Genomic DNA, 56,771 nt, shown 5'->3' on the forward strand with positions numbered 1-56,771 from the left:
AGTGCCGATCGCGACCGGGATCGTCCTGTTTGGATCTGCAGTTGGCCGTACCCAGAGGACCGGATGTCCGATCCAGGGAAGGCCGAGGCGGCCGGATCGCTCAAGCGCCTGGCGCGCGTCGATCGTGCGTATCGTCCAGCCGTAGCGCGTGCGCAGTCGGTGAAGGCTCTTCCACATATCCCCGCAGGGCAAGCAGCCGGGCGCTGTACTCATTTCGACCGTGATGAGCGGCGCATGCCCGCGCAGCGTTTCGGCAAAATCAGGCGGGAAGGTCCAGGTAAGCGGAACGCGGGCAAGCCAAGCGCGCATCTGGGAGGCTGAGCCGACCGGATGGACAGCGGCGCGTTCAGCCTCCCTGACCGCAGCGCTTTGCGCACCTTCGCTTATGCCGCTCACCAAGCTCATCGCCACAGTAGCCAGAATAAGAGGCTTCATCACCCTTGTCGCGCCTGCAGCGGCGATGGGATTGTGAATTCCAGGGCTCATGGCAGTGGCGCCTTGCCCGGCAGCTCGACCGCAACCGACGCTGGAGAAACAGGGCCGTTGGCAAGCGCGTCGAAGAAGCCATCCTCCTCGCCAGCGCCGGTCAGAAACTGTTCTGGGCGGATATCGCCACGCAGCAGGCGGATGGCCTGATAGGCTGTCTGGGCAAGATTGGGGAAGCTTTCCACGCCAGTAGCAATCACCATCCGCTGCGCGCTGCCTCGACGGATGACCATGGTTGTCGGCGTTGCCTCGATACCGAAGCGCTCGCCCATGCCGGGATGGCCGTCGAGGTCCTGTCGCGTCACCTGCCAGCCATATTCGTCCTGGAAGCGTTGGAGGATCGGCCACTGGACACGGCAATAGCCGCAGCTTTCCCGCGAGAACATGACGAGCGCGAACTGCTGCGCGTGTGCGCGCAGATAATTGCGGCGCACAGATTCCTTTTGCGCACCCAATATGGCGCGCGCATCGCCTACCATCGGATTGGCGGACTTGGCGTTGAGTTCGGGATGCGCGAGCATGGCCAGTTGGGTGACGCCGGCGAAAGCACGGGCTTTGCGGCGCGCAAAATCCTGCAGCCGCCAGAAGTCCGATACGGCCTCGATGCTGAGCACGGTCGCGGCATAATCGCGCTGCGCCTCAATGAGCTTGGCGATGCGTGGCGGCGTCCAGCGCGCAAGCTCCTTCATGGGTGGAATGAGGGGCTTATCGAGGACGGGCTCGTCTGCCTCGGACCTGGTCTTGGGAGGTGCCTGATACCACCAATAGCCCCAGGCCTGGTCAACGGATGTCTGGGCGTGACCGGATATGGGCGCGAGCGCGCACACTATCGAGACGGCGAGGCGAAGGCGGGCCATCACAGCACCCGCTCCATACGTGTGAGACGCTCGATCGCGATCAGACCATAATAGCGGCTGTCGAATCCGTCGTCATGATCAGACCCAAGATAGACCTGTCCCGGCGGGATAGGGAGATCGCCCCACCGATAGGGCGCGAGGGCTTGTCCGTTGCGCCCGAATGCCCGTGATACGCCAACCAGCCTGCCATCGCACAAATAGGCAGAACGGGCATTGCGATGTCTGGCGTCGAACGGAAGCGCGATCTGGTGCAGCTTCTCTCCGCCCACGCACATGACCCGCTTCGTCACGCGCACCGGCACCGGGCCTGCAAGCGGATGAACGAGGTCGAACGAGACAAGGTCGCCCTTTGCGATCAAGCCCGGCGCGGGTCGCACAACCCACGCGTTGACCGATGGGCTCATCACCAGAACATAGTGATGAAGGGCGAACCAGACCATCCAGGCGAGCGGAAGGATGACGGCATTGGCGATCCACAGACGGCGAGGGATTGGCGGTCGATCGGCAACCGCCCCGCCAAGGGCGATTGCCGCCTCGCGCGGAAGCGCTGCGAGACGGATCGACCCAGCCTTACCGAGATGAAAGGCGAGCTTGAGCATCGCGAACCTCCCTTCCTCCGCCAATCCGGCCATATTCTTCAAGAAGCCCCGACAGCGCCGCGTCGCCAAGGACAAGATGGGCGGCGGGCGCGGGCAGATCATCCTCGCGCTCGCAATAGGGTCTGGTCGGGTCGCCTGCGATCATGGCGAGAGCGGGCACGCGCGCAATGCCTTGCTGTCGGAAGAGGAGCGGGTCGACGATGAACTGGACATCGCGCATCGCACAGGCCGGACCTTCGCAGCCTGGATCGCGCCGCAAAATCCGCGCGGATAGCCTCGCCATAGGTTCGATCCGGGCAAGGCCACCTGGCACGCCGCGAAAGGCAAGCACGCCGCGGGCGCGCTCAAGCTGTCCGGCATAGGTCCGCAACGTTTCAATCGGCATGGATGAGGATACGAACAGAACGGGCACCCATGTGTCGGATGTCATGTGCGTGCCTGCTCTGCTGTCTTGCGCAGCGCTCGTTGCTGGCGAACGAACGGGCGGCGCAAGGCCAATCGCCTGATGGAGGCGCGCGGACATGGCCTCGCGCTGCGCTTCGAGCTGCATGGCGGCCCTGTCCCTTGCCGAACGGGCGCGGCTCTCGATATCGGGCGACGCGCTGCGTGCTCTGAGGCGCTCAAATGCTCGGGAGCGTTCGTCATGCGGGATGTCGGGGATGGAAGCAGGCCCTTTCCTGGAGGCGGGCCTTCGCGCATCCATGGCAGCCTTCAGCCGATCCGATGCATTGGGCTCGTTGGTCAAAGTCCGATGCGCGCCCGTTTCCTGCGGTCCGGGGTGACTGATTTCCTGCGCACAGACAGGCGCGGCTGGCGCGACCAGGATAAGGCAAGCCGACAGACGCTTGAGGGCGTCAGGGATTGATGACGCGCATATAGGCATCGACATTTTCCTTCATGTCGTTCTGGATGAGTTCGGCCGGGCGGGCCTCGATTTCGCTATAATATTCGGAGAGATCCATGCGGCTGAAGTCGAGCGCCTGAAACTCCTGTGGCGTGAAACCCCGGCAATTTGGCGACTTGACCTCGCCCCAACCGCTGGCGAACGCTTTCAACTGCGGGCGTCCCTGCTCCTGGATGATGCGCCCGAGCTTGGAATTGAAGCAGCATTGGCTTCTGGCCTTCTGGACGCATATCCCCAGGATCTTCGAAGAACAGTAGGTGTCGACCTCATGGCACATGCCAGAACCGCGCAGCATGCCTGCTTCCATATCCTGTTGGTCGCAGCCCTGCAGCAGCACCTCCATCATGAAGTTGATGGCAAGGCTGATCGCAATCGATGTGGGATCAATGCCGACGATCAGCGCGTTGGCGCCCGCACTTGCGGCCTGTCCCGCCGTCGCCCCAGCGCGAAATGCCGTGTAGGCCGCCTTGACGCCCGTAAAGACGCCCTTGGCGACGGCGATCTTGGTACCGATAGAACTGATGGACGAGCCCATGCCGTCCTTGACTATTTTGCCCTTGTCCTTGCAGCAGTTCTGGAAGGTGACGCTAAGACCTGGCGGACGGCATCTGAGATTGCGGCCACCGAATATCTCGATCGTGCCGAGACAATTGCCATCGGCATCGACCGTGCCATCGGCCAGCGTGCCTGGATCGTCGACGGGAACATCTGTTTCCACAGGATTAATGCTCGTATCGATGCATGCATGAGGCGAACAGCTGGGCGGTGACTCGCCGTCTAGCGACAGGCACGCGAACTGGCTTCCCAAGGGGCAGCTGTATCGATCGTCGGTCCCAAGCAGGCAGGCGGTCCGGCCGATGGGACAGGCATGCCCGCCGCCGGCAACAGTGGCACAACTGGCGACCTCGTCTTCATCCGCGGCATCGTCATTGCCGTTGCGATCTACGGCGCAGAGCCAGCTCTTAATTTGCTGTGTTTGCGCGAACGACGCCTGCGTATGACCGCAGGTAGCAAGCAGCAGTAGCCCCGCGCCGGCGAAGAATGTTGCAAGCCGCTTCATCGGCGGCTGGCCGTGCAGACAAGGTCGGCGCCAGCGAGGCGGACCGTCTGCATCATGGCGACGGCTTCGGGGAAATCGTCGAGGCAGCCGCAGGCCGACACCAGTTCCTCGCCGTCACCTGCCGGACAAAGTGTCAACGGCGGTCGGATTTTAGGCCAGCATGGCGGAGTAAAAGCAGGCCAGTGAATGTGGCGCGGATGATATGCAAAGGGCCCCGATCGGGGCCCTTTGCATATTGGCCGTTTTCGGCATTTCAGTCGGGCGTGGTGGCCTGGTTTTGGTCCGCCCCGGCGGTGCGGCGGCGGCGGGCAGACTGCTTGAGCCGGTAGCTGTCGCCATTCATGGCCAGGATGCTGACGTGGTGGGTAAGGCGATCAAGGAGCGCGCCAGTCAGCCGCTCAGAGCCCAGGACCTGGGTCCAGTCCTCGAAGGGTAGATTTGAGGTCACGATCGTGGAGCCGCGCTCGTAGCGCTGGGAGAAGGTTTCGAACAGCAGTTCGGCCCCCGTCGGCGAGAGCGGGACATAGCCCAGTTCATCGACAATCAGCAGTTTTACGGCGGCAAGTTCGCGCTGCATCCTCAGGAGCCGCTTTTCATCGCGGGCCTCCATCAACTGGTTCACCAGGGCGGCAGCGGTGGTGAACAGGACGCTGAAGCCCTTCTGGCAGGCGGCCAAGCCCAGGGCGAGCGCTACATGGGTTTTGCCTGTCCCGCTGTTGCCCAGCGCGATGATGTTTTCCCGCCGCAGGATATACTCGCAACGCGCCAGTTCGAGCACGAGCATCTTGTTGAGGCTGGGGATGGCCGTGAAGTCGAAGGTGTCCAGGCTCTTGACCGCCGGGAACCGGGCGGCGCGGATACGGCGCTCCACCGTGCGCCGCTCCCGGTCGATGAGTTCCAGCTCGATAAGGCGCAGAAGATAGCGGGTATGATCCACGCCATCGCGCGCACATTCCCGGGCCAGCTTCTCATACTCGCGCAGCACGGTGGGCAATTTGAGCTGCTTGAGATGATGCGCCAGCAGCACCTGCGGCGTGCCCGCCGTCGTGCCGATGGGCATCTTGTCATCCCCCGCCCGGCTCATGCAGCGATCCCCGGCAGCAGGCTGGCATAGTCGGCAGCGCGTGTGGTCTTGACCTCCATCCTGGGCAGGTGCGGATACGCTTCCAGGTCGAGCCGGGCGGGTCTACGCTCGATCCGCGCCAGTGCGATCTGCTTGACCGCATCGAAGCCGATAGCCCCGATGTGGATGGCCTCTTTCACCGCGAAGGTCACCACCTCCATCGGCATTGCCTCAAGCAGGCGCAGGACCTGAATGAACTCGCGCTTCCCCTTGTTGCCCATCCGCACCTCAAGGAGATGCCGCAGGTGCTGGAAGTCCTCCGGCAGGGTCCAGTCCTGAAGCGCGGCGGCCTGATCGAGCGCGCCTGGCTTGGTCTCGATCAGCGCTAGATAATGCAGCGGGTTTGCCACAAACATGGCCTCGCCATAACAGCGCGGATGACGGGCAATCTCCTCGCCCCCGCACAGGATGGCAACCCGGTCGACGAAGCCCTTCACTACAACGTCCTGGAAGCCATAGCAGGTCGGCACCGAGTAATCGTTGGTGCGGTAGCGCACGAGCGCGGTCGAGGAGACGCGTGCCCCCTTGGTCTCGCATGGTTCGAACGTGCCGGCGGGCAGCGGGCGCAAAGCCGCCAGATCTGCCGCCAGGCGCTCCCCGATCGTCTCGGTGTGGCGCCCGGCTCGCTCTTCCTGCCGGGCCCGGCACCGCCGTTCCAGCTCTGCGTTGAAGTCGTCATAGGTCGCCGCGCGCGGGATCGGCACCATGAAGTGCGAGCGCGCATACTTCACCAGCCCTTCGACCTTCCCCTTGTCGTTGCCCTTGCCTGGGCGGCCAAAGCGATCGGCAAACAGGTGGTGGCTGACCAGCCCCGTGAAGGCCTGGGTCCGCTCACGCTTGCCATCCCCGCAGATTTTGGCGACCGCGATCTTGGTATTGTCGTACAGGATCGAGAGCGGCACCCCGCCAAAGAAGGCGAACGCGCAAACATGTCCGTCCAGAAAGGCTTCCGTCGTCTCGGCAGGATAGGCCTTCACAAAACAGGCATCCGACTGCGGAAGGTCCATGCAGAAGAAATGCACCTTCTGCCGCACTCCACCGATCACGCCCACCGCTTCGCCAAAGTCCACCTGAGCGTGCCCTGGCGGATGCGCCAGCGGCACGAAGGTCTCGCGGCTGCGCACACGGCTCTGCCGCACGTAATCCTTCACCACCGTATAGCCACCGCCGTAGCCATGTTCATCGCGCAACCGCTCAAAAATCCGCTTGGCCGTATGCCGCTGCTTGACCGGCGCGACGTAATCCTCAGCCAGTATCCGGTCGATCACCGGCAGCAACAATCCTAGCTTCGGCTTGGCGACAGGCTTGGAGCGCGTGTAGCCAGGCGGCAGCGAGAAACGGCACATCTTCGCGATCGTCTCTCGGCTCAGGCCGAAAACCTTCGCTGCCTCCCGCTGGCTGTTCCCTTCAACAAACACAAAGCGGCGTACCGCTGCATAGCTCTCCACGGCAAACATCCCCGGCCGCTCCAAAAAGAGCAACCTTACCAATGGCTGGTTTTTACTCCGCCGCGCTCAGCAATTTGCCGGCGCTCCATTGGCCTGGTTTGTCACCGCCCTGCACAGACATTGGATCGATATGGCCAGTGAGCGCGGGACGAAAGCGTCGCAAGGTAGCTAATACCGCCGCGCCCAGAGAAGGCGCGGATTCGAGGATGTGGTGCGGTAGCACCAGGGCATATCCGCCGGCATCGAGCTGATTCTGGAGCGCCCGGAGCGCGGCAACACTTTTGCCTGCGCCGGATGCGCCGATAATAAAGGTCGCGGCGCGGTTGCTAGCAGCGAGTTGACGATCGAGCGCGCGTGCGACCCATTGGCACGCCGCCTCCGGCGGGACAAGTTCGTCGATGCTCTCACGCGATACTTCAGTGAGGAGTTCGGGCGATGCCCATTGCTGGTCGATGCCGAGCAGCGATGCGCGCAGCCACTGACCCGTCGCATTCGTGTCCAACACCCGCGCGATCCGTGCCCGCGACCAGATGTCGATCTCGATTTCCAAGCTGGCGCTCGCCTCCGCCACATCGCCAGCAAGCGGCACGTCGGGCTCTTCATTTGTCGTCAGGAATAAGGTGGCCTTGAGTCCAGGCTGGCGTGCACGCTGTTCCTGGACGACACGACTGGTCTTCTCGATATCGCCCTCGTGCCGCGCGGCCGCGCGCCTGGCACGCCCTGAAATGCCGCCCAGCCATTTCACCCGGAGATCGCGAGCGGCGGCGATTGTGTGATGAGTCATGACCATGTGCGGCGGATCGGCCCCACGAACGAAGCCGATATTATCGACGGGGGAAGCCTTGGTTTTCCCAGCGGCGTTAACACCCTGCTGGCCGAGACAGGCGCTTAGCGGCTCGTCGCAATGCAAAACCGCCAACGCCAGCTGCTCGAAAAGGCCTCCATCTGTGATGTTTGCCAGCGCCCTGATCGTCTCACTGCTCATGCTTCCCTTATGTGAGTGAAACGGAGCACACGCTACCTTGAAGCGCCTCGCGAATAGCTATCCTCGAAGCGACTTACGGGTCACCGCTTCCCTTTTCTGTTCTCTTTTTGTATCCTCGGCCTTCTACTGGTCCCTGGATCAAGGAGCACCGCTAATGGAAGAGCCAAACCTGTCCGCCATGCCGATCCAGCCGCCTCTTGAATATAGTAGCGCCAAGGCCGGGCGACACGCCGCCAAGGCACTAGCCGGCGCTATTCCGGTGGTCGGCTCTGCCGTTACCGAGCTTATTGACGGTCTTGTGCCGGATCCGGCGGGAAATGATCGCAAGCGTTGGGAAGGCGAGGTCACCGACAGCGTAAATGGTCTCGCCCGCTCGGTGCGTGATATCGCCCGCAACGACGGAAAGCGTGAGGTCACCTATTCCGGCGCTCAGGTTCATGTGGCGAAGTTCCTCACCGAGAACTGCCGCATTGGTATTCCCGACTATGTCGAGGTCGATGTGCTGGCTACCGCCGATCCATCTTACTCGCGCACGCAGATTGAAGACGCCATTGCCGATCTCGAAGCTGATGGACTGGTTCGCGACTTGGATGGAATAGGCGGCACCGGGCTGATTGAACTGAGCGATCATGCCTATGAAGCCCTCGACCCTGTCTTCATGGGCTGGGATCCCCGCGTCGATGCAAAGCTGCTTGCTGCCCATATCGTGTCGCGGCGAGAGGAATATTCCTTGTCGGCACCGGACATGGAGGCAGCGATGGGATGGCCGCGGCGGCGCTTCAATCCTGCCCTGCGTATAGTATCGCGCTTTATTAAATGTGTCGGAGATGAGTTGCAGCCCTCTTATGTCTATACTTGCGTAGCGCCTACGGCTGCGGAATTCTCACATTTGAGGCGTTTTGCGGCGGAGGACTGATGCTATTTGACAAATTTTTTGTACGACGGCGACTGACTTAGCCGACTTATCCCTGGTTTGACTCGACATCAGACAACACGGGCGCGCGCTTCCAGCATAGTTTCTGCATCACACGTTATTTCACATTGAGACGTCCGGCGCGATAACATCGGGCTATGCGCTGGACCATTTGCCGAATTGATGTTGGATCATGTTTGGTCCCCGCCGCTCGGCGCGGGATTTAACGGGTGCCACGGCGGATTGAGAAGCTGGATCGCGTTCAGGTCATCAATGGTATCGTCCCATCTGAGCGAACCCTCACGAGTAATGCCGCTGACGTGCCGGACTTTGGACAGTTCATAGTGTCCCATGGCAAGGTGGCGAGCATGAGCAGCACGCACCGACACGATGCCCCAATCGCGCCAGACCGCGTCGTGGCGCACTGCGAAATTGAGCGCGCCCGTCTGGCGTTGGCTCGGAAACACGACCGTGGCAAGCCCTGGCAGTTTGTCGAACACGGCCAGCGCAACCGAGGAGGACAGGGCATAGTCGTCATCGGTGTTGATGAGACACGAGAGCAGGAAGGCATCGACGATTAGCATCGACCGCGCAGCATCCTGCGGACACGCATTGATCATGTCGCTGATCGGTGCAGCGTCGGCGCCGGCGAGATATCCTCTCCCGGTGCGCTGGATTGTGGCCATCTCGCCGATTGGCGCGACGCGGGCAGCCCGATCGTGTCGGATTCGGAACTCGGTCAGGACAACCTCGCCCTCGTCGAGACGGATTTCACTGAGCGCCGTGTCGCGACGATCTGCGAGGTAGAGGATGGGAAAACCTGCGGGGTTTGCCCGTCCGAGCTTGGCCGGCTGGTCAGCTCGCCAGATCAATTCGCTAACGTCCGAGAGGACCTGTTTCGCTTCGATGGAACGTGCGCGGCGGTATCGCCATGCGCCACCCCAATCGTAGCAGGTGATTGGGTGTGAGGCGACGAAGGCGCTGATCGTCACCTGCCGGCTTTCACTGTCCGCTGTCGGGAATTGCCGAATGCGATCGATGACTTCGGTCAGCGGTAGCGGCGGGAATCGCTCGGTGATTGTCGGGGCTGCCATCGGGCCGGTATAGAGCAGGTGACCGCTGCTGTCCGTGTCCAAACCTGCCGTGCGCTATTCAACACGATATCCGCGACAGCGCTAATTTTCGGAGAATCGCATTTGAGCTACATCGACAGCCTTATCGAGAATGGCACAAATTTCCGCGTGGATCGGAAGGACGAGATGCCTCATTCCGGCTGGCCAGCGACAGCGAAGCCGACCTCTACGCCTTTCAGCCCGTCGTTTCCGATCTGTGCGCGCATTAAGGGGACGGCTACGACATCCATGTCGAGCACACGCTGAGCGATCATGGCGATGGCCTGGTCGATCTGGTGCTTGTGACACTTCATCAGGATTGACGGCATCATGGTGAAACCCAAGGAGGATCAACCGGAAAACCCGCTCTTCACGAATGGCGAGAATCATCAGATGAACGCCTGCGTGGGCAACAATGGCGGGCCGTATAATCTGTTCGACTATGGACGCGGCTTTTTCGAGGGCGGCCACGCCACCGTGAAATCGGCGCAGGACTATATTGGCCCCGTCGATCTGCTCGTCTATCCCGCCGCCTTCGCGTATCGCCATGGCATCGAACTCTATCTCAAGCATCTGGTCTTCGCTCTCAACACGATCCTCGAAACCGGAAGGAGCTTTGAGAAGAACCACAAGATGATCGATCTCTGGAAAGAGGTCGTCGACCTGCACGCGAAGATCGGCCGGAAGCTGATCGAGCCCGAGGCCATCGCCCGCGCGGGCGAGCTGATCGGCTATTTCGACGCCTTTGATCCGACCGGCCAGATGTTCCGCTATCCCGAGGACATTAAGGGCAACCGGCACTTGGCCGAGCACAAGCTCATCAACGTCGAAATTCTACGCGACGAGATGGCCGAGCTGCGCGAAATTCTCGAGCGCTGGGTTTATCAGGCGGCCGATCATCGCGACTGGCAGATCGATCAGATCAAGGTCCAAGGGGCGGAGCGAGCATGACGCCGATCGCGGTTGCGATCGAGATATCGCCCTAACAAGCTGCGTTCAGATCATGCGTGAATAGGCGCGCACATCGAGCATAGGCGCGGTCCCGATCGCCTGGAGCTGCGCGATCAGCTCCAGTAGGAAGCGCGTTGCAGCCTTGTCGATCGAGGTCACCTCGAAATCGTTGTCCCGGCGCGTAAACCAGCCGGCATTGGCGACGCAGCCAAGATCGATCACGCCTTCCGCCATATCCTGCCGGAGGTGGCCAACAAACGTGTGGCCGAGCGGCGGTGCCCACCCTGCGCCGAGGGTAAGGATGCCTGCCAGGATATGATGGAGCGGCTTGGGTCGCGAAGGCCCTTCGATCGTCTCGGCGGAGAGGCTGGTGCGATGTAGACGGCGCACCGACGCCGCCTTCTCACGCGCGTAGCGAATATGATCGGCGGTCAGTTCCTGCTTGGCTTCGAACACAGCATAGACGCTCTCCGCCGGGACGACGTCGGTGCCTTTGAAGCTGAACACGAATGGCGAATATTGGCGGTCGTGAATGATGACGTCGATCTGCTGGCTGAAGGCGCCTTTGCTGTCGACGACGAAGCCCTTCCGGCTTTCGTAGCGGCGAGGCAGATAGTTGTTGAGCACGTCGTTCCAGACCTGCTCGCTCGCATCTCCCTTTTCCGTTGGGTGCCCGAGTTCTCGGGCGGTCGCGAGTTCGCGTTCGATCTTGTCGTGGAAATCGGCGAAGAGAAGGGCGAGAGACCAGTCTGACGTCATTGAAACACGTTCTCCCAAGAGCTGCTCAGCGCCGAACGCGCGGCCACTGAAAGGGCTGCTTTCGCGTCGGCCGTTAAGGTCGCCGATACGGCATTGTTTGTATTCGAAGGATCGATGAGCCTGCGTGTCGCGATCGACTGATCGATGGCGCGAAAGGCGGTGACCACGTTGTCCTGCACGGCGCCGACCCGCGCGCCCTTCAAGGCGTTTATCACGAAGAGTTCGAGGTAGAAGGACGGCCAGTCCAGCCCGAAGCGATTGCGCCAGATCTTGATCAAGCGGATCTCGTTGATCCGGCCCGACCCGGAGACGACACGAATATGTTCGTTGATATTCGTCTGAAGCCAGCTGCTGGTCTTGTTGCTCCAAAGGCTATGATAGTTTCCGTACTGATCCTGCCGGCGCCCGGGGGTCACGTCGACCTTCCAACCGCCAACTGCGATGCCGATCGACACATTTTGACGCCGCGCTACATAGCCCGCTTGCGACAAGGCGTTGAAGAGGGTGTCGTAGATCGACTGGAGCGTGTCGCTGAGCGTCGACGTCAGGGAAATGAAAATGTCGATGTCAGTGCCGCCATGCACCGCCGTGCCTTTGGCAAAGGAACCGCTCGGGCGAATATCGACGATATACTGGGAGCCCCAGCGGCGGAGTACCGGGTCGATCATGGCTTGGACGCCGCGCACAGGCGAATAGAGGCCCGTGTCCACGGCGTGCCGCGCCAGCACCATCCGAATATGTTCATCAATCCCCACCATCACCGCAGAGTATAAGACTGAAGTTCGCTTGTCGCGTCGATAACCATCCGACGCGGCGAGTAACGTCGCCTAATGGAGAGCGTCCTAGCGGCAGCTTCTGTCAGGAGCAGACGTTCGAGGTGGCGGATCTGAACGGCCGGGGTTGGTCCGGAGCTGCCGAAAAAGCGCAACTTCCGCTCCTGATGATCAGAAATCCGGCGTTGAGCGGCCGAGATGGGTCGCAATCGGAGGGATCTGGGACAAATCTCTGTTCCGACTTCATGCTAAGTGGTGGCTTCTGCCATGAACCGCCATGCGAGATTGCCCCAGCATGCACGACAGCTCGACTATATATGCCACCTCCGGATAAGCTAGTACCCCGGATTATCTCTTGGGGTCAGATCATCTAGGACCGTCGGCTAATGGCTCAAATTCAGGGTGACCGCGCGCTTGCAGGCGATGGTGAGGACAAGCTTGGCTTCGGCCCGACGGCGGACCTGCTAGCCGAGGCTTTGGCCGTCGGCACCTCGTCCGAAGGTCTAGTGGTGGGCGTCACCGGCAGGTGGGGATCAGGCAAATCGAGCCTCATCAACCTAACGCAGGCGGCGCTCCGCCGCCGCGCGGATGACGATCGCCCCCACGTGATCGAGTTCAAGCCATGGCTGGTGGGCGAACGCGACGCCTTGCTTCAGGCGATGTTCGCGGAGCTTGTGGCAGGGATCGACCAGATCGAGCTGGAGGCCGGAGACGCGACTGGCGTCACGATCCGCAAGGCGCAGCGGGCGGCGACGGCCGTGCGCGAGTTCGCCGGCCTGCTCGGCGGCGCGGGCAAGGTCGTGAGGGCGGGCAGCGCGGGCGTCCCCGTCGTCGGCTGGCTGATCGGCATAGCGGAGGACTTCTTCCAGTTCGTCGGCAAGGACAGGCCTAAGTCGCTCGCTGCCTCGAAGAAAAAGGTGTGCAAGCGCCTTGGCAGGCTGAACAGGGCGCTCGTCGTCGTGATTGATGATGTGGATCGGCTTGAGCCGTCCGAGATCGTCGAGGTGCTGCGGCTGGTGCGTTCCGTCGCCGACTTCCCGAAAGTCACCTATGTCCTGTCCTACGATCAGGACATCGTGTCGCACGCGGTGGAGGTCGCCGCCCGGGTAGGCGATGGCGACGCCTACATAGAGAAGATCGTCCAGATCACCGTGCCGGTCCCGCATCCGGAAGCGTTCGACCTGCGGCGATGGTTCGAGCGCGAGCTGAAGGCCATGAAGCTCGCCGGCGGCGACGAGGTAGAGCGGCGCATCTTCGAAATCATCGACCGGGAGGGCGGTCAGTATCTCGTGACGCCGCGGGCGGTCGTCCGCACGCTGGATTCGATCCGGTTTCACTGGGCCGTACTCGAGGGAAGGGTCGATCTGACCGACTTCATATGGTTGCAGTTCGTGAAGGTCGGGAACCCGGCGTTATACGAGTGGATCACCATCTATCTCACCGAGATGTCGGCCCGCGCGTCGGGCAGGACAAACATTCCCGAGGAGCAGAGGGTTAGGGCCCGCCAGAGCTTGGACGACGCATTGGAGCGCGACGGCACGGCGTTCGGGGAGATCTGTGACCGGCTGGCGGATCACCTTCCCGGCATCGCTAGCTATCACCGCGATGCAGACGGCGGCATCTACGAGGAGGTGCACCAGATGGAGATGGATCGGGCAATCGGCGCGCGCCGCTTGTCCAGCCCCGATCACTACAGGCTGTACTTCGCCTTCGCGCAGCCAACCAACGCCCCACGGGCCAGCGACTTCACCGACCTTGCCACCGCGATCAGATCGTCGGCTAAAGAGGCTGGGGCCTTATTGCGACAGTGGCATGGTCAACGCCTGACGAGCGGCGTGACCCGTGCCGAGGTCATGCTGGACCGGCTGTCGGCCAAGGGACTGGCGGCCTCGACGGCGCCGGAGGCCGAGCATCTGCTCCTGGCCTACGCCAACGTGATGGACGAGCTGGCGGGAGGGAGCGTCAACGACTTCGGCGGTCCGGACGTCTGGCGGAGGGCGATGCGTTCGCTGCCTAGGCTGCTTGATGCGCTGGGCGACGCCCGCGAGGCCGGGATCAGGCGCATATTCGCCGAGGGCGAGGCCGTTTCATGGCTGACGTCGCTCTTCCGGCACGAGACGTTCGCGCACGGCCGACACGGCGATAGGCCGGATTCCGACCGTCTGCTGACGTCGGGCGAGCTCGATCTGGTGACCGAGGTGATGCTCGACCGATACAAGGGCATGTCATTCGAAGATATAAAGGCCCAGCTCCAGCCGCTGAGCATGCTCTTCGCCTGGCAGCAGGGCGGCGACGAAGACGGCCCGCGCAACCTTCTCGCGGCGGAGGTTGAGACGGACGAGGGGCTGGTCGCTACGCTGCAGCACCTCTGCGGCCGGGTCCGCACCGCGACGCCAACCGCTGAGCGCGAGATCGCGACGCTGAGCCGGTCGAATATCGCTTCGCTGGTCGACTACGAGTCGTCGCGCGAGCGCATTACCCAGCTGGCCGAGACCGCGCAGGACGCGGTGCTTCGAGAGAAGGCCCGCGTCCTGCTCGAGAGCTTCCGCGATGGCGATCGCTTCTAGTCTGCCTCCTCCAACCTGCCGGCGGCCAGCCTCGATCATTCGGAAGAAATTGAAAGGATTAAGATGAGCGACGACCTGATCGATTGTACCGATGATAATGGCGACGAACCGGTGATAGACGATGTCATCGGAGTACAGCCGCTTTACGATCGGGTCTCGCACGAGGACTTCGCAGCAGTCGACCTCGACACGCTCACGGCCGACCTCCGGCGGCTCGATCGCCATTCGTTGGTCGATCTCTTTTGGGGTAAAATCAAGGATGCCCAAGTTGCCGGCGACATAGTCGCCGAGCGCGTCTATCGCCTCGTCTCGTCCCTCATTGGCCTCCACCTACGCGTCGAGGCCGAGGGCGATCCGTTCGGCTTGCAGTGGCAGAGCGAGACACGCCGAACAGCCCTGCCGCATGATTTCAGCGGCGATCAGAGCGAGGTACTCGCCGATCTCGCACTCACTATCAGCCATCCGACCCTGCGCGCGCGCTTCGCGGATATCGCCTATGAGACCGGCGTTCGCCGGGCCGGGCGGACCGCGATCGAGGCCTATTGCGAGGTAGCGCGTCGCTTCGCCGATGGCAGTGCAGAACTGCAGTTTCCCGAAATGGGGACGCGCGCGATGGACTGCGTCAAGCCGCTCGAACGCTGCTTCATGATCAATGCGCGCATCGCCAAGCGGGGCACGCTCGTTGAGCCTTTGGCCGAGACCGTCGGTCTCGCTTTTGATCATGCTCTCAGTGAACGCGCCTACTTTCCGCTGACCCAGATCGGCCGGCGCGTGCTCCAGGCCAGGTTGATACCGGCCGACGAGGTAGCCGCCGCTGCTGCCGACCTTGCCGCCAGCGCGTTGCCTCAGGACTATTGCCTGGCAGTCAAGGAATGCTGGCAGCTCGCCGCCGATGCCTATGATCGCGCCGGTGACGCCGAGGCGAGTCGCGAGGCCTCGATCAAGGCGATCGAACAGACGCTCGCCATGGCGGACGAGGTCTCGCAGAGCTCGGCCAAGGCCCATTGGGTGAAGGAGGCGCTTCGCGAGTTCCGCGCCTTGGGCGGCGTACCCGAACGCGTCACCGACATGCGCCGGCGCCTGCGTGAATTACAGGACATGTCGCTCGACGAATTCGGCAGCTTCTCCGTGCCGCTCGACGGCATCGAAGAGCTGCGCGTGACGACCTTCGACAAGTTCAAGGCGCTCAACCTTTCGGATGCCATGCGTGCGATGGTAGGCTTTTCGATCCCTGATGATGTCGAGGAGCTGAAGGCCGCGGTGCTCAAGCAGGGTCGGGAGTTTCCGCTCTCGAACCTGTTCGGCGCGAGCTACGCCGACCATGAGGGGCGCGAAGTGGCGCGCGGGCCATCGCTCGATTCCCAGGGAGAACCGACCGAAGCCTGGTACAAGGAACATGGCATCCGCCATCTCGGCATCACCCGGCGCTACCGCGTCCAGGGCAATATCGAGCCCGCCCGGCAGGCAGTCCTCGAACGCTATTCCGTGAACGAGCAGCACCTGCTGCCGATCGTCCAGCTGAGCAGCTTCATTCCGGCCGGCCATCATCACATCTTCTCGATCGGCTTCGCGCGGCTCTGGCAGGGCGACTATGCGACCGCTACCCATCTGCTAATCCCGCAGGTCGAGAATTCGCTGCGGCATATCCTCCAGATGGCGGGGCGCGACGCGTCAAAGATTGAGGAGGATGGCATCGAGGGCGACAGGCCACTCAACATGCTACTCACCTTTTACCGCGCCGACCTCGAGGCTATTCTCGACAAAAACATCGTGTGGCAAATCGACAGTCTGCTCAATTTTCGCCCCGGACCGGCGCTACGCAACGAACTCGCCCACGGCAAGCTCACTTGGAATGAATTCTATACCGATGAGGCAATTACCGCTTGCTGGATGGTCTACATGCTGACCCTAGCGCCGATCCTTCGCTATTGGGACGGCCATGTCGCGCCCGCGCTCGAGGCCATGACATCAAGCGGGGAAATTTAGCGTACTGGCTGGCGCTCATTAACGACGAGGCGAGCTGCACCGCGCTTGGGCCGTCTTACTGAGCGCCCGCTTTGACCAGTGCCATCGTCAGCTCCCTTCGATACCGGGCATTTACAGGAGACGCGGTGAACGGCCGGCCTTGATCGACAGCTGCCGGAAAAGCGGAACGTCTGCTGCTACGGACCGAAAATTTGGATCAGAGCGTCTGAGATGGGTCGATTGACCCTCGACCTTTTCATCAGGACCGGTGATATCGCCTTATGGCGTCCGATCGTAAAACCGTTGAATTCCTTGTTGAGCAGATGGCAGGCGGCGGCACCGTTTCAGCCAAGGCGATGTTTGGCGAATTCGGCATTTATTGCGATGGAAAAATGGTCGCATTGCTCTGCGACGACCACCTATTCGTAAAGCCCACGGTCGGTGGGCGGGCATTCGCTGCGGGTGCGGAAGAAGCCCCTCCATATCCCGGCGCAAAGCCCTGTCTCCTGATCGACGCGGAAAAGTGGGATGACCGTGAGTGGCTTGCCGAGATCGTTCGTATCACTTCGCAGGAATTGCCTGCTCCCAAGGTCAGGACCAAGCGCAAATCCGGTTGATGCAACGTCTGGCAGAAGCCCGTGTTCGTTAAGCCAATGTCCGCCTTTGGAATGTGGAGATGGGATCGTTGGAAGTCCGGGGAGGGTGAGTTTTCCTTTCTGAGGCATCGTGCGAGCATCAACTGGCCGACCTTGAGCAATTCATAGGCGCGTGAATTCCGGTGCCCGTTCAACTCGCCGCCGACGTGATGCTTTGGGGTTGGAATCTGGCTATCGCGGACAATTGCTCCCTCAAGCATCTTATTTGCTCGGACGCGCTTGGCTCGTGAATGCCGAACATCAACGGCGTCATAGCGACGTGCCACCCCTACGCACCTCTAGTTCGTTCGAGCGCAACACGCGCTGCTGAAACTGTCGAGGCGTGATCCCGGCCCAGCGACGGAACGCGTATGCAAAGCTCGATGTCGAGGAAAAGCTGAGAGCCATTGCGACGGCCTTTACGCTGCCCTCGTTCCACAGAAGCTTCTTGGCAGCTTCCATGCGGTGATGCTGTACATAGTGCCCAAGCGTGCAGCCATGGCTCCTGAGGAAGCCACGGGTAAGCTGTCGAACGGAAATACTGCATAGCGCAGCGAGTTCAACGAGCGTCGGCGGAACTGCTAGGCTCTGAAGGCGCTCGTCGATGAGCCTCAGTCGCCAAGCAGCGAGGCCGCCGTTGACGTGATCGTCCTGTACGGACTCAACATAGCGGCATAGCTCGATCGTCAACTGGGTTGCTATGGAATCCACCAGAAGCTTCGAATCCCGGCTTGGGCCGCGAGCTTCTTCAGCCAACCGGCGCAGCAGCAACCTTACGGTGTGGCTGGAAACATTCATTGCTGCCCGAAGCCGCTGGTCGGTCCATTCCAGTTGAGCGCCCAGACGCTGTAAAGCGAGCTTGCCCTTTAGTTCGCAGCGAATCGATGATTGGATGCCGTCGCTGTCCCACCGGACAGAGAGAGGATGGCCAGGCGGCACCAGCACAATATCGCCGAGTTTCTCGAAGCGATTGCCGCCCCACTTGTCGACGAATGCACCACGCGCGTTAACCGGACGAGGCGTGACGGCAAGATCGAGAAGCGGATTACAGCAACTCCATACCGAGCTTCCATGGGGGACGACGGCAGCATGGACCAACCCGATCTCAACGGTTGATACGCGCAGGCCTAGATTAGTGCCTTCCCCTACGCCTGTCCATGCATTGGCCGTCATCGCATTTGCCACCCGCAATTGAATTGGCCCATCTTCTACACAAGGGCAGCAATTTGGCCAACTATCGACGTCGCGGCTAACTTGCGACGCGCAGGGGCATTGCGCAAGCGCGCTTCAGCGAACACAAAAGCTGCAACTCGAACATAAGAATTGACTGGAGGGTGCCGATGTCGACCCAGACTGCGTCCGGACAACTGGATGATTTCGATGGTCTCATTGAATGGGAAAAACTGAAAAATTGGCTATCTACTACAGAGGAACTGAAATCAGTATCGATCAATTCTGCCAGAAAAATGGCTGGTGGACTTCAGAACAATGTTTTTCTTTTAAAAACTGATAGACGAGACTTCGTTCTGCGCCGCCCAGGAAAGTATATCAAACCCAAGAGCAATGAAACCATCCTTCGGGAGGCACGGGTGCTGCGCGCTTTGAAAGGCAGCGCCGTGCCGCATCCTTCCGTGCTGGCGACATGCGACGATGAGTCGGTGATCGGCGCCTGTTTTTATCTGATGGAGCCGCTGGAAGGCTTTGCCAAATCTGGCGATCTGCCAGGTAATTTTGCAACGGACGCCAGCTGGCGGCGTGCAATGGGCGAAGAGCTTGTCCGTGCGGCTGCGGCGCTGGCGGACGTCGATCATGTCCGCGTCGGTCTGGCCGACCTTGGAAAACCGGATAACTGGCACGAGCGACAGGTCGCACGTTGGCGCTCCCAGTTGGAAGGCTATGCTGCAACGCCTGGCTATGATCCAAGGGAACTGCCGCACACCGACACAGTAGGACGCTGGCTGACCGACAATCTTCCCAGCGATCGGCGAATCGGTCTTGTCCACGGCGACCTGCAATTTCCCAACGTTATGTTCTCGCTCAAGGCTCCAAAAATATCAGGCGTGCTTGACTGGGAGCTTGTGTCACTGGGCGATCCATTGCTCGACCTCGGCTGGATATTGTCCAGCTGGCACGAAGAGGGTGACCCGGAAGGCAAGTCGCCCATGGTCAAACCTTGGGACGGTTTCCTGACGCGAAGGGAACTCGTCGAGCAATATTGCCAGTTAAGTGGTCGCGACGCGGCGCAGATTCCATGGTTCTTTGCCTTGGCCTGCTACAAGCTCGCCTGCCTCCTAGAAGGGACATATGCCGCATCCAAGGCCGGAAAGGTTCCGACCAAGGTCGGCGATTCCGTACACGCCTATGCGACTTGGCTGATGAACAAGGCCCAACAGATCGTCGCCGCCTGAAGGCGCGCAATCACAATTAACAAGATGGGATTTTAAGCATGGATTTTTCGGTGGATGCGCAGTTCCAGCAGAAGCTGGACTGGATGAACAGCTTCGTTCGCGACGAGGTAGAGGCCATGGATCTTCTATTCCCGCAGGGGAGCGAGCAATTCAACGTGAAGAACAGGAAAGCTCGGACCCTGGCGAAAAAGCTGCAGGCCACGGTCAAGCAGCAGGGGCTTTGGGCATGTCACCTGACGCCGGAACTTGGCGGCAAGGGCTACGGACAGGTCAAGCTGGCATTGATGAATGAAATTCTCGGCCGGACATCGTGGGGACCGGTAATATTTGGGTGCGCTGCACCGGACACAGGCAATGCCGAGATCCTCGCTATGTTCGGCACGGCCGAACAGAAGGCCCGCTATCTCCAGCCCCTGCTCGATGGCGACATTTTTTCCACCTATGCGATGACCGAACCTCAAGCCGGCGCCGATCCCAAGGAGTTTACCTGTAGCGCACGGCGCAACGGCGACGAATGGGTGATAGAGGGCGAGAAATGGTACGCCTCGAATTTCAAGAATTCGAGCTTCGTCATCGCGATGGTGGTGACCAACCCGGAAAACCCGCCCCACCAGCGCATGTCGATGTTCCTCATTCCTTCGGACACGCCGGGGATCGTCGATGTCAGAGACGTCGCTGGCATGAACGATAGGGTAGACAATGGTCATCACGCCTATCTGCGGTTCGATCGCGTCCGTGTACCGCTCGATGCGATGCTGGGCGCACCCGGCGAAGGCTTCAAGCTCGCCCAGGCCCGCCTTGGCGGAGGCCGCATCCACCATGCCATGCGCGTTGTCGGCCAGTGCCAGCGCGCGCTCGACATGATGCTGGAGCGGGCTGTCTCTCGCCGCACGCAAGGTCGATCGCTGGGCGATCATCAATTTGTGAAGGGGATGATTGCGGACAGCGCCATGGAACTGGAGATGTACAGGCTGCTCGTGCTGAAGGCCGCCTGGACCATCGATACGCAACCCCATGGCGCGGCGCGCATCAATATCGCGATGAGCAAGGTCGCAATGGCCCGCGTCTATCACGACATCGTCCGCCGTGCGGTCCATCTGCATGGCGCGCTTGGCACTACACATGAAACGCCACTGGCCAAGATGTGGATGGGCATTCCGATGCTGTCGGTGGCCGATGGTCCGACGGAAGTCCACCAGGTCCAGATCGCGAACATGCTGCTGAAGGATGCAGTACCCGTCGATAGCCTGTTCCCCAGCGAACATATTCCAACGAGGACCGCCGATGTCGAGGCTCGCTATCTGTCCGAGCTTGAAGAAATCGAGCGCGAACTTGCGATAGCGTGATTGGATCGACAAATGCGTAGCCTGTTTGACCTAACCGACAAGGTTGTCCTCGCAACGGGTGGAATGAGCGGCATCGGCCTGGCCTTTCTGCAAGGATGTGCGAGGCAGAATGCCTCTGTCGCGATACTGGACCGCGATACGCGCCAAGCTCGAAATGTCACGAACAAGCTAAATGCTCTGGGCGCGCCGGTCGTGCATATTGAAACGGTCGATGTTTCGGATGACGACAGCGTTGATCGGGCGTTCGCATCTACGATCGGCGCCATGGGGAAGATCGATTGTGTCTTTGCCAATGCAGGTGTCAGTCATCGCGCAAAGTCCTTCGATGAGATCACAAGTCAGGACTATCATGCGCTGCTGGACGTCAACCTGCATGGCGCCTTTTACACCCTGCGCGCGGCAGTGCGCCATATGAAGGCGCGTGCGGAGGAAGGCGACCCTGGAGGATCGCTCGTCGCTTGCGGCAGTCTGTCGATCTTCCAGGGGCTCCAGGGCATGGAGCACTATGCGGCAGCCAAGGGTGCCTTGCTGGCTATGATCAGGGGACTGGCAGTAGAGATGGGGCCTTATGGGGTCAGGGCGAATATGCTGGTACCCGGCTTCATCCTGACCGGGCTTACTGGCAGCAGCCCGGAGACTGAAAAGCTGATCGAGCACTTTTCCCGGATAACTCCGCTCGGTCGTCCGGGTGACCTGTCAGATATTGAAGGGCCGGCGGCCTATCTCGCGTCCGACGCCTCCAAATTTCAGACAGGCGGTACGCTGATCATCGATGGCGGCAGACTTGTCCGAAATGGCTGACCCCGTGCTGGGCAACCAATTGATGATATCCTTTTGGATTTGAGGTGCTTCATGTCGGTTTCGATTGATTTGAGTGGACGGGTGGCTGTCGTGACTGGCGGAAGCCGCGGTCTCGGCCGGGCGATCGTATTGGGGCTAGCGAGGGCCGGTGCCACGGTTGCCATCGCCAGCCGCAAGATCGGAAGCTGCGAGGCTCTGGCCGAAGAGGTAGCAGCGGCAGGCGGCAGAGCTTCCGCCCATGGCTTCGATGCGGGCGTTTGGGACGATTGCGACCGCCTGTTCCAAGAGGTCAACGACCGTTGGGATGGCGCACAGATACTTATCAATAATGTAGGCAAATCGCCAGTCGAACCCTCTTCGCGAGAAACCAGTCAGGCGGCATTCGATCATATCCTTGCGGTCAACCTGCGCTCCGCCTTTCGCCTTTCATCGCTGTTTGGCGCGCGGATGGTCGATCGCGATGGCGGCGCTATCATCAACATAAGTTCAACCGGATCGATCAAGCCGGAACCTTATTTCGCGCCCTATGCTGCCGCGAAGGCCGGCTTGAACGTGCTGACCGAGTGCTTTGCCAAGGAATTTGCGCCAAAAGTCAGGGTCAACACAATCATGCCGGGTCCTTTCCACACCGATGGGACCAGAAGCTGGTCGCGATCGGACGGATTTTCAGAACATGCGCGCAAACACCAGCCGCTTGGGCGAGGCGGCGAGCCCGACGAGATTGTCGGCGCGGTTCTGTTCCTCGCCAGCGATCTGGCTTCCTATGTCACTGGCACCCGCGTGGCGGTCGATGGCGGACACAGCATTTCCAGAGGATGATCAATCCCCATAACCGCAAATTGAGGAACCAATTGTGAAAGATCGGGTCGTCGTAGCCAGCGAATGGAAGGCCAACTGGACTTTTGTACTGGCGGCGTCCTTCGGTTTTTCCTTTTTCTCGATCATGCTGGCCGCCACCGGCATTTTCATGGAGCCGCTGGCCGCCGAATTCGGTTGGAAACGAACGGTGCTCTCGGTCGGTCCGTCGATCGCGACAACCATAACGGCCATCCTGTCGCCCTTTTTTGGGGCATTGATAGACCGACATGGCTCTCGGCGTCTGGTGCTGCCGGGCCTGCTGCTCACCATGAGCTCGATTGCGTCATTCAGCCTTGCCACCGGCTCTACAACACAGTGGATCATCCTTTGGGTAATATTTGGGCTGGTCGCTGTGAGCATCAAATCGACCGCCTGGACTGCGGCAATTCTCGGCAGGTTCCGGGAATCGCGCGGCCTTGCGCTGGGTCTCACCCTCGCGGGAACAGCGGTTGCTCAAGCAATCGTTCCGCCGTTGGCGAATTGGCTGATCGCCAATAACGGCTGGCGTGGTGCTTATATTCTCTTGGCGCTCGGGTGGGGCGGTATCACCTTCCTGATGTGCCTACGCTTTTTCTTCGACGCGCATGATCGCCGATCAATGTCGCCAAGCCAGGATACACCATCCCCTGCAAGCCTTGACGTAAAATTAGGTCTTTCAACCCCCGCCGCCCTCGCAGACTCTGCACTGTGGCGAGTGGCCATCTCCAACTTCGTGGTGATGGCGTTGACAATGGGCCTAACCATCCATTTGTTTCCCATTCTGACCGAGGCTGGCGTTTCCCGTACGAAGGCAGCCTGGCTTTTGAGCCTCGCGGGCATCGCCGGTATCATTGGCAAACTGGCAACAGGTGCGCTGCTCGACCGCCTCCGCCCCAACTGGATTGGCGGGATCACGCTTGGTGTGGCTTCGCTTGCGTTTCTGCTTCTGGACTACGGTCCTCGGTCGCCAGTGCTCATTGTGTTCGCCATGCTTGTTAATGGCTATGCGGCTGGGACGAAGACCCAGATTACCGGATTCCTCACCGCAACTTACGGTGGCATGCGTAACTTCGGCAAGATTTACGGCGTGATGGCAGCTCTGATGGCGCTAGCATCGGGCGTAGGGCCTCTGCTGGCGGGATATATCTATGACATATCCGGCGGATATTCTCCTTTCCTCCTGATTGGAGCCCTAGGATGTGCAGCTGGCGGGCTCCTGATGATTAGCCTTCCTGTGTATCCCTCATGGGATAACCGCACCGCGACAGCCTGAGCTGAACCAGAGTTTAGTGGTGTTTTGGAGTGCTTGCGACGGCTAGCCGTTCAGTTGGCTGCAGTGCGTCATTGCACTCTGCGTTTGCGCAAAATACCAAAAGCGCAATATTTGCGTCTACTGTAAAGCCGCGCAGTGCCTCTATAGCGACGTTAAATCTGGGATCGGAATATTTTGCTTGGCCAAGCGCGTTTCAGAGGAAGCCACTGTAAAGGCGACACCGCAAAAGCGACGCTTCGGCACGGATAAATCGGCTACGCGCACCCAGTTGCTTGACGCGGCGCTAGCGCTGATGGTGGAGGAAGGATATGCTGCCGTCAGTGGTCGAAAAGTGGCCGCGCGTGCGGGATTGAATGCCTCGCTCATCCACTATTATTTCCCTACGTCCGACGACCTGCTGGTGGCTGCCTACAGGCGCGGTGCCGAACAGAGCCTCGAACGCCATCAGGCGGCGGCACAGTCGGATGACCCGCTGCGTGCGTTATGGACGCTTAGCATCGACCCCAGTCGCACCGCCCTCGCCATGGAGTTTATGGCGCTGGCAAATCATCGGAAAGTCATAGGCGAAGAAATTGCGCGCTATGCCGAACATATCCGCGCCGTCCAGATCGCAGCGATTGAACGCTATCTGGCGAACAGCCCCATTCACCTTGGACCATGCACCGCCGGCGCAGCCACCGTCTGGCTGGCCGCTATGGCGCGATTGCTGGTGATGGAGGAAGGGGTCGGCATCCTGTCGGGCCATGACGATGCACGCCAGTTGATGGACTGGCTTCTCACAAGATTAAGCCACCGCCCCGACGATGAATCTCGTGGCGACTCGGAGCAGACGGTGATTTCTTGACCGATACCATCATGCAAAGCTAAGCACGTGCTTAGCGCAGCATACGAGTGGCGGCTCGACGGCTGCCCGGACGGGAGAGAAGAGATGCCGATGCCAGAACAAGCCGGCTTTGAGGTCAGAAATCTGGCGCCGCGTATCGGCAGTGAAATCGTGACGGACGTGGAGACGCTGGTGAGAGGCACGTGCTCGGCGCAAATCCGGGCATTGCTAGAGGAGCGCGGCGTCGTGGCCATTCGCGGCCTCAACCTGACCGACGACCAGCAGATAGCCTTTACCAAGACAATCGGCACGATCGTCGAGGAAAAGGCCTTCAAGATCACGATGGACCCTAAGGAAAATCCCGTAGCCGAATATATCAAGGGTGCGTTCTACTGGCATATTGATGGGACAATGGGCAACGTCCCGATCTTCGCTTCGCTGATGAGCAGCCGCAAATTGTCGGACACTGGGGGCCAGACCGAGTTTTCCAACACCTATGCGGCATATGATGATTTGCCCGAAGCAGAGAAAGTGGCGCTGGAAAAGCTCAAAGTCGTCCATATGTTCGAAGTTGCGCAGCGCTATGTGCAGCCCGAACCAAGTTATGAACTGTTGAAAACGTGGCAGACATTCCAGCCCAACATACTGCCGCTGGTATGGACCCATCGGTCGGGACGTAAGTCGCTGGTGCTGGGTTCCACGGCATCACACGTCGAGGGCATGGATCTTCGGGAAGGCTGGGCATTACTGACCCGACTGCGCGATTATGCGACCCAGCCTCAATTTGTTTACCGGCATGAATGGACGCTCGGCGACCTCGTGATCTGGGACAATACAGGGACCATGCACCGTGCGTTGGCTTATGCGATGGACAGCGGGCGCATGATGCATCGCACGACCCTGGCCGGTGAAGAATCCTTCACCTGACATGAAGGGGAGGAGAGTGTGATGACAGCCAGTCCGGTAGCTGTAGTGACCGGTGCCAGCCGCGGCGCAGGGCGCGGCATTGCGATCGCCTTGGGCAGTCACGGATGCACCGTTTACGTAACCGGTCGGTCCGAGAAAGCAGGCGATCATCCGCTGCCCGGCACGATCTGGGAGACAGCAGATGCGGTGACGCAGGCGGGCGGCAAGGGCATTGCCGTTCGCGTCGATCATGCCGATGACTCGCAAGTGGAATCGCTGTTCGCCCAGGTTTTGCAAGCCGAAGGCCGTCTCGATATCCTCGTCAACAATGCGTGCGCTTTGCATGACGATCTGACCGCCCCCGGCAATTTCTGGGAAAAGCCGCTCGGCCTTGTCGAAATGCTCAATGTCGGCTTGCGCAGTGCCTATGTCGCCAGTTTCCATGCCGCCCCCCTGATGGTGGCCCAGCGGCACGGCCTCATCATGTTCACGTCCGCATCGGGTGCTGTCCATTATTCCTTTGGCCCGGCCTATGGCGCGCACAAGGCGGGACTGGACAAGTTCGCGGCGGACATGGCCGTTGATCTTCGGCCATTCAACGTCGCCGCCCTTTCGATATGGATGGGTGCGCTGCTGACGGATCGCTTGCGCATGGTCATCGCCTCCGATCCGATCAAATATAAGGATCTGGAAGCGGCGACCGAAACGCCCGAATTCACCGGACATGCGATCTGGGCATTATATTCCGATCCCGGCCTGATGGATATCAGCGGCCAGGCGGTGATCGGGGCCGAGATGGCCCCGAAATATGGCTTTGCTGATCAGGGTGGTCGACAGCCACGTTCCTGCCGCGACACGCATCAGGTTGCACCACGCCAGCAATATCCGCTCATCTTGCGGTAGCGAAGAATATTATCGGAGGAGGATCGCTATGGACGATATGCAATTGGCGCAACTTGGCCGTGACGTCGCCTATCTCAAGGACAGGCTGGCTATCCAGGATCTGATTGCACGCCATGCGCGCGGCCATGACCGACATGATGTCGATCTGCTGACCAGCGCCTATCATGAGGATGGCGTCGATGAACATGGTCACGCCATCAATCCCGGCCCCCTCTATGCGCAGTGGTCGAACGCCGTCCATGCCGCCGGTTCGGATCAGCATCTCCATAACATCACGACCCATCTTTGCGAGATTGATGGCGATGTCGCACATTGTGAGAGCTATGTGATGGTGTCGCTGCTTGACCGTGGCGGGCAGACGGCGCGGATCATCAATGGCCGCTATATCGATCGGGTCGAGCGCCGCAATGGCGAATGGAAAATCGCGTTGCGCCGCTCAACTGTTGACACGCTGATCACTGGAGACGCTTCGATCCTCCAGCATCCCAGATTTGATCGTGTCCCACAGCGTGGTGTAGGTTCGCTGGGATAGCCACAGCGACCTCCGGCTAAGCCGGATTGATCATGCTGCCATGGCAGGCAACGTGATGATGGGATTATCGCTTAAACCTGAGACGCTCTCAAGTGTCATGTAGCGGCAGCGTTGGACGGCCCATTTGATGGCATGGACCACCCCCATGCAAACGATCATATTATATGGTGCCATTAAAGTGGAGGAAGCGCGATGTCAGTTGTTACGATTGGCCTTGATCTGGCCAAAACGGTTTTCCAAGTTCACGGTGTAGATGAGGCCGGCTTAACCGTGCTTCGCCGAAAGCTCTCTCGGGCCGATATGGCGGCCTTCTTCAAAAAGCAGCCGCCGTGCCTAGTCGGAATGGAAGCGTGTTCTAGCGCGCATCACTGGGCGCGCTTGCTTGTGGAGATCGGCCACACGGTCAAGCTCATTCCACCTCAGTACGTTAAGCCGTACGTGAAGCGGAACAAGACGGACGCCGCCGACGCGGAGGCCATATGCGAGGCCGTCGCCAAGCCGAACATGCGGTTTGTTCCTATCAAGACGAAGCAGCAACAGGCGGTTCTGGCTTTGCATCGTGTCCGCAGCCTGTTGGTCCGACAGCGAACGGCGACGATCAATGCACTGCGCGGACTGCTGGGCGAATACGGGCTTATCGCGGGCAAGGGCGTGCGACAGCTCGCGATATTGAGCGAGCGTCTTGCAACCTCGGACAAGACCGTCGTCCCGGACGAAGCGCGAGAAGCGTTGCGATGTCTTTTCCGGCACATCGACACATTAACCGATAAGCTTGGCGAGATGGAGAAGCGGATCGTCGCCTGGCACAAATCAAACCCGGACAGCCAGCGTCTGGCTACTGCTCCGGGCGTGGGCCCAATTACGGCGACAGCGATTGTGGCAGCCGTCGGCGATGGCAGTCAGTTCAAGTCTTCCCGTCATTTTGCAGCTTGGCTTGGCCTGACGCCACGGATTCGAGCGAGCGGGGGAAAAGAGAAGATTGGTCGGATCAGCAAAGGCGGCGATCGATATCTCCGAACGCTCTTGATCCATGGAGCTCGGGCCGTTGTAGGAACAACGTTCCGCAAGGACGTGACACCTCGGCCCTGGCTTAAAGCTTTGGTCGACAGGAGGCCCGTGAATGTAGCCTCAACAGCCGTCGCTCACAAGACGGCTCGCTCGATCTGGGCCATGTTGACCAGGAATGAGGTATACCGCCGTCCATCGCCTTTGCCGATGGCGGCCTAACCAGTTCGGCGCCGATGTGATGGTGCCGACTTGCGAGGGCAACGACAGAGTATGGCGAACCGGTATCACCGGGGATCGACAAAGGTCACTGAAATGATGCGAACCAATTTGAGTTCGTCCATTTGTCCGGCCGTCGATCCGCGGAAACCATAGGGGCCTGCGGCGTGTTATGCCGCACAACAAGGCCGGATACACGACCGCAAGATCCGAAATCGTCGAAATCTGTTGAAAAGCCTTGCAAGGTGGGGGTGGTCCATACACGTCGTTCTGTTCCAGAAGGATAGCGCCGACGAGACGGGTAATCGCCTCTTCGTTGGGGAAGATACCGACAACATCGGTGCGCCGCTTGATCTCGCCATTGAGCCGCTCGATCGGATTGTTGCTGTGCAACTTCGTGCGGTGTTGGGCTGGGAAGGTCATGTAGGCCAGCACATCCTCCTCGGCGCTGTCCATCAGAGTAGCGAGTTTTGGCACGGTAGGGCGCAATTGATCGGCGACGCTACGCCATTGGGCCTTTGCGGCCTCTGGAGTTTCCTGGGCGAAAGCGGTGGCGATGAATGCCGACACGACCCGGCGTCCACTCTTGCCGGCATGGGCCAGCGCATTGCGCATAAAATGAACCCGGCATCGCTGCCAGGTGGCGCTGAACACTTTGGCGACGGAGGCTTTTATGCCTTCATGGGAATCTGAGATCACCAGCTTCACGCCGCGCAGACCGCGACGAGCAAGGCTGCGTAGAAACTCGGTCCAGAAGACCTCCGCTTCGGAATGACCGATCGCCATGCCGAGCACTTCGCGCCGGCCATCGCTGTTAACGCCAACGGCAATGATGACCGCGACAGAGACGATGCGACCGGCTCGCCGCACTTTGATGTAGGTCGCGTCCATCCAGAGATAGGGCCAGTCGCCTTCGATCGGACGATCGAGAAAGGCCTTCACCCGCTCGTCGATCTCCACGCACAGTCGGCTGACCTGGCTCTTTGAGATCCCACTCATGCCCATGGCTTTGACCAGATCGTCCACAGAGCGGGTCGAGATCCCCTGGATATAAGCTTCCTGGATGACGGCCGTCAGTGCCTTCTCTGCCATACGGCGGGGCTCCAGAAACCCTGGAAAATATGTTCCCTTGCGCAGCTTGGGGATCCGCAGCTCGACCGTCCCTGCTCGCGTCTCCCAGTCCCGATCCCGATAGCCGTTGCGCTGCGCGAGGCGCTCAGGATCTTTTTCACCATAGGCAGCGCCGGTCGCACCGCCCACTTCCAGTTCCATCAGCCGCTGCGCGGCAAAGCCGATCATGTCGCGTAGAAAATCGCCGTCGGCTGTCTTCCCAACCAGAGCGTGCAGGTCCATCTTGTCATTGGTCATCGGAGGTCTCCGTAAGTTGAGCTTCGCAACCCAAACTTATCCGAAGTTCGCCGGTGACCACCCGCGAAACTGACCGGCCGCTACAGCGCTTTATCGATGAGCGCGCGTCCGGTCAGCTTCGCTACCCTCAAAACCTACACCACCTCCTGGGACACGACCCCAGATTTGTTGAACAGGGCTATGCGAAAGGTATGCGCGACAAAAGCGACGTCTCTTATCAAAGGCCAATATCGCTGGATACGCCTGTTACCACATGGTGACGCAGTTCTCTCAAAACGCCATTTCCGCGATGTATTCGCGTATTTTCTCGGCCAGAACTGATCGCATGTAGGCAGATAGACGACGTACTGCCGTTGGCATTGGACCGCACGAAGGCTTCGCCTTTACGATTTCGGCTCGTCTTACTTGATAGCCGAAAGCCCCAATCTGATTGCCGCTCAAAACACAGGTCTGCGGGAATCGATCAACATAAAGGATTTGGCGATGACACGCTCTCTTAATAGCAAGGTCGCGGTAGTGACAGGTGCGGGATCGGGCATCGGCCGCGCTATCGCGATCCGCTTGGCCGAAGATACAGCGAAAATAGCGATATGGGACATTAATGCGCAAGGAGCAGCCGAAACCGGCAGACTGATAAAGGCGGCGGGCGGCACTGCCATCGCCATTGGTGTCGATTGTTCCGACAAGGCGGCTATCCACACAGCAGCCGAGGAAACCCGCGCGCAGCTGGGGCCAGTTGCAATTCTCGTAAACAATGCCGGGATAGCCCCCTTCACGCCGTTCATGGAGATTGAGGACGACCTGTTCGACAAGGTCATCTGTGTCAATTTGCGTGGCTCTTATTTGGTGACCAAAGAAGTGCTGCCCGACATGCTAAGCGCCGAATGGGGTCGTGTGATCAACATCACCTCCTCCTCGGTCCAGTCTGGTTCCTTCGCGCAGGTCCATTATGTCTCTTCCAAGGGTGGCTTGATGGGCATGACCAAGGCACTAGCTCTGGAATTTGCCGCCAGCGGCGTGACGTTCAACATGGTGCCGCCCGGCTTTATCGACACGCCGATGATGCGCGCGGCACCGATCGATGTGGAAGCCTTCGCCAAGACATTGCCGATGAAACGCGTCGGCAAACCGGAAGATATTGCCGCCGCCTGCGCCTATTTGGCTTCGGAGGAAGCCAGCTACATCACCGGCCAGACGATCAGCACCAATGGCGGCCGTTATATGGGGTCGCATTAGCAGTCTGAACCGCCCCGGGTCAGTTGGAAGCGTTGGCTGTGAATCCCGCTGGCATATCGATATCCTACGCGGCAGCATGATATTGTTTTTCGGCATCGGCAGGGGGATATTGGCGGCGGGCTCAACCAGTCGGCAATGGTTGAACCAGTAGACACAGTCGAGGCTTGCTTATTCCACATCTTCGAAGAATCGCCACGGACCAGGGCGGTGGATTCTCGAACGACAACAACGTGCTTCTGCAAATAGTGGGCCTCAGGATGACGTCTTTATCTACAGAAGGAGCGACGACCGGAAAAGCGGACCGTCGGCAACTGAGGATCGAAAATCGTATGCTGAGTGTCTGATATGGGTCCAGCCTGTGTGAAAAGGCGACAATTATGGTATGCTGCTCTGACGGTTTGGAGGGTCATATGGGTCGCTTCATTGCTGGCGCTGATCGCAGCCAGACGACATTATTCCCATCGTGTGTAGATGACTGGATCGGGGCGGATAATCCGGTTCGCGTGGTCGATGCATTTGTTGATGCGCTGGATCTTGGAGAGCTTGGCTTTGACGGCGTGGAGCCTGCGGCGACGGGGCGTCCATCCTATCATCCCTCGGTGCTGCTCAAGCTGTACATTTACGGATATCTGAACCGGGTGCAGTCGAGCCGTCGCCTGGAGCGTGAGGCCGATCGCAACGTCGAACTTATGTGGTTGGTTGGTCGGCTGGTGCCAGATCACAAGACGATCGCGGACTTCCGTCGTGACAATGGCGCTGCGATCCAAGGGGTTTGCAGCCGCTTCGTCCTTCTGTGCCGCCAGATGGGCCTTCTGGCCGGCGGGAGCGTCGCCATCGACGGCAGTAAGTTTAAGGCGGTAAACAACCGCGATCGCAACTTCACCAAGGCCAAGCTGGAGCGCCGACGGCAGCAGATCGAGGAGAGCGTTGCACGGTATCTCTCGCAGCTCGATACCGCCGACCGTCAGGAACCGACCGAGATACTGGCCGCCAAAACGGAAAGGCTCAAGGAGAAGGTCGCCAGGCTTGAGCAAGAGATGCGGCGCCTTGACGGGTTGGAAGCTCAGATGCTGGCACAACCGGACCAACAAATCTCGCTGACCGATCCGGATGCACGCTCCATGGCGACCAGCGGCCGGGGGACCGGGATGGTCGGCTACAATGTCCAGATCGCGGTCGATACAGAGCATCATCTGATCGTCACCCACGAGGTGACGAACATTGGTAGCGACCGTGCCCAAATCAGCGGTATGGCAATGAAGGCAAAAGCGGTGCTGGAAACAGACCGGCTCGATGTGGTTGCTGATAGAGGTTACTTCTCAGGCGAGGAAATCCTGGCAAGCGAACAGGTCGGCGTGACGGTGACCATGCCTAAACCTATGACCTCAAGAGCAAAGACGGCCGGTCGGTTCGGCAAGGAAGACTTCGTCTACATGCCCGAGCAGGACGCGTATCGCTGCCCGGCCGGTGAGCAGTTGAAGAATCGGTTCCAGACAGTGGAAAGGGGCATGACGCTCAATCGATACTGGACCAGCTCTTGCCCTAGTTGCCCCATCAAGGCCCAATGCACGACCTCCAAGGAACGCCGCGTCACCCGGTGGGAGCATGAGGACGTAATCGAAGCCATGCAGAAAAGGCTGGATGCGAACCCTGATGCGATGCGGATACGAAGGCAAACGGTTGAACATCCCTTCGCCACTCTCAAGGCGCGAATGGGCTACACACACTTCCTCATGAAGACCAAGCCCAGGGTCTCAACCGAAATGGCGCTGCATGTACTGGCCTACAACCTGACCAGGGTCCTCAATATCGGGGGTAGCAAGGCAATCCTCAAAGCCATCGCAACCTGAAGGATATTGCGCCAGAATCTGCCCGCTATCTACGTGACATCGCCTTCCAGCAGCTACATCTGCAGCGTTTTCACACAGGCTGGGTCGGCTGCCGCCGGAATGCCAAGGGGTACACACCTCGACGGCGAAAATTGGTCGCTGAGTGACCATTAGGGTCGCTTTGGGCTCAAACGGGCGCTGAAACGCTAACTGAATGGGGACAGATTTTTCCAAACGCCGCCATGACGATCGCTGCTGTCGACCGCCTCGTCCATTATGCCACCATCCTCGAGTTCAACGCCGAGAGCTATTGCCGCCGGACCGCCGCCAAAAACGCCGAGCTCATACCGTAATTGTCGCGGATTATGTCGCAGGGTAAGTGTCGTCGACAGTTGCCGTCGCGCCAGCATCGCGTCATGCTATTCTCATGTTCGAACCCAACGACATCATCATCCAAGCCGATATCCATATAGTCGATATCCAGCCTGTCATCAGCCGCCGGTTCGAGCTCCCTGGCACCCTCAACCTGGCTCAACTCCATGAGGTAATACAGGCCTCATTCGAATGGACAGACAGCCACCTTCATCAGTTTGATATCGGTGGCCTGACCTACGGTGCACCCGAGTTCGATGAAGGTGATTGGTCCGATCGGCGTACCTTTGAAGCGAGCGATGTACGTCTGTGCGATTTCGCCGCTTATGGCCCCGCGCCGATAATCATCTTCTACGAATATGATTTCGGAGACAGCTGGGTGCACGCCGTCGAACTAACCCGCAAAACCAAGGAACCAGGCGTCAAATACCCGCGCTGTGTCGCTGGATCCCGCCGCGCTCCGCCCGAAGACGTTGGAGGGCCTTCGGGCTATTTCGACTTCCTCGAAGCCTGGCACGATTCGCGCCATGACGAGCATAAAGATATGCGCCGATGGGCCGGGCGGTCTTTCCACCCTGAACGCTTCGACCTCGACGCCAACAACAAGGCCATCACCAAGGCAATCCGACGCTCAAAAGGTAGCTATCGCTTCCGCTTCGAACCCTGAATTTCCGGGCATCTCATTTGTCGTCAACCGGATATCGAATTTGTCGTTGCACAGACAATCCCGCACCCGGCGATTGCAGTCCAGCTTGGCCTTGTCGTTTCGGCCGCCGAGCCGGTCAACGGCAGCGGTAACGATGTCGCGCTTGATGCCGCGCATCGCCGCATCCGCGCCGGCGCCGCTGGCTGTCGCGGTATCCGCGTCGATGCCCGCCAGAAGGTGCGTCAGGCAGGCGGCGGCGGCGGTGTTGCCAATGCCCGTCTCGCCTGCGATCAGCAGCCGATGACCAGCATCAATGGCGACCTGCGCTTCTGCTGCGCCTAGCGCCAGGCCATGTCGAACTGCTCCACAGTCATCGCCGGAGCCTGTCTGAGGTCCGCCGTCCCGGGGGCAACGGGTTGCGCAACGAAATGACCGGGCCAGGGCTTGCGCGGGGACTGGATCATCCCCGCATCGACCATCCGCACATCGACGTCGTGCGCGTTGGCCAGCGCGGTACTGCTCGCCTTGCCACTCAGGATCAGCTCGACCATCGCCGTTGGCACCGACGAGGGCCGGGGCGTCACCCCTTGAGCAATGTTCCGTGGTCGGTAGCAAACAGGATAACGCGGCGTGGCCGGGTGGCCGGGGTAAGCGACTGGCCTGCCACCGCCAGTTTCACCGCCCGCGCTTCCAATTGCCCGAGGCTTCCCATCGGCTTGGCCAAGGCATCGAGCTTAGCCTGAACGTCACAGCGAGTGATCATCAGCGTTCCAGCCGTGTTGTTGCCGGAGGTAACCGGTCCTGCCAGCCATGCCGAACCAGTTCCGGCGTGTCGGTCTCGCGCTCTGGATAGCCCAGGCAAAGCAGCGCGATAAAGCGCCAGTGTTCGGGCACATCCAGGAGTGCGTTGATGCTGTGCGGATCGACGATCGACACCCACCCCAGGCCAATTCCGTTCGCGCGGGCAGCCAGCCATACGGTGTGCACCGCCGTCACCACCGACCAGCACAAAGTCTCGGGCATCGTAACGCGGCCAAGCCCCTGGCCAGCTTCGCCCTGCTCATCGCAGAACACCGCGACGATTTCGGGCGCTTCGCGCAGGCCGTGGAGTTTCAGGCCCTCGTACAGCGCCTTGCGCTCCCCCGAATACTGCTCGCCTGCAGCGCGTTTGTGCGCATCGACCTGAACGGCCAGCGCCTCGCGCCGCCCGGGCGAGAGGATGCGCACAAATCGCCAGGGCTGGGCATTGCCCACCGACGGGCCGCGGCATGCGGCTTCGATCAGCGTGTCGAGCGATCCTTCAGGCAAGGCGCGTGTCTGAAAGTGCCGCACATCCCGCCGCCATGCCAGCAGGTTGTCCAGTTGGTCGCGGAAGGCGGGCCCGAAAGTCGGCTCAGTCATGGCTATGCCGCGCAATGGCAAGCAAGCGGTCAATATCGACATAGTCTTCGAGCGAGGCGGCCAGCGCATCGAGCGCCTGATCGACGCGATGGTCCTGCGCGACGCCATCGCCCTGCGCGCCTAGCCGAGCGAGCCACGCACCGCGCTGGGCAGGGTGATCGAACAGCCGGTGGATATAGCATCCGGCGATCCGCCCGTCGGGGCTGACCGCGCCATCATGTTCTCCGCTGTCCAACCGCAGCAACGGCTGAACCTGAGGGAGCGCGCGGGTTTGGCCGACATGGATTTCATAGCCTGTAAACGGCTGATCATCGCGCAGGCTGGTGCCGGTCACATCGACCACGCGCTTGTCCGCGGTCAGCCGGGTGGTGACGGGCAGATAGCCCAATCCCGCCACGGTTTCCGGCGCGCCTTCCACGCCATCGGGGTCTTCGATCGCCTGTCCCAGCATCTGGTACCCGCCGCAGATGCCCAGCAGCGCACCTCCGCGCCGGACATGCGCGGCGATATCGATATCCCAGCCCTGCGCGCGCAGGAATGCAAGGTCGGCGATCGTCGCCTTGGTCCCCGGCAAAATGATCAGCGCCGCATCGCCGGGCAGGGGCTGGCCCGGCGCCACCATCGTCAGCCGCACGCCCGGTTCGTGCGCTAGCGGATCGAAATCATCGAAATTGGCTATCCGTGACAGCATTGGTACTGCAATGGTGATCGCGCCATCGCGGGCGGCTGCCGCATCCAGTACCACCGCGTCTTCGGCCGGCAGCTGCCGGGCGGCCGCGAGCCATGGGATGACGCCAAGTCCTGACCAGCCGGTGCGCTGTTCGATCTGCGCATAACCATCGTCGAACAGCCGCACATCACCGCGAAACTTGTTGATCACAAACCCGTGGATCATCGCGGCGTCGGCCTCGTCGATCACCGCCTTGGTGCCGACGATTGATGCGATCACGCCGCCCCGGTCGATATCGCCGACGAGCACCACCGGAACCCCTGCCGCGCGGGCAAAGCCCATATTGGCGATGTCGCCGGCGCGCAGGTTGATCTCGGCCGGGCTGCCTGCACCTTCGACGATGACCATATCCGCTCCAGCGCGCAGCCGGTCCCAGGATTGCATCACCGCCGACAGCAGCTCGCCCTTGCGGTGCTGATAATCCGCTGCGCCCAGTGTGCCAATGACCATACCGTGCACCACCACCTGCGCGCCGGTGTCTGACTGCGGCTTGATCAGCACCGGGTTCATGTCGATGCTGGGTACGGCGCGGCACGCCATGGCTTGTAAGGCCTGCGCCCGGCCGATCTCGCCGCAGTGCGCCACCGCCGCGTTGTTCGACATATTCTGCGGCTTGAACGGAACGACCTTCAGCCCGCGATTGGTGAGCAACCGGCACAGGCCCGCGACCAGCACCGATTTGCCGACGTCCGAGCCTGTTCCCTGCAACATCACAGCAGCCATGCAAGCGCTCCTAAACTGGCCCACATCAAAAGGCACGCCCGGCGATAGACCCACAACGCGCGCTGCAGATCGGCAGCATGAGGCGCAGAACCATCGCCCAGCCAGGCGCGGGGAGCCGGTTCGCCGTCATAGCACACTGGCCCACCCAGTTTGCGCCGTAAAACGCCCGCCATCGCCGCCTCCGGCCAGCCGCCATTGGGTGAAGCATGAAACGGGGCATCGCGCAGCATGATGCGCCAACCGCCCCATCCTGCAAGGCAAATGAGCAGCCCGGATATCCGCGCTGGAATGAAGTTCACGACGTCATCGGTGCGCGCAGCTGCCCAGCCGAAATGGAGATAATGCGTATCGCGGTGCCCGATCATCGAATCAGCGGTGTTCACGGCCTTGCAGATCATCAGGCCCGGTAGCCCGGCGACAAGAAACCAGAATGCGGGCGCGACCACGCCATCGCAAAAGCTTTCCGCCAGACTCTCAGTGGCGGCAACCGCGATGTCGCTTTCATCCAGCCCGCGGGTATCGCGGCCCACGATCCGGGCGACCGCGATGCGCGCCGCCCCCACGTCTCCCTGCATCAGGGGCCGGGAGACGGCACGGACATGATCGTCGAGGCTGCGCTGCGCCATGCCCGTGGTTGCGACCGCGATAATAAGCACCAGCGCGATACTGCCTGACGCCCAATATTCGATCAGCCAAGCGGCCGTGCCGACACCGCCTGCGACCACCATCAGCAGCGTCAACCCCATCGCCCGGCGGCGCAGCACGCTACCCGCGTTCCATCGCTGTTCCAGCTTAGCGATAGCGGCACCGATCCACATCACCGGATGGCCGATCACCGCCAACATAACAGCGGGGTAACCGATCGCAGCCTCCCCGATCAGGGCCAGCAGCAATTGATCGGGCCGCGCGAGCATATCCTAACGTGCCATCGGAGTGGTCACGATGAACCGCAGGCCGTCCGGGGTCGTGCCGATATGCGAGGATACTCCATAGGTCGTTGCGATACTCTGCGGAGTCAGCACGTCTTCGAGCGCACCCTGCGCGACGATGCGGCCATCGCACATCAGCAGCACCTCGTCTGCCACCCGGATCGCGTGGTTGAGGTCGTGCAGCACGACGATCACCCCCGCGCCGCTGCGAGCGACATCGCGCAGGCACTCAAGTGTATCGAGCTGGTGCGCAGGATCGAGATTGGCCAGCGGTTCATCGGCCAGCAGCCATTGCGGTTCGCCCGCCAGCACGCGCGCCAGCAATACGCGGGCGCGCTCGCCCCCCGACAGGGCGGTCATCGGACGGGCAGCAAACTGTGCGACATCGGTCGCGGCCATGGCGCTTGCCACAGCGATGCGATCCGCCTGGGTCTCGCCCCATCGAGTTCGGTGCGGATAGCGTCCCAGCGCCACAAGTGTTGCGACATCCACATCCCAATGGACATCGGCTCCCTGCGGCAGCAGGCCGATCTGCCTGGCCAGATCGCGCAGACCCAGCGTGGCGCGCGGACGACCACCGACCATTACATGGCCCTCATCGGGCGTGTGCAGACCGGCAAGGCACGAAAGCAAAGTGGATTTGCCCGCACCATTCGGCCCCAGCACCGCCGTCACCTGTCCGGGCGTAAACGTAGCGCTGACTGCATCGAGCACGGTGCGCCCGCTCAGCCTGAGCGAAATACCTTCGGCTTTCAGCACGCTCATGCCAGCCCTCGGCGCATGCGCAGCAGAAGGAACAGGAAGAACGGCCCGCCCAGCATCGACATCGCAATCCCCAACCGCAATTCGCTGACCGTCGGCATAGCGCGTACCAAACAGTCTGCCACCAGCAACAGCAAGGCGCCCGCCAGTGCGGACGGCAGCAGCACCGCCGAGGGCCGGTTGCCTACAAAGGGCCGGACGAGATGCGGCACGATCAGGCCGATAAAGCCGATGATGCCTGCCGTCGCCACAGATGCGCCGACACACAGGGCCACGCCGATGACGATCAGCAACTGCAACCGCAGCGGGTCGACGCCCATCGACCGGGCAGCGGATTCGCCCAGCGTCAGTGCGTCAAGCGTGCGTCCCGTGAAGGCCAGCAGCACGCACCCCAGCGCCAGCAGCGGCAGCGCCAGCGTCACATCGTCCCAGCTGCGGTCGGTAAGCGCGCCCATCAGCCAGGTAACGATTTGCGATGTCGCAAACGGCGTGGGTGCGAGGCTGATCGCCAGCGCGGTCATCGATCCCGCCACACTGGAAAGGATGACGCCTGCGAGCGTGAACAGGATGACGCTGCCCGACCGGCCCACCAGCAGTGCCAGGATGGTCATGGTCACCGCCGCTCCGGTCAACGCAAAAGCAGGCAGCAGCCAGGGTGCGGCAGCATAACCGAAATACAACGAGATCACCGCGCCCAGCGCCGCGCCCGACGACACGCCGAACAATCCGGGATCGGCCAACGGATTGCGCAGATAGCCCTGCATCGCCGCACCCGAAAGGCCAAGCGCCGCACCGACCATCGCCGCCAGCACCGTGCGCGGCAGACGAAGCTCGGCAATGATCGGCCAGCGCGGATCGCCCACAGACCAGGCATCCAGCGGGATCCACACCTTGCCTGCCAGCAGTGACAGCACAAAGGCGGCAGCGATGCCCGCAAGCAACGCAAGATTGAGGTTCAGCGCGCGGTTCACAGTGTCCCCCTTATGCTGGCCAGATGTGCGACCGCATCGATGATCGTAGGCCCGCCGCAATGCAGCAGCCGCTCAGGGTAACGGCGCACCGCGATCTTCCGGGTCAGCCCCGCCAGCACCGGATGGCCGAGCATCCGGTCGCTGCGGTCCTGTGCGCCAACCGACAGAAGTACGCGCGGCGGACGCGCAACGAGATGCTCAAGCGGCAGCACATCCCAGCGTTTCAGGCCATAATTCGCGCTCATGTTGCGATAGCCAGTCACGCGGAGCAACTCGCTGGCGAGCGTGCCTTCGCCGGGCACCAGTCCGCTCCCTTGCCAGATCAGCGCGCCGGGGGCTGTGCTGCGGGCCGCGTCGCTTGCGGGCGTTGCCGCGCGCACTGCGTTGTCGATCCGGGACACGAGCGCCTCGCCGCGTGCGGGCTGGTTGATGGCGGCTGCAATCGTGCGAACCTGTGCGATGCTTTCGGCAACGCTCTCGGGCACACTGATCTGGACCAGCGGAATACGCATGCGGTGCAATGCGGATATCGTCGAAGGGGCGACATGGGCACCGGCGATCACGAGGTCAGGCGCCAGCGCGACGACCTCCTCGGCTGTTCCAGATGTCGCTGCAAAGCGCCGCGCCTGATCGAGGGGGATCGAGGTCGCGCGCTCGTCCTGCGAATAATGGCTGATCGCTGCAATCTGCTGCGGTTGGGCAATCTGCATCAGCACCGCATCGACGCACGGGTTGATCGATGCAACGCGGGGCAGGGCCGATGGCTCGGACGACGGGCGCTCCACCAATCGGTCAGCGGCCTGCGATGAGCAGCCCGCGACCAAAAGGCCAAGGGCAAAGGCGGCAGCGCGGATCAATACTCGACGCCCTTCTGCGCCTTGAACCCGGCCTTGAATGGATGCTTCACTTCTTCGAACTCGGTAACCAGATCGGCTATCTCGATCAGCTCTGGCTTGGCGTTCCGTCCGGTGATGCAGATGTGCTTGGTCAGCGGGCGGTCCTTCAGAAAGGCAACGATCTCGTCGATCGGCAGAATATCCTGCCGCAGGGCGATGTTGAGTTCATCCAGGATGATGAAATCATAGGCAGGGTCAAGAATGAGCGCCTTCGACCGCTCCCACGCAGCACGCGCTGCTTCGATGTCACGGGCTCGGTCTTGCGTGTCCCAGGTAAAGCCTTCACCCATCACCTCAAATGTCAGCAAATCGGGATTGGCATGAAAGAAGTTCTTCTCGCCCGTCTCCCACGCACCTTTGACATACTGGACGATACCGACCTTCATTCCCCAGCCCAGCGAGCGGATGGCCATGCCGAAGGCGGAAGACGATTTGCCCTTGCCGCTGCCGGTGTGGACGATCAGCAATCCGCGCTCGAGCGTGCGGCGTGCCTGCATCCGCTCGCGTGCGACCTGTACCCGCTTCATGCGGGCGTTGTGGCGGGCAAAGTCTTCTGGCGTCTCGGTCATTGCGTGCTCCCTGTGGTCTTCCAAGCGGCATTCCATGTGGCCAGCGCATCATCCAGCCTGGTCCAGTCGCTGTCTTCGCGCGGCAATCCGATCCGCAGCCAGCCCGGCGCATAATCAAACGGGCGAGTCAGAATGCCAGCCAGCGCCAGATGCACGAACAGCGCGTCGCGGCGCTCCGCTGAAATCAGAATGAAGAAGGCGGTGCGGCCGACGATCTCGATGCCATGGTCGCAAAGCATCTGCGCGAGACGCTGCGATGCTTCGTGCAGTCGCGCCCGTTGTTCCCTATGCCAAGCCGTATCGCTGCAGGCGGCAAGGCCCGTCGCCAGAGCCGGGCCGGATATCGGCCAGTAGCCGATCAGTGTGCGCAGCCGTTCGCCAATTTGCGGCGGTGCGATAACAAAGCCCAATCGCAATCCGGCCAGCCCGAAGAACTTGCCGAAAGATCGCAGCACGATCAGTCCCGGCCAATCGCAGCTGGCCAGGCTGTCGTGCGGGTCGGCATCAGCAAACGCCTCATCGACGATCAGATATCCGCCACGCTCCGCCAACAGCGCCGCCGCTGAGTGCATCTGCGTGGAATCGGCAACCAGTCCATCGGGATTGTTGGGCCGGGCGAGCACTAGCGCATCGTGCGTCTTCGCCATTGCCAGCAGCGCATCGGCGGTGCACTCGGTGGCAGCGCTTTCGCCCCACATTGTCAGATGACCGGAATAGCCGGGGCGCACCACAGCGGCTGACCTGTTGCCCAGATGTCCGCCCAGCATCGCGCCCAGCAACCGCAGCGCCAGATCGCTACCCGGCACCGCCACCAAGCGCGTCGCATCGACACCGAAGAATGCGGCAGCGGCAGTTTCCAACGCAGATAAGTCAAGCGGATCGGGCAGGCGCTCTGCGGCGCCCGCAACATGTCCAACCGGATAGGGCCAGGGCGCAATGCCGGTGGACAGATCGGTCCACCGGGCAACCTGCGGAAACGCAGCGCGCGCAATATCGATACGTCCGCCGTGTCGGGCGAAATCATTGATCAAGGCGCGCGCTGCGGCCTTCATCAGTAGCGCATCCGCACACCGGCATAGCCCGCCCGGTCCGGCGAGCCATAACGGAACACCGTCTCGTAACGTTCGTCGAAGAGGTTTTCGACCCGGGCATAGATGTCGATCCGGTCGGTCAGCGGGAACGAGGCGCGCAGGTCCGCCAGCACATAGCCTTCAACCTTGCGGCTGTTGTTGGCATTGTCGAAGTTCGACCCGACATGCGTGAGCGTGACGCCGGTCTCCAACCCGAAACCCCAGCGATAGTCGATCAGCGCGGTGACGCTGTGCTGCGGCCGCCGTACCAGTTGCCGCCCGAAGTTGACATTGCCAGGCGACCGGTTGGTGGCATCTGTATAGGTATAGTTCGCCTGCAGCCGCAGCGCATCGACCGGCTGCATCGTCAGGCCGATTTCAACGCCTTTAGCCCGCGCCTTCGAGACGTTGTCATACGTGCCCGAAGGCCGTCCAGCGCAGATGCCTGTGCGTGGCAGCGGGCAGGATATGAAGATGATGAGATCGTCTGAGTCGCGCCGGAAGAAGGTGGCACTGGCCTGCAACCGCCCGTTGACGAGATTCTGGGTGACCCCGGCGTCCCAGCCCTTCGAGCTTTCCGGCTGGAGCAGCTGATTGCCGAAGTCGCTTTGCAGCTGGAACAGCGACGGTGCCTTGAACCCCTCGGCATAGCTGGCGCGCACTGTCGTGCCGGTCTGGCTCACCGTGTAAACGCCGCTCGCCCCAAAGGTGGTGGCTCCGCCAAAGCGGTTGTGGTCATCATGCCGAACGCCGCCGGTCAGGGTCAGGCCCGTCACCGGTGTCGCCACGATCTGCCCGTAAACGCTGTCGATCCGGGCCCGTCCGATGGAAGGACGCGCACCAAAACTGCTGCTGGAAAAGCGCGATGTCTCGCGTTCCAGTCCACCCGTCAGCTGCCAGCCTTCTGCGATATCGAACATGCCCTGATATTCGATACGTTCGTTGCGGCCATTGCCGACAAAGGTCTCGGCAGGCAGGCCGACAAGGCTGAAGTTGCGGCGACGGGTGTCGGTGTACGCATAGCCCAGCCGGTTACGGAAGCGACCGTCGAACAGCGTGGCGTTAACTCCGGTATAGCCGACGATTTCGCGGGTGCGCGATTCCTCGTTCACATCACCAAAGGCAAAGGTTGGTGGAGGGAAGCCATCGATATTCACCCGGCCTTCCGAATACCAGCCGCGCGCATCGAGCGACAACCAGTCGCTCAGCGCCAGATTGAAACTACCGTTGGCACCGTAATTTTCATAGCCATCCTTTTCGATGCCGCCGCGCGCTTCGCTGAATGAGGAGATGCCATCGGTGCGGAAGTATCCTGCGCCCACGCTGGCCGAAAACGGACCGGCTTTTCCGGCAATGTTGCCAACCAGCTGTCCAGTATCGCGATAGCCATATTCGCCGCGTACGTTGACTGTCAGGGCGTCCGTCGGCTGGCGAGTGATCATGTTGATAACCCCGCCGATCGCTTGGCTGCCCCAAAGCACCGACGATGGTCCGCGCAAAACCTCAATTCGCTCGATGTTGCCGATCAGCAGATTGCCGAAGTTGAAGCCGCCCCCCGGCGACGAAGGGTCGTTGAGCTTGATGCCATCGACCAGCGCCACGGTCTGATCGCTCTCTGCACCGCGAATGAACACCGATGTGGATGTCCCGACGCCGCCGTTGCGCGTGATGCTGACACCCGGCACGGTTCGCAGGATATCGGCGACGGTTTGGGTCTGCCGCCGCTCGATTTCGGCCGAATCGATCACCGTGATGGATTGGCCGACCCTTTCGACGGGCTGGGCGCTGCGGTTGGCGGTGACGACGATGACCGGTTCGTGCGGCGACATGGTGCGGACATCATCCTGCGCGTGCGCAATGAAGGTGCCGCAAAGCCCGAGAGCTGCGGTGGAAACGGTCACTTTTAAGAACAGATTTTGCATGTGTATCCCCTGTCAAACAACAAGGGGTTGCTCGCACCAATGGCACGACAGAGCGTTCGCTGGCTTGTCACCCGCGCGCGCCACCCCAATCGATGTCGTCACGCGAGGATTGACCTCGATCACGCTGAACACCCCGTCCGCGCAAAGGACCGACTACAACAGGCAGGTCTCCTGGCTCCCGGGTCAACACGCTCGCCCCGCCTTCCCAAGTGCAAATGCACCCAGTGGCATGAAGGGGCGACCGCTCTCCGGTCACAGTTGCGGGGACAGCCACGGATTACAGGGGTAGATACCTGCTTCCGCGTTCCCTATTAATCCCATCTCTGGGAACCTGTTGCGGCGTCGCAATATGGCGAGCAAAACCGCATTGCAAGGAAAATGCTGTGCTGACCTTCATTACTGGCGGGTCCCGCTCGGGCAAAAGCGCGCCCGCCACACCAACACCATCCATGATTGTGACCAACGTATCCAGCGGCGCGACCCGGACCAGCATTTTCCCAAATCTCCGCGCGCAATGTTCTGGCTGCTGGTCCGCAGCATCACCGGTCTCAACTATTATCGGGTGGCGCGCGCTGGACGCATCTGGGCACCCATCGCCAATTTCCACAATCCCAAACGCTTCGGTTTCGATTACCGCCTGTCGCTGCGCCTACGCTATGTCGCATGGGCCGTGCTGGTCTATGGCGCGATATTGTGGTCGCCCTTTCGCTGGCAGATACTGGGCCTGATCCTCATCCCGCAATTTTTCTGGGTCAATGTCTTCAACCGCATCCGCGCCATGGCCGAGCATAACGGCCTCCCCGATAATCACGAACTCAACGGCACCCGCACCGTCATCCCGACCTTGCTCGACAGGCTCCTCATCGGGCCGCTCAACATCAGCTATCATCTGGAACATCACCTCTTCCCGTCCGTCCCCTGGCATAATCTGCGCCGCCTGCACCTCCATCTGATGGCCAACCCAACCTGTGCGGCGAACGCGCATGTGTCGCGCGGATATTGGGGCATGATCCGGGAGCTCATGCCGACGCGTGGCGTGAGCGGGAGTGACGGGGGATTGGGTGAGGCGGCAGCCCAAAGATCTCCCGGACGCTATTGCGCCATCCTTTTGCAGGTGGATGGAGCAGACATGATTGCCACACGCAGACGTCTCCACGATTGCGAAGGCTGCATCAACGGTATGTTTGCAAAAATCGAAAAACCGTCGAGCATTCTTTGTCGTATACTCGAATAAAGCACCAATATTTCTTACCAATTTTCCAGAGCTCATGGATATGATCGGGCAGAGATATTCTGGTGCAGCAAAACCAGATTAACGGATGCTTAGTTTTGGGAGAGTATTTTTACTTGTAGCAGTTGTTAGCCTTGAGCCGCGTGTACATACCTACGCACAGAGGCGCATGGTTAGTGTTGCAAGCGCAGTGATATCGTGCGAGGCAGGTCTTGATGAATCCATTTTCCGTTCACTGTGCCAGCCCTTTCCTTGTTGCCTCGTTCCCTCAACCACAAGCTGTTTTGAGTTGGTCGCTGACGCGGCCAGGCTTCGCAGAAGTCAGCAGTGTCGCATGGCTCTATGTCCGGGATGCCGATCTGAGCATGGATGTCGATCCAGCCTTGCTGCTTAGAAAAAGCATGCAGTCGGCGGGATTGACGGATGCGGTCCACCTCATGACATCTCGAGATATCACCAAGCATCACATGTCTCAGGCGTCCTTCGGGCGGGCTACGGCCAGCTGCCTGGCGACCGTCGGTCTTGGTAATGCGGTGCGCGTCGGTTCTGCACCCGTTGCTCATCAGGATGTCGGGACGATCAACCTCCTCGTGCATGTCGATCGCCCTCTGTCACAAGCGGCGCTCGTGGAGACCATTTCAATTGTTGCCCAGGCGCGTACGGTTGCAATGATCGACCTTCCCTGGAAGCCATCTGGATTGGCCGTGACGGGAACTGGGACCGACTGCATCGTCGTCGCAACTCCTATCCATCCAGACATGGAACAGTTTGCTGGCCTGCATACCGACATAGGCGCAGCTGTCGGTCGGGCCGTCTATGACGCAGTCTGGTCGGGTGGACATGTCTGGATCGCCGAACAGCAGCGTACTGAAGCGCGATCTACATGCGCGTTGGCGCCCCCTGACTGACTTTGACAGGAAGGACCGCGCCAGACGAAAAAAAACTCCCCGCGCGGCATCATGTTGCTCCGGCGCGCCGTTACGGCATTTTCGTTTGAACTGCTTAGCGGACAGCGCTGCGACGCCTTGGCAAAGCGACGAAGTGCAAGGAGCGCGCCGGGGGCCATCAAAACCGTCAACGTTTCGTTCGGGTCGGCGCAGTCATAAGGGCCCTTTCGCAACCGGCCAGTGTTACGCAGCCGATGAAGGAAAGCCGACGGGCAGCAGCTGAGGATGAGACAATCGAAGGCTTAACGTCGCATAAGGCGCGACGGCAGATGGCCTCCCTCCTAGGCCGCCACCGGGTTTGCGCCAGGCAGCGGACTGGGATGCTCCTCACGGGATTGCGGCTTGATCTTGAACCACAGGGCATACAGCGCGGGCAGGAACACCAAGGTCAGGATCGTGCCGCCGAGCGTCCCACCGATCAGGGTCACCGCCATCGATCCCCAAAAGACTGAACTGATGAGAGGCACAAATGCGAGCACCGCCGCCAGAGCGGTAAGAATTACCGGTCTGGACCGTTGCACAGTCGCCTCGACCACGGCGTGGTAGGGATGCATCCCTTCCTTCTCATGGTCATGGATTTGGCCGATCAGGATGAGCGTATTGCGCATTAGGATGCCGGCGAGGGCGATCAGGCCCAAAATAGCGTTGAAGCCGAACGGTTGGCCGCTGATCAGCAACGTAGGAACGACTCCGATCAGCCCCAGAGGCGCGGTCAGCAGCACGATCGCCATGGCCGACAGGCTGCGCACCTGGAGAATGATGACGATCATCATCAGAACGATCATGATCGGGAAGATCGGCGCGAGTGCCGAATTGGCTTTCGCGGCCTCCTCGATCGAACCAGCCATATCGATATGATAGCCCGATGGCAGATCCTTGATGATGGGGTGAAGCTTTTTGAGCATCGCGGTCGAGACGTCGGGCGGTTGCAGTCCCTCAGCGATGTCGCCACGAACGGTGATCGTCGGCAACCGATCGCGACGCTGAAGGATCGGGTCCTCCATCCGCACTTCCAGTTTGCCGATCTGGCTCACCGGCACGCGCTCGCCATTAGCGCCAGTCAGCATATAGTCGCCGATCCGCGCCGGATCGAGCCGGTCACTGCCGCTTGAGCGCGCGATGACATCGACGGTGCGGATATCCTCACGCGCCTGGCTGACGGTAACCCCGGTCAGCAAAAACTGAAGCTGCTGCGCAACGTCGCTGGATGTCAGGCCGAGCGCGCGCAGTCGATCCTGATCGAGCACGAAATGCAACGCGGGGGCACGGTCGCCCCAATCGGCGTTCACGGTTCGCATCATCGGATCGTCCTGCATGATCTTCTGCGCTTTGGCTGCGACGGTGCGGACCGTCGCCACATCAGGGCCGCTGACCCGGAAAGCGACCGGGAAGGGCGAATAGGGACCAAAAACAAGCTGGGTCGCGCGCACCCGTGCCTGCGGCGCGAGGCCGTCGGCCGCGGCCTGGCGTAGCTTAACCTTCAGGGCATCACGTGCTTCTTCGTCTGCGGTGAGTACGATGATCTTTGCAAAGGAAGGGTCGGGTAGTTCGGGCGACAGAGACATGAAGAAGCGCGGGGCGCCCTGGCCGACATAAGCGGTCACGATTCTGGCTTCGGGCTGTTTACGCAGCCAGGCCTCGACTTGCTTTGCGGCCTCGCTGGTGCGGGCGATCGCTGTTCCCTTGGGCATCTGCACCTCGACCAACACTTCGGGCCGATCGGACGCGGGGAAGAATTGTTTGTTGACGAACGGCATGCTGGCGCCCGCAATCAGGAACGCGCCGAGTGTCGCGAGCGCGACAAGTTTCTTGCGCCGCACTGCCCAGGCGATGACGCTGCGCACTTTCTCATAGCGTGGCGTCTGGTAGATTGCGGCATGCCCCCCTTCCACCGGCTTGATGTGCGGCAGCATCTTCACGCCCATATATGGCGTGAAGATCACCGCGACGAACCAGGAGGCGATCAGGGCGAAGCCAACGACCCAGAAGATGTTGCCGGCATATTCGCCGGCGGTCGATTGCGCGAACCCTACCGGCATTAACCCGATCACCGTCACCAGCGTTCCGGCCAGCATCGGCGAGGCGGTATGGCTCCAGGCGTAGGCGGACGCGCGGATGCGGTCGTAGCCCTCCTCCATCTTCACCATCATCATCTCAATGGCGATAATGGCATCATCGACAAGCAGGCCGAGCGCCAGGATCAGTGCGCCGAGCGTGATCCGGTCAAGAACGCGGCCGGTGGCCCACATGATGACGAGCACGATAGCGAGCGTCAGCGGCACCGCCGCCGCCACGACGATGCCGACCCGCCAGCCCAGGCTCACAAGACTGACGATCATCACGATTGCCAGCGCTTCCAGGAAAGTGTGCATGAACTGGTTGACCGCCTCGGAGATATTGACCGACTGATCGGTGACCGGGGTCAGGCTCATGCCGAGGGGTAGTTCGTCTGTGATCTTCTCAATTTCCGTCTTCAGCGATTTGCCCAGGTCAAGGCCGTTCCATCCCTCGCGCATGACGACGCCGAGCAGCAATGCAGGCTCGCCCTGGCTGCGGATCAGGAAGGCGGCGGGGTCTTCGTAACCACGCTTGACCGTGGCGATTTCGGACAGGCGCAGCGTGACACCGTTTGCGACGATGGGCAGGTCACGGATCTTCGACAGGTCGTCGAATGCACCGTGGAGGCGCACGATCACCTGCTGTGCCTTGGTTTCGATCGAGCCTGCGGGCGTGATCATATTCTGCGCCGCCAGCGCAGCGAAGATGTCGCGTGGCGAGACGCCAAGCGTCGCCAGCCGCTCCTGGGCGAATTCGACATAGATGCGCTCAGGGCGCTCGCCCACGATATTAATTTTGTTGACGCCAGGAACATGCAGTAGGCGCTGGCGCAAGGTCTCGGCTTCACGTGCGAGCAACCGCTGCGGCTCGCCCTTAGCCTTGAGGGCATAAAGGGCGAAGGTGACTTCGCCATATTCGTCGTTCACGAATGGCCCGACCGCTCCGCGCGGCAGGTTAGGCGCTTCGTCCGACATCTTCTTGCGCGCTTGATAAAATTGGTCCGGCACGTCCTTGGGCGGCGTCGTGTCCCGCAAGGTCAATGTGGTGAAGGCCAGACCGGGCCGTGTGAAGGTTTCGCTGCGATCATACCAGCGCAGTTCCTGCAAACGCTTTTCCAGTCGCTCGGCGACCTGATCCTGCATCTCCTGAGCTGTCGCGCCGGGCCAGGCGGTGACGACCGTCATCACCTTGATGGTGAAGCCCGGATCCTCCGCCCGTCCCAACTTCAGGAACGCGACGGTGCCCGCCAGAATGATCGCGATCAGGAAGAACAAAGTGACTGATCGCTCGCGGACAGCCAGCGCGGATAGATTGAACCGGCTCGGCTTACCGGGCTCATTTCCGGGCAGATCGTGCTGCCCGCTCATCGGGCTGCACCTGCGGCTTGCGCAGCGATTCTAACCTGCTGACCCTGATGCAACATATGGGCGCCCATCGCGACGAAGCGGTCGCCAGACTTAAGTCCCGATGTCACATTTGCAGTCTCTTCACCAAGAGCAGAGACGCGAACCGGCCGCCACGCGACCGTTGGCTTGGTACCCCCGCTGACAATCCAGACGCCTGGACCTCGCCCGGTGTCGTGCAGTGCGCCAAGCGGCACTTGGGTCGTAACCTCTTCGCCTGGCGTAGCAAGGGTCACAGTGACAGTGGATCCGAGCGGCGCTCGAGCGACCGCGCCTGCAAGGACATAGCGGGCTTCGAACGTGCGCGAGGCTGGATTGGCGGAGTCAGCGAGCTGGCGCAGGGTGGCGCTGCCGGTCGCACCGTCGTAGGTGCGGGCCCGGGCGACAGAGTTCAGTGAGGGCCGCACCGTTTCGGGCAATTGCACCAGGGCTTCGCGCGGTCCTGACCGTGCTAATCGTATCACGGTCTGTCCGGCCGCAACCACCTGTCCAGGTTCTGCCAGCGTCTCGACGACTGTGCCGTCGGCATCGGCGAGCAGGACACCATAGTTGGTTTCGTTACGCGCCACATTGGCCTGCGCCTGTGCTGCGGTGAGCTGAGCGCGCGCCGAATCGGCAGCTGCCTTCGCCTGGTCGTAAGCCGAGGCCGATACGGCGCCCGCGCCCACCAGATCGCGGTAACGCCTCTCATCGGCTGCAGTCTGCAATGCGCGCGCGCGGGCGGCTTCGACGGTGCCTTGTGACGCGCGGCTCGCGAGCGCGAGGTCGGCAAGGTCGATCCGCATCAGCGGCTGTCCGCGGCGAACGACCTGTCCGGCGTCAACCAGACGCTCGATCACCTTTCCGCCGACCCGAAAGCCCAGATCGCTCTGCACGCGTGCCGCAACGATGCCGGTAAACTCGCGTGTCGCAGCATTGGCCAGGCTCGAGGTGGTTACCCTGACGAGTGGTGGCTGTGTCCGTGGATCGGATTGGGTGCGGTCGCACCCGGCCAGTGCGATCGAAAGCAGGATGGGCAGGCCAAGGGCAAAATGACGATAGCGATGGGACACGCACGATTCCTCCGAAGTATGGAGGATCGATAAGTGTCTAGTGACCATATTGTCAATAGGTCACATAAATCTGATCTGGCCGGGTTTAGGGTGCTAGGCTGCGCAGGATGAGGCCCATAACCTCGCTTTGTGCGTCGGGAAGCAGGTCCAGATTCCGCTCGAGATGAAGTGGATCGATAAAGGGGGTCATCGCGTAGAATATCGATCGGCAGATTTCGTCGATCGGTGTCTTGCGTTCGAACTCCCCATTTTCGCGGCCATCCCGGATGATCTCCTCCAGCATCGCTTTGAGGGCATCGGCATAGACTTGCGTCGATGACCAGCGCTCCTTCGCCGATAGCGCCGCAATCTCAAAGATCTTTCGATCATCGAAAAACAGGGCGACGCTGAGCGCAGTAACGCTTTTGAACATACGACGGAGCCGGTCGGTCGCGCTGCCGCCTTCATCGATGGCGGCACGCGCCTCGCTGAGGATTTGCACGAGGCGGGCGCTACAGATGGCTTCGCCGATCGCCTGTTTCGATTCAAAGAAGCGATAGATATAGGCTTTCGAGAAGCCGATCTCGCGCGCCAGGTCAGAGACCGCGGTTTTGCCATAGCCGTAGCGCGCAAAACATTCATTCGCGGCTTCGACGATCTGGTCACGTACGCTGTGTTCGGCCGGCCCGCGGGTCGAGGCCGTTGGAGTGGATGGTTTCATCATGCTCGCTCCTTAAACGCTCCAGCCAGCATTGACAAATAGTGACCATAAGGAACATTAGTCATATATTGAACTCAATCTCTCGAGGCTTGAACATGCGACACCGTCGATCCGCATTCCTGTTGTCAGCTACGGCCGCGCTTCTGGGCGGCTGTGCTGTCGGGCCTCGCTACGTCGCGCCGGTTTCCTCGGCGCCGACTGCTTTTGTCGGCGCTCCCGCCGTCGATTCGCGAACTGCGGCAACGCAGATGGCGGACCTGGTCAATTGGTGGCGGGCGTTCCAAGACCCGCTGCTGACCAGTCTCGTCGAGCGCGCGCTCGCCCAGAATCTGGATCTGCAGCGGGCGAGCGCGCGCGTCGTTCAGGCGCGCGCCGCGCTGAAGAATGCCAACGCCGCGCTCCTGCCATCCGGGCAGATGAGCGGTCAGGGTGGCGAAACCTATCAGTCGCTGGAAACTCCGATCGGACGGATTGGCAGCGCATTCCCGCAATTCGAGCGTTCAACCGAAACCTATGAGTTTAATCTTGGCGCCAGTTGGGAAATTGACCTGTTCGGTGGCCGTGACGCCGCTCGCGACGCGGCCCGCGCGGATTGGCAGGCATCGGCGGCGGCAGCAGTCGCCGCACGCCTTGCAGTGGCTGCGCAGACTGCGGATACCTATATCGCCATCCGGACCTTGCAGGCGCGCCTCGACGTGGCGCGCGCGCAAACCGACACCCAGCAGAAACTCGTCGATCTGATCACCCTTCAATATCGCAAAGGCGTCGCGGCCGAGCTACAGGTTCGCCAGGCCGAAGGCGCGCTGGCGCAGGTGCGCGCCTCGATCCCGGCTTTACAGAACGAACTCGACATGGCGATGAATGCCCTCGATGTGCTGATCGGCGTTCAGCCCGGCACAACGCGATCTGAACTGGCGACGCTCTCCCCGATACCGCTGTCCCCTGCTGTATCGACGGCGGGCGGGCCGGCAGCGCTTTTGCGGCGTCGGCCCGATATCATTGCGGCGGAACGGACGCTTGCCGCTTCCAACGCCCGGATCGGGGTCGCCGTCTCTGAATATTATCCCAAAATCTCGCTAAGCGGTCTGCTTGGCACGGCGACGACGGCGGCAGGTGGTCTGTTCACTGGCAATGCGACGCAAGCCAACGGCGTGTTGGGCTTGCGCTGGCGCCTGTTCGATTTTGGTCGTGTCGATGCGGAGATCAAGGCTGCCAAGGGCCGTAATGCCGAGGCGCTGGCTGCGTATCGCCTGACCGTCCTGCGTGCGTCGCAGGATGTCGAGGATGCCTTCTCGACATTGGTCCAGCAGGAGGCGCGTGCGGCAGCTTTGTCACAAGGTGAAATAGCATTGACGCGCGCGCGGACATCCTCGTTTGCCGCTTACAAGGGTGGGGCGGTCAGCTTGATCGAAGTGCTCGATGCTGACCGTAGGCTGCTCGAAACCCGAGATGGTGCGATCCAGGCTCGCGCCGCCGCAAGCCGCGGCGCGGTCGCCTCGTTCCGCGCGCTGGGTGGGGGCTGGGATCCGGTTCCGGCGACGAACTGAAAGACTGGCAAGATGATGCGATTCTGGGGGTGCACTGTTGCAGTATATCATGGTCCCCCGCTCGCCAAAGCCAGGGACGTGATCTAACATAGGTCACTTCTAAGTGAAAATTACGGGCCTCCCCGGGTCACTTCTCTGCGCAAATCAATAGTTAGGCCCTTCTCACAAGAAGAGAAGGGCTCATGGCGGATCAGCCGTTCAGCTTATCTTTTAGTGCCTTGGCTGGCGTGAAGCCCAGCTTCTTCGACGCAGCAATGCTGATCGTTTCGCCGGTTGCTGGGTTGCGGCCATCGCGCGCAGCACTGTGCTTGACCTTGAATTTGCCGAAGCCTGGAACCGAGACCTCCTCATCCTTGCCGGCCGCATCCGCAATTTTTGCGAACAGCCCGTCGATGACCTTCTTCACATCGGACTTGGCAAGCCCTTCATCGGTAGCGATCGAAGCGATGATATCGGTCACGGTCATAGGTCATAGTCCAGCTGTGATAAGGAGGGGCTTGAATGCCCAATCCGTCGGCTTCTGTCGAGAGGGGGAGCCAGGGAGAATTTACGACAAACAAGCGTTCGCGCGGCCGAGCGTCGAAGAAAATATATTTCACCGAGCATGATCCCTCCGCAATCCCGGTTCGCAAGATGATCGTGCGGAACGAATGCGAGGCTTTGTCCGATTTTCGGACTTGTTCCGATGGCGTCGCGCGCCAGAGGCTGCGATCCGTGAGGCAGGCCAGCGACCCGTTGCCGGGAGGCTGTACATCTCACGGAGGAAGCAATGTCCGCGCTGGCCCTCATGTTTCGCCTCACGCGAATGATGGTCGACAGGCGCTTGGGCGTCCGTGACGCAGTCTTTATCGGGATGGCAGGGGAGGGGATCGGTATTCTGCTCCTGGTTGCTGGACCTCTACTGCTCAAGCATCTCGTCGATCGCCTCTCCCAGCCATTGCCATTGTCAGCGCCGCTGGTTGTCGCCGTGATCCTCTTTGCACTTACGGCCGCTGCCGCCGGCTTGGTCGCTGCTTTGCGTCATCACAGCACGACCCGCATCGTCGAGGCGATTGCCGGCGACCTGGCGCTGCAGCTTCTTGCCTCTCGCCTTCCCATCATGGCGAGGCACCCTGACGCCATGGGGGGGAGGATGCTCGGGCAGATCGAACGACTGCCGTTCAGCCTCCATCTCTTGATCGACGGCCTGTTATGGCAGGCCGTTCCCCTCATGGTTCAGATGGCGGTGGCCTTCTGCGTAATCCTGGCGGTCGTTCCCTGGATCTATGCGGTTCTGATCGGCTTGACACTCGCAGGCTATTGCTTCGTCACCATGGTGGGGGCCGAGCGCTACCAGCATCAGGCTGTGGCAGCGAATGAGCGGTCTGCAAACCTGACGGCATGTGTCGCCGATCTTCTGCGCAATGCTCCGCGCGTCATATTCAATGGCAATATGGACGCCGAGCTTGCGCGCGCAGCCCTGCTGGCTGGAGAGCGCGCGAAGGAGGCTGGACGCGGCACCCGGTCCCTGGTCTCGATGGCGGCCGTGCAATGCAGCGCCGTGACGCTGGGCCTCGTCCTCCTTCTTGGTCTCGCAGTCCGTGACGTGCTGGCTTTCCGGCTGACGGTAGGGGACCTCATTTTATTGCAGGCTTACGCGTTACGCCTGGTCCTGCCGCTTGGCGGCTTTGGCTTCCTGCTGAGGCAGGCGGGACGCGCCGTCGCGCAGATCCGCGAAACATTGGCCTTGATCGATGGTCATGCGCGATCGCCTTCATGTCCAGGCCCACTCCCCGATGGTCCCGCGCGGGTTCAGCTTGGCGGCATCAGCTTTGCTTTTGACGGTATCAGGTACGTTGTTCGTAATGTAAGCGCCACTATCGAAGCTGGAAGCCTTACTGTCCTGGTTGGCGCTAACGGTTCGGGCAAATCGACTCTTGCTCGCCTAATCGCGGGATTGCTGGATCCCTTGGCAGGCAGTGTGGATGTCAACGGCATCATCCTTGCAGATGTGCCGCGCGAGCACCGGCACCGGCATATCCTCTATGTCCCGCAACATGTTGGGCTGTTTGCGCGTTCGCTTGGCGAAAATGGCCTCTATCCCCCGGCAGCATCACAAGCGCAGTGCCTGCAGCGACGGCTACAGGCGCTGCACTTCTACCCAGATGACCGCATGCCCGAACTCGACATGCCGGTCGGAGAGGGCGGTCACGGACTGTCTGGTGGCCAGATTCAAAAGCTCGAACTCGCGCGGCTGGCGAGCGCGGCGGTGCCGGTCCTCATCCTCGACGAGGCGACCTCAGCGCTCGATCTGCAGAGTGAGACTGCTGCGATCGAGACATTGCGGCGCGAGCGTGCCCAGAGCACGATCATTCTTGTGACCCATCGTCGGCATATTGCCCGTATGGCCGACCAAGTTCTCTTCCTCGTTGATGGCGCGCTACGTTGTGCAGGGACAGATGAGGCCTTGGCGCAGCGAGCCGATTATCGAAATTTCTGGCATCGAGCCAAAAGCGCCTGAACTCTCTTGGGGGATGATTGACAGGGGAATGCGAAAAGGCAAAGAATTAGGCCATGCACCATGGCTGTCCATCGGACGGCCCGCTTGCTCCGCGAGACGGCTTCGTCTCCAGGCACGGCACCGATCAATGCAATGGAACCGGCACGTCCCGGATTCCATATTTGTGTCCGGGCCTATTTTCGTATGTCGTTTTCACAGCATCGCCGCGCAGTCTGCCGCGCGCCTGACAGTTCACCATATGCCACGCAGTGATGGCGGGAAGGCCAGCGCCGAGGGAGCGCAGCAAACACGCAGACGCATTCTCGAGCGGCTTTTCCGGTCCGAGGCACCTGGTCTTGCGCGTTTCGTTCGAAGTCGGATCGGGCGGACCGAAGATGTCCACGACCTTGTACAGGAGGCCTTCGTCAGTCTGGCTGCCGCGCGCCCGCAGATCCTGCTCGAGCGGCCGGAAGCCTATCTGCAACGGGTCACACGCAATCTCGTGTTCGAGCGTTTCCGCCGCGGCGCCCGGCCAGGACAACTGGTGCAAGCAGATCTGGACGAGGCGCTAGGCGTGGCCGTTCCCCCCGAACAGGAATGGGCTCTGGAGGCCGATGACGCGACCAGTCGCTATGTAGCCGTACTTGATACGCTTGGCCCCCAAACCCGCGAGATATTCCTCCTCCACAGGGTGGACGGACTGACCTACGGCGAAATTGCCGATCGGGTGAACCTCTCGATCAAGTCGGTCGAATATCATATGGGTCGCGCCCTGGCGCGGCTCCATCAGGCATTTTACGGGTCATGAGCAAAAAATCCACAGCGCAGCGGGGAGAGCCGGCACCCAACCCATTGCTTGACGAGGCGATCAGCTGGTGTCTGCGCATGCAAAGCAAGGATGCCGACGAGCACAGGGCCGCGTTCGAAACCTGGCTTTCCCTCGGGGGCGTCCACCGTCAGGTCTATAGCGAGGTGAGCGAACTCTATGGTTTTGGCGAGAAGCTACGCGGGGTCGATCTTGACCGGACCGCCGACCAAATACAGGAACCCAGGCATGCAGTTCATGCGACGCGATGGAGGGGGCCTGCTCTGACGGCGGCACTCGCCATCTTCATGGGCATCAGTGTTTTCTACTTTGATGGAAAGCGGGAGGCAGCTCCAGACCGACTGGCAAGACGTGCGCTTGGCGCAGGGCAACTGCAGACAGCGCTGGGCGAGATTCGAACGGTCCGGCTCGATGACGGGTCGATGGTGACGCTTGACACGGACAGCCTGGTTACCTTCCAGCCGGGGCGCTCGAACAGGCGGCTGCGCCTCGAGCGCGGCCGTATCCGCCTGGCCGTTGCAACAGCTTCCAGACCATTCGTGGTCGCAGCGGGCGCGGGGACGATCACCACGCTTGGCTCCCTGTTCGACATTGGCTTGTCGCGCTATCAGGAGGTTGACATGTCATTCTTGCGGGGCACGGCTGAGCTTCGGACCGCAGGCAAATGGTCGGCTTTGAGACCCTCTAATGCTACCCGGGTCGCCAAAGGCTATCGCGCTAGCTACGGCCCGGATGGGCGAACGGCTATTGCGAAGATGGCGAGGGACGAGCTTGCGGCCACCGCCTGGCCAAGCGGGCTCATGTCTTTTGACGGCGTGCCGCTGGCGCAGGTGTTGGGCCATGCCAACCGCTATGGCGTGGTGAAGATCATCCTCGCCGATCCCGCGCTTGGCCAGCGGCGATTCTACGGCACT

The 56,771-nt window shown here is 61.0% G+C and carries 52 protein-coding genes, 3 pseudogenes and 1 riboswitch (2 of these 56 running past the window's edge); of the genes and pseudogenes, 25 read left to right on the forward strand and 30 right to left on the reverse strand.

Annotated features, from left to right (window positions below; genetic code table 11):
- From OVY48_RS18665 to OVY48_RS18705, 9 genes are all read right to left on the reverse strand, one after another.
- A protein-coding gene (locus OVY48_RS18665; protein WP_313923947.1) for a hypothetical protein crosses the window boundary here: on the reverse strand, positions 1–435 show its 5' portion. Its footprint begins 150 nt before the window's first position; only the first 435 of its 585 coding nucleotides appear in the window; its start codon is at positions 433–435; its stop codon lies off the left edge, out of view.
- Positions 436–482: 47 nt separating this feature from the next.
- Entirely contained in the window at positions 483–1,343 is an 861-nt protein-coding gene (locus tag OVY48_RS18670) for a conjugal transfer protein TraF (protein WP_313923948.1), read from the reverse strand.
- Entirely contained in the window at positions 1,343–1,942 is a 600-nt protein-coding gene (locus tag OVY48_RS18675) for a S26 family signal peptidase (protein WP_313923949.1), read from the reverse strand. Before OVY48_RS18675 ends, OVY48_RS18670 begins: the two co-directional genes overlap by 1 nt.
- Entirely contained in the window at positions 1,914–2,831 is a 918-nt protein-coding gene (locus OVY48_RS18680; protein ID WP_313923950.1) for a type-F conjugative transfer system pilin assembly protein TrbC, read from the reverse strand. The genes OVY48_RS18675 and OVY48_RS18680 overlap by 29 nt, the downstream gene beginning before the upstream one ends.
- Positions 2,797–3,906: a conjugal transfer protein TraN gene (gene traN / locus OVY48_RS18685; RefSeq protein ID WP_313923951.1), complete on the reverse strand. Its 1,110-nt coding sequence runs from the start codon at positions 3,904–3,906 to the stop codon at positions 2,797–2,799. Before traN ends, OVY48_RS18680 begins: the two co-directional genes overlap by 35 nt.
- Complete coding sequence (locus tag OVY48_RS18690; protein ID WP_313924897.1) at positions 3,903–4,043, reverse strand: hypothetical protein; 141 nt, start codon at positions 4,041–4,043, stop codon at positions 3,903–3,905. The genes traN and OVY48_RS18690 overlap by 4 nt, the downstream gene beginning before the upstream one ends.
- Positions 4,044–4,159: 116 nt before the next feature.
- Positions 4,160–4,990 carry an IS21-like element helper ATPase IstB gene (gene istB / locus OVY48_RS18695; RefSeq protein ID WP_125946501.1) on the reverse strand — a complete coding sequence of 277 codons (831 nt, stop codon included), beginning with the start codon at positions 4,988–4,990 and terminating at the stop codon, positions 4,160–4,162.
- Complete coding sequence (gene istA, locus OVY48_RS18700; RefSeq protein ID WP_313921745.1) at positions 4,987–6,486, reverse strand: IS21 family transposase; 1,500 nt, start codon at positions 6,484–6,486, stop codon at positions 4,987–4,989. The genes istB and istA overlap by 4 nt, the downstream gene beginning before the upstream one ends.
- Before the next feature lie 43 nt (positions 6,487–6,529).
- Positions 6,530–7,462, reverse strand: a complete 933-nt coding sequence (locus tag OVY48_RS18705; protein WP_313923952.1) for a hypothetical protein — start codon at positions 7,460–7,462, stop codon at positions 6,530–6,532.
- A 154-nt stretch (positions 7,463–7,616) separates the two neighbouring features.
- Here OVY48_RS18705 and OVY48_RS18710 point away from each other — a divergent pair, with 154 nt between their 5' ends.
- Positions 7,617–8,378, forward strand: coding sequence for a hypothetical protein (locus tag OVY48_RS18710; RefSeq protein WP_313923953.1), 762 nt, complete (start codon positions 7,617–7,619; stop codon positions 8,376–8,378).
- A gap of 188 nt (positions 8,379–8,566) precedes the next feature.
- On the opposite strand, the gene OVY48_RS18715 is transcribed toward OVY48_RS18710, so the two are convergent.
- Positions 8,567–9,511, reverse strand: a complete 945-nt coding sequence (locus OVY48_RS18715; protein ID WP_313923954.1) for an RES domain-containing protein — start codon at positions 9,509–9,511, stop codon at positions 8,567–8,569.
- Between the two features lie 128 nt (positions 9,512–9,639).
- The gene (locus OVY48_RS18720) at positions 9,640–9,819 is read right to left on the reverse strand and encodes a hypothetical protein (protein ID WP_313923955.1); all 180 of its coding nucleotides are present in this window, start codon (positions 9,817–9,819) and stop codon (positions 9,640–9,642) included.
- Between OVY48_RS18720 and OVY48_RS18725 the strand changes: the two genes are divergently transcribed.
- The gene (locus tag OVY48_RS18725; protein ID WP_313923956.1) at positions 9,818–10,438 is read left to right on the forward strand and encodes a hypothetical protein; all 621 of its coding nucleotides are present in this window, start codon (positions 9,818–9,820) and stop codon (positions 10,436–10,438) included. The genes OVY48_RS18720 and OVY48_RS18725 overlap by 2 nt on opposite strands.
- A 45-nt stretch (positions 10,439–10,483) precedes the next feature.
- On the opposite strand, the gene OVY48_RS18730 is transcribed toward OVY48_RS18725, so the two are convergent.
- Together OVY48_RS18730 and OVY48_RS18735 are read right to left on the reverse strand one after the other, a co-directional pair.
- Positions 10,484–11,197, reverse strand: a complete 714-nt coding sequence (locus tag OVY48_RS18730) for a DUF6602 domain-containing protein (RefSeq protein WP_313923957.1) — start codon at positions 11,195–11,197, stop codon at positions 10,484–10,486.
- The gene (locus OVY48_RS18735) at positions 11,194–11,955 is read right to left on the reverse strand and encodes a hypothetical protein (protein ID WP_313923958.1); all 762 of its coding nucleotides are present in this window, start codon (positions 11,953–11,955) and stop codon (positions 11,194–11,196) included. The genes OVY48_RS18730 and OVY48_RS18735 overlap by 4 nt, the downstream gene beginning before the upstream one ends.
- A 401-nt stretch (positions 11,956–12,356) precedes the next feature.
- Between OVY48_RS18735 and OVY48_RS18740 the strand changes: the two genes are divergently transcribed.
- From OVY48_RS18740 to OVY48_RS18750, 3 genes are all read left to right on the forward strand, one after another.
- Entirely contained in the window at positions 12,357–14,537 is a 2,181-nt protein-coding gene (locus OVY48_RS18740; protein WP_313923959.1) for a P-loop NTPase fold protein, read from the forward strand.
- A gap of 63 nt (positions 14,538–14,600) precedes the next feature.
- Complete coding sequence (locus OVY48_RS18745; RefSeq protein WP_313923960.1) at positions 14,601–16,523, forward strand: DUF4209 domain-containing protein; 1,923 nt, start codon at positions 14,601–14,603, stop codon at positions 16,521–16,523.
- 260 nt (positions 16,524–16,783) lie between these two features.
- Positions 16,784–17,119, forward strand: coding sequence for a TfoX/Sxy family protein (locus OVY48_RS18750; protein ID WP_313923961.1), 336 nt, complete (start codon positions 16,784–16,786; stop codon positions 17,117–17,119).
- 288 nt (positions 17,120–17,407) lie between these two features.
- Here OVY48_RS18750 and OVY48_RS18755 read toward each other — a convergent pair whose 3' ends face one another.
- Positions 17,408–18,310, reverse strand: coding sequence for an AraC family transcriptional regulator (locus OVY48_RS18755; RefSeq protein WP_313923962.1), 903 nt, complete (start codon positions 18,308–18,310; stop codon positions 17,408–17,410).
- A 167-nt stretch (positions 18,311–18,477) separates the two neighbouring features.
- On the opposite strand from OVY48_RS18755, the gene OVY48_RS18760 reads away from it, so the two are divergent.
- The 10 genes from OVY48_RS18760 (at position 18,478) to OVY48_RS18805 (ending at position 28,193) form a co-directional block, all read left to right on the forward strand.
- Positions 18,478–19,545 (forward strand): phosphotransferase family protein, encoded by a 1,068-nt coding sequence (locus OVY48_RS18760; RefSeq protein WP_313923963.1) that lies wholly within the window; start codon positions 18,478–18,480, stop codon positions 19,543–19,545.
- 38 nt (positions 19,546–19,583) lie between these two features.
- Positions 19,584–20,891, forward strand: a complete 1,308-nt coding sequence (locus OVY48_RS18765; protein WP_313923964.1) for an acyl-CoA dehydrogenase family protein — start codon at positions 19,584–19,586, stop codon at positions 20,889–20,891.
- A gap of 12 nt (positions 20,892–20,903) precedes the next feature.
- Positions 20,904–21,692, forward strand: a complete 789-nt coding sequence (locus OVY48_RS18770) for an SDR family oxidoreductase (RefSeq protein WP_313923965.1) — start codon at positions 20,904–20,906, stop codon at positions 21,690–21,692.
- A gap of 51 nt (positions 21,693–21,743) precedes the next feature.
- Positions 21,744–22,511: an SDR family oxidoreductase gene (locus OVY48_RS18775; RefSeq protein WP_313923966.1), complete on the forward strand. Its 768-nt coding sequence runs from the start codon at positions 21,744–21,746 to the stop codon at positions 22,509–22,511.
- A 34-nt stretch (positions 22,512–22,545) separates the two neighbouring features.
- Positions 22,546–23,802, forward strand: coding sequence for an MFS transporter (locus OVY48_RS18780; protein ID WP_313923967.1), 1,257 nt, complete (start codon positions 22,546–22,548; stop codon positions 23,800–23,802).
- 178 nt (positions 23,803–23,980) lie between these two features.
- Positions 23,981–24,646: a TetR/AcrR family transcriptional regulator gene (locus OVY48_RS18785; RefSeq protein ID WP_313923968.1), complete on the forward strand. Its 666-nt coding sequence runs from the start codon at positions 23,981–23,983 to the stop codon at positions 24,644–24,646.
- A gap of 84 nt (positions 24,647–24,730) precedes the next feature.
- Positions 24,731–25,552 carry a TauD/TfdA family dioxygenase gene (locus OVY48_RS18790; RefSeq protein WP_313923969.1) on the forward strand — a complete coding sequence of 274 codons (822 nt, stop codon included), beginning with the start codon at positions 24,731–24,733 and terminating at the stop codon, positions 25,550–25,552.
- A gap of 21 nt (positions 25,553–25,573) precedes the next feature.
- Positions 25,574–26,434, forward strand: coding sequence for an SDR family NAD(P)-dependent oxidoreductase (locus OVY48_RS18795; RefSeq protein WP_313923970.1), 861 nt, complete (start codon positions 25,574–25,576; stop codon positions 26,432–26,434).
- A 28-nt stretch (positions 26,435–26,462) separates the two neighbouring features.
- A complete protein-coding gene (locus tag OVY48_RS18800) occupies positions 26,463–26,966 on the forward strand; it encodes a nuclear transport factor 2 family protein (protein WP_313923971.1) in 504 nt (167 codons plus the stop codon).
- Positions 26,967–27,158: 192 nt separating this feature from the next.
- The gene (locus tag OVY48_RS18805) at positions 27,159–28,193 is read left to right on the forward strand and encodes an IS110 family transposase (protein ID WP_107126479.1); all 1,035 of its coding nucleotides are present in this window, start codon (positions 27,159–27,161) and stop codon (positions 28,191–28,193) included.
- Between the two features lie 261 nt (positions 28,194–28,454).
- On the opposite strand, the pseudogene OVY48_RS18810 reads toward OVY48_RS18805, so the two are convergent.
- Positions 28,455–29,558: pseudogene (locus OVY48_RS18810) on the reverse strand (IS256 family transposase); the annotation flags it as partial.
- Positions 29,559–30,041: 483 nt separating this feature from the next.
- On the opposite strand from OVY48_RS18810, the gene OVY48_RS18815 reads away from it, so the two are divergent.
- The 4 genes and pseudogenes from OVY48_RS18815 (at position 30,042) to OVY48_RS18830 (ending at position 33,662) form a co-directional block, all read left to right on the forward strand.
- Positions 30,042–30,794 (forward strand): 3-oxoacyl-ACP reductase family protein, encoded by a 753-nt coding sequence (locus tag OVY48_RS18815; protein WP_313923972.1) that lies wholly within the window; start codon positions 30,042–30,044, stop codon positions 30,792–30,794.
- A gap of 410 nt (positions 30,795–31,204) precedes the next feature.
- Entirely contained in the window at positions 31,205–32,644 is a 1,440-nt protein-coding gene (locus tag OVY48_RS18820) for an IS1182 family transposase (protein WP_313923973.1), read from the forward strand.
- Between the two features lie 182 nt (positions 32,645–32,826).
- A pseudogene (locus OVY48_RS18825) lies at positions 32,827–32,976 on the forward strand (ATP-binding protein); the annotation flags it as partial.
- A 74-nt stretch (positions 32,977–33,050) separates the two neighbouring features.
- Positions 33,051–33,662: a plasmid pRiA4b ORF-3 family protein gene (locus OVY48_RS18830; protein ID WP_313923974.1), complete on the forward strand. Its 612-nt coding sequence runs from the start codon at positions 33,051–33,053 to the stop codon at positions 33,660–33,662.
- Here the strand turns inward: OVY48_RS18830 and OVY48_RS18835 are convergent.
- The 11 genes and pseudogenes from OVY48_RS18835 to OVY48_RS18890 all read right to left on the reverse strand — a co-directional run bounded on the left by OVY48_RS18835 (position 33,627) and on the right by OVY48_RS18890 (position 43,614).
- Positions 33,627–34,192 (reverse strand): annotated as a pseudogene (locus OVY48_RS18835) (nicotinate-nucleotide--dimethylbenzimidazole phosphoribosyltransferase). The gene OVY48_RS18830 and the pseudogene OVY48_RS18835 sit on opposite strands and share 36 nt — an antisense overlap.
- 29 nt (positions 34,193–34,221) lie before the next feature.
- A complete protein-coding gene (locus OVY48_RS18845; protein ID WP_313923976.1) occupies positions 34,222–34,404 on the reverse strand; it encodes a nicotinate-nucleotide--dimethylbenzimidazole phosphoribosyltransferase in 183 nt (60 codons plus the stop codon).
- Entirely contained in the window at positions 34,404–35,042 is a 639-nt protein-coding gene (bluB, locus tag OVY48_RS18850; RefSeq protein ID WP_313923977.1) for a 5,6-dimethylbenzimidazole synthase, read from the reverse strand. Before bluB ends, OVY48_RS18845 begins: the two co-directional genes overlap by 1 nt.
- Positions 35,035–36,495, reverse strand: coding sequence for a cobyric acid synthase (locus OVY48_RS18855; RefSeq protein ID WP_313923978.1), 1,461 nt, complete (start codon positions 36,493–36,495; stop codon positions 35,035–35,037). Before OVY48_RS18855 ends, bluB begins: the two co-directional genes overlap by 8 nt.
- Complete coding sequence (gene cbiB / locus OVY48_RS18860; protein ID WP_313923979.1) at positions 36,483–37,409, reverse strand: adenosylcobinamide-phosphate synthase CbiB; 927 nt, start codon at positions 37,407–37,409, stop codon at positions 36,483–36,485. Before cbiB ends, OVY48_RS18855 begins: the two co-directional genes overlap by 13 nt.
- 3 nt (positions 37,410–37,412) lie before the next feature.
- A complete protein-coding gene (locus OVY48_RS18865) occupies positions 37,413–38,189 on the reverse strand; it encodes an ABC transporter ATP-binding protein (RefSeq protein WP_313923980.1) in 777 nt (258 codons plus the stop codon).
- Positions 38,186–39,157 (reverse strand): iron ABC transporter permease, encoded by a 972-nt coding sequence (locus OVY48_RS18870; protein ID WP_313923981.1) that lies wholly within the window; start codon positions 39,155–39,157, stop codon positions 38,186–38,188. The genes OVY48_RS18865 and OVY48_RS18870 overlap by 4 nt, the downstream gene beginning before the upstream one ends.
- Complete coding sequence (locus OVY48_RS18875; protein ID WP_313923983.1) at positions 39,154–40,014, reverse strand: ABC transporter substrate-binding protein; 861 nt, start codon at positions 40,012–40,014, stop codon at positions 39,154–39,156. Before OVY48_RS18875 ends, OVY48_RS18870 begins: the two co-directional genes overlap by 4 nt.
- Positions 40,011–40,622: a cob(I)yrinic acid a,c-diamide adenosyltransferase gene (cobO, locus tag OVY48_RS18880; RefSeq protein ID WP_313924846.1), complete on the reverse strand. Its 612-nt coding sequence runs from the start codon at positions 40,620–40,622 to the stop codon at positions 40,011–40,013. Before cobO ends, OVY48_RS18875 begins: the two co-directional genes overlap by 4 nt.
- Entirely contained in the window at positions 40,619–41,674 is a 1,056-nt protein-coding gene (locus tag OVY48_RS18885) for a threonine-phosphate decarboxylase (RefSeq protein ID WP_313923984.1), read from the reverse strand. The genes cobO and OVY48_RS18885 overlap by 4 nt, the downstream gene beginning before the upstream one ends.
- On the reverse strand, positions 41,674–43,614 hold the full coding sequence (locus OVY48_RS18890) for a TonB-dependent receptor domain-containing protein (protein ID WP_313923985.1): 1,941 nt from the start codon (positions 43,612–43,614) through the stop codon (positions 41,674–41,676). The genes OVY48_RS18885 and OVY48_RS18890 overlap by 1 nt, the downstream gene beginning before the upstream one ends.
- Before the next feature lie 143 nt (positions 43,615–43,757).
- Positions 43,758–43,964: riboswitch (cobalamin riboswitch) on the reverse strand.
- On the opposite strand from OVY48_RS18890, the gene OVY48_RS18895 reads away from it, so the two are divergent.
- Both OVY48_RS18895 and OVY48_RS18900 read left to right on the forward strand, forming a co-directional pair.
- Positions 43,964–44,848 (forward strand): fatty acid desaturase, encoded by an 885-nt coding sequence (locus OVY48_RS18895; protein WP_313923986.1) that lies wholly within the window; start codon positions 43,964–43,966, stop codon positions 44,846–44,848. It overlaps the preceding riboswitch by 1 nt.
- Before the next feature lie 212 nt (positions 44,849–45,060).
- Positions 45,061–45,753, forward strand: a complete 693-nt coding sequence (locus tag OVY48_RS18900; protein WP_313923987.1) for an adenosylcobinamide amidohydrolase — start codon at positions 45,061–45,063, stop codon at positions 45,751–45,753.
- Positions 45,754–46,073: 320 nt separating this feature from the next.
- Here OVY48_RS18900 and OVY48_RS18905 read toward each other — a convergent pair whose 3' ends face one another.
- The 3 genes from OVY48_RS18905 to OVY48_RS18915 form a co-directional block, all read right to left on the reverse strand.
- Entirely contained in the window at positions 46,074–49,217 is a 3,144-nt protein-coding gene (locus tag OVY48_RS18905; protein WP_313923988.1) for an efflux RND transporter permease subunit, read from the reverse strand.
- Positions 49,214–50,305: an efflux RND transporter periplasmic adaptor subunit gene (locus OVY48_RS18910; protein WP_313923989.1), complete on the reverse strand. Its 1,092-nt coding sequence runs from the start codon at positions 50,303–50,305 to the stop codon at positions 49,214–49,216. The genes OVY48_RS18905 and OVY48_RS18910 overlap by 4 nt, the downstream gene beginning before the upstream one ends.
- Before the next feature lie 85 nt (positions 50,306–50,390).
- Positions 50,391–51,008 carry a TetR/AcrR family transcriptional regulator gene (locus OVY48_RS18915; protein ID WP_313923990.1) on the reverse strand — a complete coding sequence of 206 codons (618 nt, stop codon included), beginning with the start codon at positions 51,006–51,008 and terminating at the stop codon, positions 50,391–50,393.
- A gap of 92 nt (positions 51,009–51,100) precedes the next feature.
- Here OVY48_RS18915 and OVY48_RS18920 point away from each other — a divergent pair, with 92 nt between their 5' ends.
- Positions 51,101–52,552 carry an efflux transporter outer membrane subunit gene (locus OVY48_RS18920; protein ID WP_313923991.1) on the forward strand — a complete coding sequence of 484 codons (1,452 nt, stop codon included), beginning with the start codon at positions 51,101–51,103 and terminating at the stop codon, positions 52,550–52,552.
- 190 nt (positions 52,553–52,742) lie between these two features.
- On the opposite strand, the gene OVY48_RS18925 is transcribed toward OVY48_RS18920, so the two are convergent.
- Positions 52,743–53,018: an HU family DNA-binding protein gene (locus tag OVY48_RS18925; RefSeq protein ID WP_169574595.1), complete on the reverse strand. Its 276-nt coding sequence runs from the start codon at positions 53,016–53,018 to the stop codon at positions 52,743–52,745.
- Between the two features lie 1,050 nt (positions 53,019–54,068).
- Between OVY48_RS18925 and OVY48_RS23910 the strand changes: the two genes are divergently transcribed.
- From OVY48_RS23910 to OVY48_RS18940, 3 genes are all read left to right on the forward strand, one after another.
- Positions 54,069–55,052 (forward strand): ATP-binding cassette domain-containing protein, encoded by a 984-nt coding sequence (locus tag OVY48_RS23910; protein WP_409593716.1) that lies wholly within the window; start codon positions 54,069–54,071, stop codon positions 55,050–55,052.
- A 127-nt stretch (positions 55,053–55,179) separates the two neighbouring features.
- The gene (locus tag OVY48_RS18935) at positions 55,180–55,839 is read left to right on the forward strand and encodes a sigma-70 family RNA polymerase sigma factor (protein ID WP_313923994.1); all 660 of its coding nucleotides are present in this window, start codon (positions 55,180–55,182) and stop codon (positions 55,837–55,839) included.
- Positions 55,836–56,771, forward strand: the 5' portion of a protein-coding gene (locus OVY48_RS18940) for a FecR domain-containing protein (RefSeq protein WP_313923995.1). It continues 102 nt past the right edge of the window; 936 of the gene's 1,038 nt are visible here — the first part of the coding sequence; it begins with the start codon at positions 55,836–55,838; its stop codon lies off the right edge, out of view. Before OVY48_RS18935 ends, OVY48_RS18940 begins: the two co-directional genes overlap by 4 nt.

This window comes from Sphingobium sp. SA2, from assembly GCF_032227065.1.
Taxonomy (GTDB): domain Bacteria; phylum Pseudomonadota; class Alphaproteobacteria; order Sphingomonadales; family Sphingomonadaceae; genus Sphingobium.

Excerpts from the sequence above, each read along its gene's own strand:
- OVY48_RS18670 (WP_313923948.1), bottom strand. The coding sequence starts at position 1,343 with ATGGCCCGCCTTCGCCTCGCCGTCTCGATAGTGTGCGCGCTCGCGCCC.
- OVY48_RS18675 (WP_313923949.1), bottom strand. The coding sequence starts at position 1,942 with ATGCTCAAGCTCGCCTTTCATCTCGGTAAGGCTGGGTCGATCCGTCTC.
- OVY48_RS18680 (WP_313923950.1), bottom strand. The coding sequence starts at position 2,831 with ATGTCGATGCCTATATGCGCGTCATCAATCCCTGACGCCCTCAAGCGT.
- traN (WP_313923951.1), bottom strand. The coding sequence starts at position 3,906 with ATGAAGCGGCTTGCAACATTCTTCGCCGGCGCGGGGCTACTGCTGCTT.
- istB (WP_125946501.1), bottom strand. The coding sequence starts at position 4,990 with ATGAGCCGGGCGGGGGATGACAAGATGCCCATCGGCACGACGGCGGGC.
- istA (WP_313921745.1), bottom strand. The coding sequence starts at position 6,486 with ATGTTTGCCGTGGAGAGCTATGCAGCGGTACGCCGCTTTGTGTTTGTT.
- OVY48_RS18705 (WP_313923952.1), bottom strand. The coding sequence starts at position 7,462 with ATGAGCAGTGAGACGATCAGGGCGCTGGCAAACATCACAGATGGAGGC.
- OVY48_RS18710 (WP_313923953.1), top strand. The coding sequence starts at position 7,617 with ATGGAAGAGCCAAACCTGTCCGCCATGCCGATCCAGCCGCCTCTTGAA.
- OVY48_RS18725 (WP_313923956.1), top strand. The coding sequence starts at position 9,818 with ATGGTGAAACCCAAGGAGGATCAACCGGAAAACCCGCTCTTCACGAAT.
- OVY48_RS18720 (WP_313923955.1), bottom strand. The coding sequence starts at position 9,819 with ATGATGCCGTCAATCCTGATGAAGTGTCACAAGCACCAGATCGACCAG.
- OVY48_RS18730 (WP_313923957.1), bottom strand. The coding sequence starts at position 11,197 with ATGACGTCAGACTGGTCTCTCGCCCTTCTCTTCGCCGATTTCCACGAC.
- OVY48_RS18735 (WP_313923958.1), bottom strand. The coding sequence starts at position 11,955 with ATGGTGGGGATTGATGAACATATTCGGATGGTGCTGGCGCGGCACGCC.
- OVY48_RS18740 (WP_313923959.1), top strand. The coding sequence starts at position 12,357 with ATGGCTCAAATTCAGGGTGACCGCGCGCTTGCAGGCGATGGTGAGGAC.
- OVY48_RS18745 (WP_313923960.1), top strand. The coding sequence starts at position 14,601 with ATGAGCGACGACCTGATCGATTGTACCGATGATAATGGCGACGAACCG.
- OVY48_RS18750 (WP_313923961.1), top strand. The coding sequence starts at position 16,784 with ATGGCGTCCGATCGTAAAACCGTTGAATTCCTTGTTGAGCAGATGGCA.
- OVY48_RS18755 (WP_313923962.1), bottom strand. The coding sequence starts at position 18,310 with ATGACGGCCAATGCATGGACAGGCGTAGGGGAAGGCACTAATCTAGGC.
- OVY48_RS18760 (WP_313923963.1), top strand. The coding sequence starts at position 18,478 with ATGTCGACCCAGACTGCGTCCGGACAACTGGATGATTTCGATGGTCTC.
- OVY48_RS18765 (WP_313923964.1), top strand. The coding sequence starts at position 19,584 with ATGGATTTTTCGGTGGATGCGCAGTTCCAGCAGAAGCTGGACTGGATG.
- OVY48_RS18770 (WP_313923965.1), top strand. The coding sequence starts at position 20,904 with ATGCGTAGCCTGTTTGACCTAACCGACAAGGTTGTCCTCGCAACGGGT.
- OVY48_RS18775 (WP_313923966.1), top strand. The coding sequence starts at position 21,744 with ATGTCGGTTTCGATTGATTTGAGTGGACGGGTGGCTGTCGTGACTGGC.
- OVY48_RS18790 (WP_313923969.1), top strand. The coding sequence starts at position 24,731 with ATGCCGATGCCAGAACAAGCCGGCTTTGAGGTCAGAAATCTGGCGCCG.
- OVY48_RS18795 (WP_313923970.1), top strand. The coding sequence starts at position 25,574 with ATGACAGCCAGTCCGGTAGCTGTAGTGACCGGTGCCAGCCGCGGCGCA.
- OVY48_RS18800 (WP_313923971.1), top strand. The coding sequence starts at position 26,463 with ATGGACGATATGCAATTGGCGCAACTTGGCCGTGACGTCGCCTATCTC.
- OVY48_RS18805 (WP_107126479.1), top strand. The coding sequence starts at position 27,159 with ATGTCAGTTGTTACGATTGGCCTTGATCTGGCCAAAACGGTTTTCCAA.
- OVY48_RS18815 (WP_313923972.1), top strand. The coding sequence starts at position 30,042 with ATGACACGCTCTCTTAATAGCAAGGTCGCGGTAGTGACAGGTGCGGGA.
- OVY48_RS18820 (WP_313923973.1), top strand. The coding sequence starts at position 31,205 with ATGGGTCGCTTCATTGCTGGCGCTGATCGCAGCCAGACGACATTATTC.
- OVY48_RS18830 (WP_313923974.1), top strand. The coding sequence starts at position 33,051 with ATGTTCGAACCCAACGACATCATCATCCAAGCCGATATCCATATAGTC.
- OVY48_RS18845 (WP_313923976.1), bottom strand. The coding sequence starts at position 34,404 with ATGATCACTCGCTGTGACGTTCAGGCTAAGCTCGATGCCTTGGCCAAG.
- bluB (WP_313923977.1), bottom strand. The coding sequence starts at position 35,042 with ATGACTGAGCCGACTTTCGGGCCCGCCTTCCGCGACCAACTGGACAAC.
- OVY48_RS18855 (WP_313923978.1), bottom strand. The coding sequence starts at position 36,495 with ATGGCTGCTGTGATGTTGCAGGGAACAGGCTCGGACGTCGGCAAATCG.
- cbiB (WP_313923979.1), bottom strand. The coding sequence starts at position 37,409 with ATGCTCGCGCGGCCCGATCAATTGCTGCTGGCCCTGATCGGGGAGGCT.
- OVY48_RS18865 (WP_313923980.1), bottom strand. The coding sequence starts at position 38,189 with ATGAGCGTGCTGAAAGCCGAAGGTATTTCGCTCAGGCTGAGCGGGCGC.
- cobO (WP_313924846.1), bottom strand. The coding sequence starts at position 40,622 with ATGACCGAGACGCCAGAAGACTTTGCCCGCCACAACGCCCGCATGAAG.
- OVY48_RS18885 (WP_313923984.1), bottom strand. The coding sequence starts at position 41,674 with ATGAAGGCCGCAGCGCGCGCCTTGATCAATGATTTCGCCCGACACGGC.
- OVY48_RS18890 (WP_313923985.1), bottom strand. The coding sequence starts at position 43,614 with ATGCAAAATCTGTTCTTAAAAGTGACCGTTTCCACCGCAGCTCTCGGG.
- OVY48_RS18895 (WP_313923986.1), top strand. The coding sequence starts at position 43,964 with ATGGCGAGCAAAACCGCATTGCAAGGAAAATGCTGTGCTGACCTTCAT.
- OVY48_RS18900 (WP_313923987.1), top strand. The coding sequence starts at position 45,061 with ATGAATCCATTTTCCGTTCACTGTGCCAGCCCTTTCCTTGTTGCCTCG.
- OVY48_RS18905 (WP_313923988.1), bottom strand. The coding sequence starts at position 49,217 with ATGAGCGGGCAGCACGATCTGCCCGGAAATGAGCCCGGTAAGCCGAGC.
- OVY48_RS18915 (WP_313923990.1), bottom strand. The coding sequence starts at position 51,008 with ATGATGAAACCATCCACTCCAACGGCCTCGACCCGCGGGCCGGCCGAA.
- OVY48_RS18920 (WP_313923991.1), top strand. The coding sequence starts at position 51,101 with ATGCGACACCGTCGATCCGCATTCCTGTTGTCAGCTACGGCCGCGCTT.
- OVY48_RS18925 (WP_169574595.1), bottom strand. The coding sequence starts at position 53,018 with ATGACCGTGACCGATATCATCGCTTCGATCGCTACCGATGAAGGGCTT.
- OVY48_RS23910 (WP_409593716.1), top strand. The coding sequence starts at position 54,069 with ATGGCGGCCGTGCAATGCAGCGCCGTGACGCTGGGCCTCGTCCTCCTT.
- OVY48_RS18935 (WP_313923994.1), top strand. The coding sequence starts at position 55,180 with ATGCAATGGAACCGGCACGTCCCGGATTCCATATTTGTGTCCGGGCCT.